This is a genomic window from Kordiimonas lipolytica, from assembly GCF_042651265.1.
Taxonomy (GTDB): Bacteria; Pseudomonadota; Alphaproteobacteria; order Sphingomonadales; family Kordiimonadaceae; genus Kordiimonas; species Kordiimonas lipolytica.
This window is the reverse complement of the sequence record NZ_JBHSCR010000003.1, coordinates 572,007-627,416: the sequence shown is the minus strand read 5'-3', so window position 1 is coordinate 627,416 and position 55,410 is coordinate 572,007. Positions and strand designations below refer to the sequence as shown.

The following is a 55,410-nucleotide window of genomic DNA, read 5'->3' as shown; positions in this document are numbered from 1 at the left end:
CACTAGAAAAATCCTCATTCGCGCAAACGCAAAAATGAGGGATCACTATGCAGCCGCGCTTGACACATAACACCGCTGCTTTTGTTTTATAGCGGTGCCCACACTGCCGGCAGGCGCGCCTATTCCCTGGCGGCACAGGATAGAGCAAGCTCATGGCCCACAAGAAGGGCAGCAGCCAGATTGTGGTATAGCGCGCAACATCTTCTGACCCGCATTTGGGGCAGGCATCAATACTGTCTTCTGTGGCCTTTGCAGGTGCATTTTCCGCCCGCACATCCGCCAGCAACTGCTGCGCTTCCGCGAATTCTTCATCAGGCACCATGACCCGAAGGCCAAGCCCTGCCATCAGGTGCGGCATGGCTGTCAACGTATTGAAGTTGTCGATAAAGGCTGGAAAGCCTGCCTGCTCCAAGAGCGCCTTGATCACCAGCGCCTCGGAATAATCGGCTGTCTCATAAAGAATTTTCATACGCGTTCCCCATCGGGAGAAGCTTATTACAGGCGCGCGGCGGCGGCAAAAAGAAAAGGCCGCAGCTCGGGAAATCGCTGCGGCCCTGGTAATTCGCCGTCGTGACCGGTTCTAGGCAAACCGGAGCTTATGGCTTGCCTAGCAAGTCTTCATATTCGAGCCAACGCCGGTGGCATCGCACTGTTTGCGAACCGCTCTATATTGGCGCTGAGCCGAAATAACGATTGGTTCATGGTCGGTTTTGGCAGTGTAAGGGCAAACCTTGGGGTTGCGCTCAAACGCATCGGTCGCCTGTTCGGCATTGGATGCACTGCGACGCGTGACGACAAAATCAACCACAAGGTCATAGGTGCCTGCAGGCGCGGAGCCGGCTTCCACCGTCATGCCGCGTGCGCCATATTTGGCTTCACGTGCATAGGTCTTGTGGCCCTTGGCGCCCAGAACCTTCACGCCATACACATCGCCCTCATCATTTAGTTTATACTGAAGGTGCACACAGCCGGACTTGCCAGCACGCGCTGCCCACTTGCCGATTTCGGCATCAAATTCTGTAATCTTTGGTCCCTGAGATACTGTTGTTTCCCCGAAAGCTGCGCCACAAAACAGGCTTGCAGCCAATACTGTCGTTATAGTTCTTTTCATACATCCCCCGTTTGGATTGAATTGAGTACAAGCCTTGAGACAACCCAGAGCCCCTGCCCCTCAACTTTTTTTCAATAACTTAGGTTAGAAAAAGAGGAGAATGTGATTAGCGACTATTTATCAATAGCTTAGTAAAGAAAAAAAATTAGCCCATAAGGGATAGGCCACCCGTGCGAGGGGCTTCGCGAAAAGCCTTTACCAGATAGGGCATGGCCCCGTGCAGGTATGTCAGGAAAGGCCAGACTACAATATGCAAGTGGCTGCCGCGCGGGATTTCAATGGCGGCAACCAGCAGCAGAAGAAGGAAAGGCGACGCCAACAAAAGCGCACCGCCCCGCGCCCTGCCCTTCAGGCCCAGATAGATAAAGGTCGGCTTACGGGCAAGGAAGGCAATCAGAATAGGGATGACATAGGCTGTCACAACCCAGACCACAAAAACAATCCCGGCATAATAGGCGAGGTCCATCAGGCTTGGCGGGTTCAGGAACCAGTCGTTGGCGGCGCAGATCACCAGCACCCAGCTGGGGGTAGATACACCAGCCAGCCCGACAAGGAACCGGCTGATGGCCCGCAGCCGCTTCCAGCCTTCCGCCTCAATCATGCGTTCATGGTGGCACACCCACATAAGCGCAAAGCACAGGATCTGCATGCTGAATGTCAGTTCCCACCACCAGCGCGACTGCAGCAGCGAGAAGGCATCACCATCGGAAAAGAAATAGAAGGCCATCATGATGGAAAGGTTGGTGCCGACGAGCATCAGTGCCACGGCTCCTGCCATGGCTCGTTGATCATACACTTCACGCCCGAAAAGCTTCATTTTTCCCCTTGGCTTCCCCTTTTCGGCACCGCTCCTTTGCGCGCCGATGCCCACATGATTGGGGAAAAGGCTTACCATTTCCCTAAGTTTTGTGCGGAAGCCGCTAAACTTCTTCTGCGGGAACCCGGGGGGTGCGGAAAGATGCAGCAAGATAGGGCACCGCCCCCTGCAGGTAAAACAGGAACGGGGCGTAAATATAGTGCTGATAGCCGCCGCGCATCGCCTCAACCACTGAGATTAGGATCGCCAGCATAAGCGGGCTGATGCCAAGAAGAGCAACATGCCAGCGCCCCAGCATCAGGAACCAGGGCAGAACAAGCCGTCGCCTGCCAAAGCTTTCAACGCCCCACAACATGAGCCACGCCAACGCCCAAAGGGAAAGACACACAAAAATCGTGACATTCATTGTCTCAAGCGTCGGGCCGGTTTTGAACCAACCGAACAAAATACCGGCAAGCGCGATCCAGACCGGCAGCAATATCGCCAGAAGCCCAAACAGAAGCTGCAACAGGCTGACAGCACAGCGCCAACCGCTGGATGCTTTGACTTTATCGATATGGGTAAACCAGATGAACGCAGCGCACAGGATCTGGGAATTGAGGACAATTTCCCACCACCAGCGTGACGTCGTGAGCCCTCCTGCCTCGCCAAGACCTTCGATATAGTCGCTGGCAAGCATCGACAGCACAATACCGACGATAACCATCGCCGCCGCCCCGAGTAGCGCTCTGTTGCCTACAAACCTCATTTTCAGTACCTGGCTGAACTTCGTTTCAACCCAAAGATAGCGCTAAAAGTTAAGAAAATTCTTTATCACCGATATTTATATGTCGCTGTCGCGGGGCGAAGCGTGACGCGCCTTGCGGAAATATGGCAGCGCCCCCTGCAGATAAAGAAGGACTGGCACCAATGTGCTGAGGCTGCTTTCCTGGCGCCACCAGACAAGAGCAGCCACCATGAGAGCGGCAAGGGTGGGCCAGAAGGCCTGAACCCAGACGACCGGCCTGAACTTCATGGCTGGGGCATTGCCTTGCTTCTGATTTGAGCGCACCATCAACCAAACCAAAATCGGCACAATGAAATTGCCCACGGCCCAAAGCGCAATACCCCCCAGCACCAGGAGATACACCTGCGACGGCGTCGGGCCTTCGCGGAACCAGTCATTATAGGCGGCGATCAGCATGATACCCACAGGATAGGAAACGGAGATCACGCCGGTCACGAAATGCGTGATGGCCCGAAGCCGCCACCAGCCCTGGGCATACAGAATGCGGTTATGGTGGCTGAACCACATGAAGGCCAAGCACAAAATCTGGAGGTTAAGGACAATTTCCCACCACCAGCGGGATACAAGCGCCCCTTCACCAAAGATGTCAGGCAACAGATAGAAGGCCATCATGATGGACAGAATGGCGCCGATGATCATCATCGCCAATCCGCCCATCAGGGCCCTGCTATCGTGGATCGTCCCGAACATGGTCAAGCCGCGGCTTGTCAGCAGGTATTACTGCTGCTTTACCGTGCGGCCGTCCTTCATCACAAAGTCAACGTCCAGAAGTTCCTTGATGTCCTCAAGCGGGCTGCCGTCGGTGGCAATGATGTCTGCAATCTTGCCTGCCTCGATGGTGCCGAGGCTGTCTGACATATCAATGAGGTCCGCCGCATTGACGGTGGCAGACTTCAGGATGTCCATTGCGGTCATGCCCGCTTCGAACATCAGCACCGCTTCCTGGGCGTTGGTGCCATGCTTGGACACACCACTGTCGGTACCGAAGGCGATTTTCACGCCGCCCTTATAGGACCGCTGGAAATTTTCGATCATGTCGCCGCCCACCCGGATGGCTTTCGCCTTGATGTCCGTTGACATGAAGTTGCTGGTTTTGGCCATATTCACAACCGTGTCGCCCGCCAGAAGCGTTGGCACCAGATAGGCGCCGCTTTTCTTGAACAGGCGGATTGATTCAGCATCGGCGTAAGAGCCATGCTCAATGCTGTCCACGCCTGCCCGAAGCGCCGCGTTGATGCCTTCCGCTGCGTGCGCGTGGGCCGCCACCTTGCGGCCAAGGCCGTGGGCGGTGTCCATGATGATCTTGAGTTCATCGTCTGTCATCTGCTGGCCGGTACCGGTGTTGGTGTCTGAAAGCACACCGCCCGTGGCTGTGATCTTGATAACATCCGCGCCGAATTTCACAGCGTAGCGCACAGCGCGCAGACAGTCGTCAGCACCGTCACAGATGGTCTTGGACGTGAATTTCTCCAGCAGTTCATGACGCAGGCCGTCCACATCACCGTGGCCGCCGGTTGCTGCAACACTGCTGCCTGCCGCAACAATACGTGGGCCATCAACCCAGCCGTTCGCCGTGGCTTTCCGAAGCGCGAAAACAGACTGTGGGTCCGACCCCAGGTCACGGACTGTGGTGAAGCCCGCCTGAAGCGTGCGCTCGGCATACATCACGCTGCGCATGGCTGTGTCTTCTGCAGACATCTGCAGGCCTTCCCGGAACTGGTCAGGGCCCAATTCGCCCTGGATATGCACATGCATATCCATCAGGCCCGGCATAACGAAGCTGTCCTTGAGGTCCACAAGTGTGGCGTCTTCGCCAAAATCAGCGGCCGCTACGAAGCCGTCGCGCACTTCCTTGATGCGGCCGTCCTCAATCACCACGGTCTGGTTCTTGGTTGGTGCCTTGCCCGGCACAGCCAGAAGCTCGCCCGCATGAATTACCTTGATATCTGCGGCCCATGTGGCTGCAGTTGAAATGAAGGCTGCTCCCAGCCCCAGTGCCAGCATACCGGCTTTCCTTGACGACACGCGCATGGCTGTCCCTCCCAGTTTTTATTGATTGATGCCATTAATTGGCGGGCAGTCTTGCACACCAACCGCAAATGTCAATTCACTGGATTAAGATAAGATTAAAGCGGGAGAAATTAGCGCGACGCCATAACCGGCACATCCTGAAGGTCTGTGATTTCCAGCTCCTTCAGATACATGAGCACGCGGCCCATGTCTGTCTGCATTTCGGCCCGTACGGGCACAAGATAGCCGCCTTCGCCTTGTGGCATCACCCAGAACTTCGGTGGCACGTCCTCATCCTCGCCGTTCTTTTCGGCTTTCCGGCGGCGCTTCTCGCGTTCCTTTTCCAGCTTCTTCTTTTCTTTCTCCGTCAGGATGCGCTTGCCCGCCACCAGTTCGCCGCCCACGGTGCATTCATGCGCCGCACCGGCATAATCCGTGTGGCGGCTGTCGTCGATTTCCACGGGTTCTGGTCCGCAACTAACCTGCCATTCAAACACGCTGGAGCCATCAAACACCTGAATGGCGAAAGGTTCAGCCGTCTGGGCCTCGGTGATACGGGCGCGCAGAAGCGCAATCGCAAGCGACGCCGGATCAGGCCCGCGCCTGAGGTCCGCAGGCACTTCCTCGCGCGGGTATTTCTCCAGCCACTTTTCCGGCCAGTCCTGCTCGATTTCCTTCAGCATGCCGTCGGGGGCGAACCTGAGCGTACGAGTATAATCTTCGCCATCCCAGCGCCCGGCGGACACATATTCGCGCGGCAGGATATCGCCGTCCACCAGCATGCCGGTTGAGCGAAGCTCGCTGCGGCCGTTGGCGAACAGTTTGGCGAGCCCCCGCATACGGAAATCAATCGCCAGGTCATAAGTCTCTGGCGCAAGGTCTGCGCGGGCTTCCACGGTTGAAACCAGAAGGCCCTTCCAGATGAAGTCATAGGTGGCTTCGATCCGTTCGGCGGCCAAAGCTGCCCCGCTGCCAGACAAGGCCAGCACCACACCCAGAAATGCACCTGTTCGTTTGATCATGCCACTCACTTCCCAAATTCCCACCAGCAAGAGTGCTGCAAAATTGATAAGACTGCAACAGGTGGATAGTTTAGCAGGAATGCGGCGATATCACGGCCCCCATGCGGCGATCTTCAGCGCGTGCCGATATCGGCCCCATCCGCACTGTCCATCGTAAGTTTGCTCAGGTAAAGCCCCACCACGCCTTTCTCTGAAGGCACCTGGGCGCGCACAGGCATCAGGCGGTCGCCGTCCCCCATGGCCATCAGCCATACCTTTGGCGTGACGTCATCAAGGTCCACTGTCTGGCGCCGACCGCGCGGACCGCGTTTCACCAGCTTTTTCTTCTTCTCTTCCTTCAGAAGCTTGCCGGCCACGGTCGTGGTCTCCAGCGCGCATTCATACGCCTGGCCCGCAATCGGCGAATGCTTGGACCGCTTCAGCGCCACAGGCTTGGCCGCGCAGCCAAGCTGCCAGTCAACCACTGCTTCGCCGTCAAAGCTGCGGAGGAGGATCGGCTGGTCCATCGCTTCAGCGCGGAAATTGATCGGATTCTGCATCAGCGATACAAAAAGGGACGCCGGGTCCGGCCCGGTCTTCAACTCCACCGGCACAGCCTCGCGGGCGTTTTTCTCCAGCCAGTCTTCGGGGCGCTTGGTCTCATAAGCGGCCAGATGGCCATCCGCACCGTAGCGCAGTTTTTGTGAAAAAGCGTCGCCATCCCAATAGCCGTCAGCATCCAAGGATTCGGTCTGTACTCCGCCATCCGGCAACAATTGCCCGGAAATCTCGAACGTACCGTGCCCGCCGGTCGCCATTTTCAAGAGACCGTGGGTCTTGATATTGATGCCCAGGAAATATCGGCTGCCATCAAGTTCCGTCACAGTTTCCGCCGTGGAGACGTGAAAACCCTTCCAGATCAAGTCGTAAGTGGCCTCGATCCGCTCGGGCGCGGCAAGAGTGGGGGTGGCAAAGCCACTGAGAAGGCTGAAGGCGGTAAGGGACAGCAAAAAGCGCATGGTACGATCCTCGTAACAAGTGTGCTCCCTTACCGACTTCTATATTCAAGAATAAGGCCAAAAATTTGGTTAAGGCCTGACGAAAATCTGTCCTTACCCCCAAACGAGCGGCAGAAGGATGGCTGTCGCAAGGCCGTTCACCGTCATGGCGAAGGCCGCCGCCGCACCCATGGTGTCTGACCGCCGCACCGCTTCGGCGGTGCCGATGGCGTGCCCGGCGGTGCCAAGCGCAAGGCCGGTGGCCACATCATCGTCCACCCCAAGCGCACGCAAAAGCCACGGCCCCACAAGGGCGGCAAAAAGCCCGGTAACCACCACCACGGCCGCCGCGATTGAGGCCACGCCGCCAATGCTGCCCACCACCGTAACCGCAAGCGGTGTCGTGATGGATTTGGTGCTCAGGCTGGCGACAAGCTCTGGTGGGGCCTGCAGGATAATCGCAGGCGCAAGCGCGCTCAAAACCCCGGCCACAGACCCACCCGCGACAGCTGCAAGCACCGCGTGCTTGTTGGCTTTCACCGCGCCCCAGCTGCGGTATAGCGGCACGGCAAGGCCCACAACCGCCGCCGCCAGCAACAGGCCAAACCCGTTCGTGGCGGCCTGATAGGCCGGAAGGTCAGCACCCAACAGGCTGAACCAGCCGATCAGCACCACGGACGGCAAGAGGATAGGATGGGCGTAGGCCCGGTGCCCCAGCCGCTCATAAAGCCGGTCTGCAATCAGGAACAAGGCGATGGTCAAGGCCGGCCAGATAATCACTGCGCCCCCTCCCGGCGCGCCAATGCGCGGTACAGGAACGCCGATACCACTAGCCCGATGAGCGTGCTCACGCTGACGGCAAGCAACAGCATCAGCGGCGCAGACAGCACCAAGTCCTTGTGGGCAAGAAGCGCAACGATGGGCGGAACGAACAAAAGCGGGAAGATGCGGATCAGCGCCCGTGAGCCCGCTTCAATGATTGGCGGCACCCCGCGCCTGAGCACAAGGAAGGCCGTAAGCGCCAACAGCCCCAGAATGGGCGCAGGCAGCGGCAGCGACAGCGCGCGCACCACCAACGTCGCACCATATAGGAGCGCCACCAATATCGCCACACCAACAAGGGACCGGACCACAATTCCTCCCGCACACTTTCCGCAGAAATGAAGAACGGGATAAACCCTAGGGCTTATCCCGCTCCGGTCAATCCTGTTATTGGCTTCAGCCTGCTGGCCTTAGCCCGCGCGAACGCGTGCGAGGAAGCTGTCTGTATGGTCGCTCAGCGTGCCCGCAAGCGCCTCAAGCTGCTCGATCGCCGCCAGCACGCTTTCCGCCGCCTCTTCCGATGACCGCGCGCTGCCTTCCACCGACTGGGCGTCCTCTGCCGCCGTGCGCGTCCCTTCAGACGCCTGACGGACAGAATTGGCGATATCGTGGGTGGCTGCGTCCTGCTCTTCCACGGCGGCGGCAATCGCGCTGGAGCCGTGGTTGATGGACTTGATCACATCCGCAATCGCCTGCATGGCGGCAACGGCGCCTTCGGTGGCTTCCTGCACGGCGCCGATGCGCTCGTGAATGCCCTCTGCCGCCTGCGCCGACTGGCCGGCCAGGTTCTTCACTTCGGTCGCCACAACGGCAAAGCCCTTGCCTACCTCGCCCGCACGCGCGGCCTCGATGGTGGCATTGAGCGCGAGGAGGTTGGTCTGCTCTGCGATCTCGGTAATCAGCTGCACGACGCCGCCGATTTCCTGGGCGCGTTCAGACAACAGCGCGATCTGGCTGGACACAGCTTCGGATTTCTCCACCGCTTCGCCGGTCAGTCGGGTGGATTGGTCCACCTGCTGGGCGATTTCACTGGTGGAGGACGAAAGCTCCGTCGCGGCACCGGAAACCGATTCCACATTGTTGGACGCATCCATAGTGGCGTTCGCAATACGGGCCGCGCGGTCCATGCCGGACCGGGCCTGCGCCTGCATATGCGCCGCAGTGCCCTTGATGGAAACAGACATTTCAGCCACTTCGCGCACGATCTCCTGCACGCTGCCTTCAAATTCCTGCGCCAACTCCTGCAGCATCACACGTTTTTCTTCAGCCTGCCTTGCTTCTTGCTCAGCCTGGTCGGCGCGGAGCCGGTCTGCCTCTTCCTTGGCGGCCAGCGCCTCGGCTGCGGCGGCCTTGGCTTCCTCGGCTGCGGCGTTTGCGCGGTCTCCCGCCTCACGGGCCTTTTCGGTTTCCGCCACCGCCAGCGCGTGCTGGTCATGCACCTGCACAAACAGGTTCTGCACCTGGGTGGTGACCCAGAAAAGCCCGGCTGACAGCACAAGGAAGGCCACAACCTCGAACCCTGCTTCAAAGATCGTGCTGTCTGGCCCCATAACCATTTCTGGGGCCACAAGCGTCCCGATGATGAAATAGAGCGAGGTGGTCAGCGATGCCGTTGCCAGCGTGCGCCAACAGAAGGTGGACGACAGGAGCGCGATCACGGTGGCGAAATAGATGGTGACATCTTTCTGCCAAGGGTGGCCTTCATAAAGCGCGACCAGCGCGCCGGATGTCAGCACCATGGAAACCGCCAGCACCATCCGCCCTACCCTGGGCGGCGACGCAAGCTTGACGGCCGCCGTCGAAAGTGCGGCAAGGCCCGCGATAACGCCGGTGATCAGCCACATGTCTTCGCTGCCGGACCACCAGCCATGCACGATTGCCGCAGGCACGTGCGCCCACAAAAAAAGCACAAGAATCTGCACGACCCTGGCACGCATGCCGTCAAGGCCTTCGAAAGTGTCGTTCATCACTATACCCCCAAATACATATGGTTGGTTCAAACCTGACGGCACCATAGTCAAGCGCCTGTAAATGAAGCGTAAACCGGCGTCGCATTTTCAGCGACAGATTGACGCACCCGATGATCCCTATCTGGACATCCATTCTTGCCTGATCGGCCTTGACGCATCGCGCCGCGGCACCATTTCAGATGCATTAAGGGAGGCTATATATGTTCAAGATTTTTTACGAAGACATTGACGTTGGTCAAAAAGAGGCGTTCGGCGCCTATGAAGTGACCCGCGAGGAAGTCATCGACTTTGCCTCCAAATATGACCCCCAGCCCTTCCATCTGGATGAAGAGTTCGCCAAACAGTCTGTCTTCGGGGCGCTGTGCGCCAGTGGCTGGCACACCTGTGCGATGATGATGCGCATGATGGTGGACCATATGATGGATAAGGGCTTCGCCGGCCTCGGCAGCCCCGGCATCGACGGCATCGAATGGAAGAAGCCGGTGTTCCCAGGCGATGTGCTTTCAATGGAAGGCGAAGTAACGGCCAAGCGCGAAAGCGCCTCCCGCCCCAATTTGGGGCTGGTGAAATCCACTTATCTGATCAAGAACCAGAAAGGTGAGGTAGTGATGACGCTCAAAAGCAATGTGATGGTCGCCAAAAGGGGTTAGAGGCGGCCTTCACCAGCGCCCTAACCCAACATCTCAGCTCTATTTGCGCTTTAGCTTCGCATTTGCACCAGCTTCATTGGCCTTTTTAGCCTCGTCCCGGGCTCGTCGCTGTGCCGCGGTCCATTTTGGCTTTTTCTTGGCCCCTTTAGCCTTCTTGGCCTTCGGCTTGCTATCCGCTTTTTTCACCGCACTTGGTTTTTTAACACCGTCCGGTGCAGCCGTGGCGTTTTTCGCCTCCTTGATAGGAGGCTTGTCCTCGCTGTAAGTCGGCTTTGAACGGGGCTTGCCGTCCCCCTCGGGCATGATGCGCCGCTCCTTCCGGTCACCACGCCTGCCTTCAGGCGCCCCTGCCGCGCCGTGCTTGTCGAAGGCTCTTTTTTCCCGAACCGGTTTTCTGCTGCGGCTGCTTTCGGCTTCAGGCACAGGGCCGCGGAGCTTGTCGACAGTGATAGTCTTCTCCAGTTTGCGGCTGGGGCCAAGGGCCTCAAAAAACTTATCGGCAACATCGGGGGCGAGCTCGACATGCGTTTCATTTTCATGAATGCGGATCGAGCCAATTTCCTTTTTGGTGATGTGGCCATGCCGGCAAAGGGTTGGCAGGATCCAGCGCGGTTCGGCGTTATGTTTGCGCCCAACCGACAAAGACACCCAAACCCCATCACTGAAGTCCTGACGGTTCTTTTGTGGGCGCTCTGCCCTGTCTCTGCCTTTCGACCTGTCCCGGCCATAGTCACCTATAGGACCGGCATCCGACAGCTCTTCCGGCGCAGGTTGACCCGCCTGCTGCAAACGAACCAAGGCAGCGGCGATCTGTTCCACGCTATGATGGTCAAGAAGCTCCTGGACATGAGGGCGTTCCTCATCGGTCACAGCTTCAGTAAGTACCGGATCATTCAGGAAACGCTCGCGGTCGCGGACGGCGATTTCCTCAATCGTTGGCGGCTTGGCCCACGCCGCATCAATCTGGGCGTTGCTGAGCAGTCGCTCTGTGCGTCTGCGTGCCGGATAGGGAACCATCAGGACACAGACACCTTTTCGCCCTGCCCGGCCCGTCCGCCCGCTTCGGTGCAGCAATATTTCCTTGTTCTTCGGGATATCCGCATGGATCACCAGCTCAAGCCCCGGCAGGTCAATCCCGCGGGCAGCAACATCGGTGGCAACACAGACGCGCGCGCGCCCATCCCGCATCGCCTGCAGGGCGTGGCTGCGTTCGTTCTGACTCAGTTCACCCGACAAGGCCACAACCGAAAAGCCACGGTTATTGAGGCGGCTCGTCATATGGTTCACTTCAGCACGCGTGCTGCAAAAGATGATGGTGTTCGGCGCTTCGAAATAACGGATCACATTGATGATGCCGTTTTCTTTGTCATTGGGTGCCAGCATCAGGGCGCGATATTCGATGTCCTGGTGCTGCTTCGTATCGCTTTTGGTTTCAATGCGGATGGCATCGCGCTGATAGCGTTTGGCAAGCCCCATGATGGATTTCGGCACGGTCGCAGAGAACAGGNGTGAAACATGTCGGAAAATATAGATGATGATCAACCAGACCACCGTCCACATCTCCCTTCCAATCTACAATGTCAAAGAGCAAATCCTGATCTCGTTTCCCTGCCAGCTTGGCTGGGCGTTGAGGTCAAGTGTTCCGCCGGTGCGTCTCGCTGAGCGCTGCGCCCCGTCGGTGTGGGGCGGGTTATAGGGGTGCTTTCCGACCCTGTAAACACCTTTTTTCAGTTTTTTCGAAAAAAGTGGTGATTACCCCGCGAAACCCCATTTTCTTTCCGAATATGTTACAGAACCCTTAATGAGGCGCAATAATATTGCACAGGTTTGGCGACATGGCGGAAGGCCGCCAGGCAAAGGTGCAATGCGGTTGATTCAGGGCCGGGTTTTGACCGGGTTAAACGCTGGATTTTCACGTTGAATCGCAAAAGCAGAAGGCCTGTATGCACCCAGGCAGCCTCCATATATCTGGGAGGCAGCGCTGGAAATGGCAGAAAACCAAGGGTGAATCATCCTGATAGCCAGCAGAGAATCAACATCCGACGCGGATCAGACACAGGCACTGTCCTGATAAGCGGAGCCTAATCGTCCTGTGCCTGCTTCTTCTTGTAGGCCTCAAGCATGTTAAGCATGGTGCCCGTTTCCTGGAATTCCTCCGCTGTCTGCGCCAGCGCGGCACCGAACTGTCCTTCGAATTGAACCGCTGCGCCACCCGCTGTTGCAACACGCCGGTCAAACCCACCGCCCGATGTGGCCGGGTCCCACTCATAGCCATCAGTGCCCGGCACAAACATCCGGAAAATACCCTGGATCATCTGCATCGGCTTTGAGATTGTCTTGGGCTTAAACGGCACCGGCGGCCCAACACTGACAACGCTTCGGTTCACCATATTCTCATCCATACCGACCATCGCGCGCGCCACCTGCCCCAGAAACAGGCGATTCTGATAGTCGCTCATGTCGGCACCGGTCTGCCCCTTGGTGAGGCTACCCTTGATCCAATCCCCCATGGTCATCATCGATCCATCTTCGAGGATGATATAGCTACCGTTCAGAGCATCGCCTGCCGGAAGCTTTGGTTCGCTGTCGTCACTCGGATCTTTCTTTTCTCTCAGACGGGGGAAAACCGGCACTACAAGAGGGCCGGCAGGGAAAGTCTCTTTGGTCTTTTGGGACTCGGGCGCTTCCTGGGTTTCAGCTTGCGGTTTTGCTTCGTCCTGCGCATGTGCGCCGTTCATGAGCGAGGCCAACAATATCGCCACCGAAAACAAGAGGGCGATGATCATGACCATCAGCCTGCGACGACGCCCCCCATTACCAGCCGGTGTCCCGGACATGCCTCTTTCCTCTTCTGCCGTGTCCTGATATTCTTATCAGGAAATATATTTTCGTAAAACAATAATTTCGTGTCTAAAATGAGGCAAGCCCCATGAACAACAAGCTTCTGAGCCTGACCCTCCTGAAATGGATCATCTGGCTGTCCATCGTGTTGATCGCCACCTTCACCGTCTGGATCTGGGCTGATCCAGCCATGCTGACCCATATCGGCGCAGAACAGAAGGTGCTTGAAGAATACGGCGGAATTGAGGGGTTTGTCCTTTGGCAGCGGATCGCCGGCTTCATCGCGGATGCCCTGCCTGCGGGCCTCCTCATCGCCGCACTTGCCTTTCTACTGCGACTCATCTGGCAGCTTGAGGCAGGCAACTGGTTTGATGAAGCGTCAGAACGGTCGCTCGAGCATGTCGGCCATTTCATGCTGTGGTACTTGCTCGCCAGCTTCTTCAACGACACCTTTCTTGTGCTTATCGCCACAGCAACCAATCCGCCAGGCGAACGGGCACTCGCGATCAGCCTTTCGTCAGACACAATTCTTGGCCTTGTGCCGGCGCTCATGGCGCTTGTAATCGCCCGCATGATTCGCCTGGCCCGCGAGCAGCGGGACGAACTGAACCAGATCATATAGGGAGGCGGACCATGCCGATCACCGTTCGCCTTGATGTCATGCTGGCAGAGCGCAAAGTGAAGTCAAAAGAGCTCGCGGCCCATGTGGGAATCACAGAGGCTAACCTCAGCCTCTTGAAATCCGGCAAGGTGAAGGGTGTGCGCTTTTCCACCCTTGAGGCCATCTGCGACTATCTGGACTGCCAGCCGGGTGACATTCTGCGCTATAAGAAAGACTGAAATCTGCCTTTAGAAGCGGGTCGAAAGAGTGAAAGCGCTATAGCGGTGATTGCCGCTGCCCGCGAACTCTGATGTGCGGAAGGCGTTCGTCAGCGCCATACGGACCGGCCCGACAAAAGCCACCACGCCAACCTGCACTTCGGCCAGAAGCTCTTTCTTGTTCACATGATGCTCGTGATCTGCCCATGTGCCGTCCAGGAAGATATTGCGCGCGATGGCACGTACTTCGCTGCCCGCGAACAGATAGATATCGAATCCGTCACCGGAGAAATGGTCGCTACCCGGCAGGCTGGGCTGGATTCGGGGCGGCGCGCCCATATCGCGGTCAAGGTTGGTGCCAAGCCTGAGCGTCAGCCCCCCTGCTCCATAAGTATAGACGTTCCCCAAGGCCACGCCCCAGTGCGGCGTGAAATCAAACGCAAGGTCGCCAGACAGCGAAACCGGGCTAAACCGGTGCCCGCGCGTGTAATAGAGATTGAGCCCCGGCTCATTGGGCAACTGGTGCGACCATCCGTTTGGGCGCGGACTACCGATCACGCTATGCCACCAGCGCTGGGTCTTGCCGGCAAGCGACGCAGGGCCAACCATGCCAAGGTCCAGCTTGATGACCTCGTATCCCGTTCTGTCCTCTGCCGTCACACCGAACTCCAGATAGGTCCAGCCCGCATAGGGACGGTCGTCTTCGATAAGGTCGAATGCCTCAATATCCTTGGGCGTATACATATTCTGACCAAGCGCCACGCTGTAATAGAGGTCTGACTTCAGCGCAGACACGGCCATAGGTGAAAAACGCCTGAGGAAATTGCTGATATTGTCGCCGATCGGTGTGTTGCCGGGCCGGTGGATGTAGCTCAGGCGAATGCCATTGGTATAGTTCTCGTCCGTACCAAACAGGATGTCGTTTTCCACCTGCACGGTGAAAACCTCGTTGCGGTCGCTTCGGGCGTAATCTGCTGAATCGGCGTGCACACCGTTCACGCCCGCAGCCCACACCAGTGCCGCGGCCAACCTTCCTGATCTGTAACCCCTGTGCCTCACAACTGCTTCATCCTGACTGATTGCTACCCCTACTTATATATAGCGCAGAAGAAATTGCATGAATCAGACATCTTTATGACCGAATGCGCCTTTGGCCGTCACGCGAACTGTACAAGTCCCTGCGCATGAGGCAAGCTTGGTCCAGAATTTCGGGCAAAGATTGATCAGTATAATTATGCGCATCCTCCACGTTCTGGACCACAGCCTTCCCAAACACAGTGGCTATGTCTTCCGCACCATGTCCATCATGGCACAGCAGAAAGCAATGGGGTGGGACCCAGTGCTGGTAACCACACCCCGGCACGGCACGGGCAGCGATCTATTCGAGGACGTTGACGGCTGGCGCATATACCGCACGCCCAACAGCGGCATTCCCAAATGGTTACCGCCTGGGCTGCGCGAGATGCGGGAGATGCGAATCACGAAATACCGGCTGCGCGCGCTTATTGGCGAACTGAACCCCGACATCCTGCATGCCCATTCGCCTGTTCTAAATTTCTTCCCCGCATTCGAAGCAGCTGGCGGGCGACCGGTGGTCTATGAAATTCGCGCCTTCTGGGAGGACGCGGCTGTGGACCATGGCACGACCCGCGAGGGAAGCCTGAGGTACAGAATCAGCCGGGCGATGGAAACCCGGGCCATCCGGCAGGCAACAGAAGTAACCACCATCTGTGAAGGGCTTCGAGCCGACATCCTTGCGCGCGGCATCCGGCCCGACAAAGTGACCGTGATCCCCAATGCCGTGAACGCGGAGGCCTTCCCGCCAATCACTGAAAAAGACGCTACGCTCACAAAGGAGTTGGGCCTTGAAGGCCGGACAGTGCTTGGTTTCGCCGGGTCGTTCTATGCCTATGAAGGGCTTGAGTTCCTGATCCGGGCGCTACCAGCCCTCAAGGCGGAAGTGCCGGATGTGGCGCTTCTTCTGGTCGGCGGCGGCCCAACAGAAGACCGGCTGCGCGCCACTGTGGCAGAGCTGGGGCTTGAAGACACCGTCATCTTTACAGGCCGCGTACCGCACGACATGGTCCGCCGCTACTATAGCCTGGCGGATATCATGGTTTACCCGCGCCACGGCATTCGCCTGACAGAAACAGTAACGCCATTAAAGCCGCTCGAGGCAATGGCCATGACCCGCCTGGTGCTGGCAAGCGACGTGGGCGGCCACCGGGAACTTATTGAGGACGGCCGCACCGGGCGCCTGTTCAGGGCCGATGACGCGGCAGATCTGGTGCGCGTTTGCGCTGAACTGATAAAAGACCGGGAAAACTGGGGCGCCATGCTCAAGGCCGGGCGCGACTATGCCGAAAACGTCCGCACCTGGCAGAACAGCGTCGCGGGGTATGAAGCGGTGTACCGCCGCTGCATGAAGCAAAGCAGGAGGGGCTGAGCAATGCGCGCCATGATTTTCACAGGTGCGATCGCCGCCTTTCTGGCCGGTGCGCCAACAACCGCCGAAGATGCGGTTCATTTTGACAAGGCGCGCTACCAGACGCCGTCAGACAAAACCCTGACAGCCGTTATGGCCGCGCGGGAGGCCGACTGGCGCAATGGCGCCATTGTCTATCAGGTGATTGTGGACCGGTTTGCCCCATCCAAAAGCCTGGATGCCAAACGGCATCTTTATGCACCGCCACGCACGCTGCAGGCATGGTATGACCTGCCGAAACCCGGCCACCCGGTTGAGGGCGCAGACAACTGGAGCCACGAGCTGGCCTTCTGGGGCGGCGATCTTGAAAGCCTGATGGGTGAACTGGACTATATCCAAGGGATCGGGGTCGATGTACTTTACCTGAACCCGATTCATCTGGCACGCACCAACCATAAGTATGACGCGCTGGATTACCACCGCATATCCCCGGAATATGGCACGCGGGAAGACGTGAAGGCGCTTGCGGGTGCCCTGCACGACCGCGGTATGAAACTGGTACTCGACGGCGTATTTAACCATATGGGCAACAAAGCACCCATTTTCCGGGAAGCGCTAAAGGATGCGAACAGCCCTTACCGCGACTGGTTCTTCATCAGCGACGCCTACAAGGACGGATATCGCAGCTGGATTGACGCCCCTGCCCTGCCGGAACTCAAGCTCGAGAACCCTGAGGTGCAGGATTATATATATAGAAGCGATACCTCCGTCGTGCGGTCCTACCTGCGGGACGGCATCGACGGCTGGCGGCTTGACGTCGCCTTTGACGTAGGGCCCGAAGCCCTCGCCGAGCTGCGCACCAGCGCCCGCGAGGAAAAAAAACAGGCGTTGATCGTTGGGGAAATCTGGAGCTACCCCGACGGCTGGACCCAGTCGCTCGACGGTATCCTGAACTTCCCGGCAAGGCGAATCATCGAAAGCCTTGTGGATGGCCGAGTAAACGGACCCGCTGCAGGCCGCATGCTGGCGCAGATGGCAGAAGACACAGGCATGGACGGCTTGCTCAAGTCCTGGCTCCTTCTTGATAATCACGACACCAAACGTCTGATGGACATGATGCCAGAGCCCTGGCAGCGGGACATGGCTCAAGTGCTGCAATTCACCCTGCCCGGCTCACCCAACCTTTATTACGGCACTGAGCTCGGCATGCGCGGCGGTGAAGACCCGGAAAATCGTGCCCCCATGCGCTGGGATTTGGCAACAGGGGACAATGAGGTCCTGAAGCGCACGCAGGAATTGATTACACTTCATAAAGAAGAGCGTGCCCTCAGGATCGGGAATTTCCGTGTGATCGATTCGGAAAAGCTGCTTGCGTTCGAACGCTATACGGACAGGGCACTGGAAACCGTATTCGTTATCGCCAACCCGGGCGACACGGCCGTCACCGAAACCCTGATGATCAGAAACTGGAAAATGATGAACGGCACGCCGGTCGTCAATGCGCTGATAGGCAAGCGCGTGGCAGAGATTCGCTCCAGCCTGATGGACATTTCCATAGATGCTCACAGCGTGCTGGTGCTGAAGCCAAAGGACTTCGACAATGATTGGTCACCCTATGAAAGGGTACAATAGGGACTGAAAGCCCCTACCCTGACACGGCTACCCTTGGGCGATATAATCCTTCAGCGCCTCGTTTTCTGCGGCCGCCTGCTCCATGCGGTGCTTGACCACATCACCGATGGACATCATGCCGACAAGCTTTCCGTCGTCCACCACCGGTACGTGGCGGATACGGCGCTCGGTCATCATCTTCATCAGCTCATAGATCGTGTCATCCTTCGAGCAGGTAACAACCGCTTTGGTCATCAGCGTGGATACATCATCCGCCAGCACACCACCGCCCCGAATGGCGATACCGCGCACAACGTCACGTTCTGACATGATGCCGCAAATCTTGTCGCCATCCGTGATTGGAATGGCACCGATGCGCCGCTCTCCCAGAAGTTTGGCAACTTCCATCACGGTACAACCGCGCTCAAGCGCGATGATATCATTGCCTTTTTGGGAAAGAATTTGGCCAACATTCATATAGCGTCTCCCTCGTCTTAGGCCCGTCATTGGCTGTTCGGGCTACGGTAATTCAAGATACTCGGGTAAACAGGCCTTTATTATGCCCCTTTTATGGGTTTGAAGCAAAAGAGATTACGCCGTCGCTATTGTTAAAAGTTGGCTTAAAAGTCAGGCTATCCTTTTCTGCACGCTGCGGTTACGTTACAACTGCATTGGGGAAATTGATTTTGAGGGCAGCGGAGCGAAGCAGCGTATGCGGTAGAAATAACCGCAACGGGGGAGTGTGATGTCGCGTATTTTTTTCAAAAAGGAAGGACAGAAACCATCTGTCTTTGCCACGCTTGGGCTGATCACTGGCTGTCTGGCCCTTCTTGCCCTGATTGCTGCAGGACCGCTTTACCGTATCGGCCTGTTTGGTGATCCGGTAGCAGACCCCAGCCTTTATGAGCTGCAGTTCAAGATCATCACCGTGGCCTTCCGCCTGATGCTGGTAGCCGCCGGTTTCACCTTTTTGGGCCTTCTTCATGGCCGGTTCTCAAGCCGGGCGCGCACCAGCTGGCGCGGCATCACCGCCGCCATCCTTGTGGCCGTCATTGCCTGGCCGCTGGGGAATCTGTTCTACCGGGCGGAAAGCGCACCGGTCCTGCATGATATTTCCACTACCCTGGCTGAGCCACTGGCCTTTCGAACCCTGCCCGGCCGAACTTATGAAGTTTCAAGCCCCAGCGACATTCTGGGCAGCCGGCTTGAGCCCGGCTACACAGAGAAGCTCCACAGAGCTTATCCTGGCCTTGGCAGCACACCGCTTGGCGGAAGTGTGCCCGAGGCCACAGAACTGGCTGCGGACGTAGCCAATAAAATGGGCTGGGCCATTGTCTCCCAGGACCTTCAGGCCGGTCATATCGAAGCCATATACAGCAGCCCCTGGTTCGGCCTTCGAAGCTTCATCGTTATTGCCGTGCGCGAAAAAGACGCAGTGGCTTTTCTTGACATTCGCGCAGTTTCTGAGATGGGTCATACCGACTTTGGCATCAACGCAGATCTGATTGATGCCTATACATCGGCACTGCGCACGCGGGTAGGTTAGGCCCGCAGGGACACTGCGCGCGGCCCTATCGGAAAGCAGTCTAAATGAAAAGATTTCTGTTGATCATTGGCTCCGTCATAGCCCTCAGCGCTGTCGCCTATTGGTCGCTTTATGTCATGGGGCATATCGAAGGCGTTGAATTGTCTGGCCATGGCGTCGCGGCGATGGTGGTCGGGCTTGGTTTCACCATTTTGATCGGCTTCGGCCTGATGGCGCTTATTTTCTTCTCAAACAAGCATGGGCATGACGAAGCCGTCCATAACCTGTATATGTCTACCCACTCGTCAAACGACGATAATGAGAATTCATAAACAGGCAAATGGGACATAGCGGTGACCGATAAGGATTTTAACGCAAGCTGGGAAGATTTCTGGGCCCTGGTGCAGGATGTCTGGACCAACGGGCTATATGGCGTGGACGTGGGCCAGATTGTCATCGCGACTGGCATTTTTCTTATTTTCCTGCTGTTCCGGAACCTTTTCACCCGGCTGGTTTTGAACAGGGTCTCCAAGTGGGCCGCTAAAACGAGGAACACCCTGGATGACAGTGTAATCGAGGCGGTCGAAGCCCCTGTCCGCTTCGTGCCCGTTGTGCTGGGCCTTTTCTTCGCCACAGCCTATCTGGAACTTGATCCTGATTCCTCCAATGTGGCCTCGAACCTGAACAAATCGCTGATCGCCTTCGTGATCTTCTGGTCGCTCTACCGGGCGGCAGGGCCTGTGGGCGAGTTGTTGCAGCGGGCCGACAAATATCTGACCGTGTCGATGATCCAGTGGCTTTCGAAGGCCATTCGGGCCGCTTTCGCCATCATTGGCGGCGCCACAATTCTTGAAATCTGGGGTATCCAGGTTGGGCCGCTGATCGCCGGCCTCGGCCTCTTCGGTGTGGCAGTGGCGCTTGGCGCACAGGATCTTTTCAAGAACCTGATCGCCGGGCTTTTTGTCATTGGCGAACGCCGCTTTCACCCCGGCGACTGGGTTCTGGTGAAGGGCATCGTCGAAGGCACGGTCGAGCATATCGGCTTCCGCACGACCACGATCCGCCGGTTCGACAAGGCGCCAGTTTATGTGCCCAACACGAAACTGTCCGACCACGCGGTCACAAACTTTTCCCGCATGACCTTCCGCCGAATCAAATGGGTGATCGGTCTTGAGTATGGCAGCACGTCTGCCCAGCTCAGCCAGGTGCGCGACAGCATCGAACGATACATTCTCGAGAGCCCGGACTTCGTGCAGCCTGACGAGACCGCAACATTCGTACGTATCGACCAATTCTCCGGCAGTTCCATCGATATCCTGCTGTATGCCTTTACCCGCACGACCGACTGGCTTCAGTGGCTGGCCATCAAGGAAAAGCTGTTGCTGGAAATCAAGAAAATCGTTGAAGACGCGGGTACGGGCTTTGCATTCCCCAGCCGCTCACTATATATCGAGGCCATGCCGGGCGAGTTCGAAGCCGCCCCAACCGACCAGTTGCAAGTCGCAGCCCAGTCACAAGGAACCAAAGCATGACCTTGACCGTGAAAACGCTGGACGAAGAGCGCCGCCGCGCGGCCATCCGCACCATCCCGCAGCCATCGGACCTGAATGTGAATGGCAACATCTTTGGTGGCTGGGTGCTTTCCCAGATGGACCTCGCGGGTGCAGATGCCGCCAGCCGGATCGCGGGTGGACCGGTTGCGACTGTGGCGATCGACGGCATGAAGTTTCACCAGCCGATTGAGCTTGGCGATGTGATCAGCATCTATGCCGATATTGAAAAGACCGGGCGTACATCCGTGACCGTAAAGCTGGACGTTTATGCCGAACGCGGCGTGGAACGCACGCTCCACCAGGTGACGGAAGGACGTTATATATTTGTCGCTATCGACAAAGATGGACGCCCTACCCCGCTTCGGAACGCAGAATAATAGCCTGCTGCTTATTGCGCTGCCGCATCGCCGCTGCCGACTTTCACGCCTGATTTATCAAGCTCGGCCGTACAATATTGGGCAACTGTGTCCAGAAAAGTGCGGTTTTCCGGGCTGAGTTCATTGCGCGAAAGTTGTGCCGAAAGCTCCAGATAGCGCGAAAAATCCAGCCGTTTCTTGAATTCCGTCACTGTGCATTCACACAAGGGCTTGCAGGTTTCTTCGCCAAAACCCGGCACGCATTCAGACAAGCAGCGCTGACGATCAAGATCCAGAAGCTCCTGCGGAATTTCGGTCGATTGCGCATGCACTGCACCGCCCGCCATGAAAACAAGGGCTGCTGACACCAGTCTGAGGTTGCGTTTCAAAGCCGTCTCCTACACATTCTTTTTACCGGAAAGCCTCTCGACAGTGGCTTGCGGCGATCCCATATTGCGCTTGTAACATCTCGCGCTCACATATGCGCATTAGAACTGATTAAAAGAGACAAGAAAATGGCAAAAGCGACTTTTGGTGGTGGGTGTTTCTGGGGTGTGGAAGAAATCTTCCGCACAATGGACGGCGTAACCGGCACACGTGTGGGCTATATGGGCGGCGCAAAAGACAATCCATCCTATGAGGATGTCTGCACCGACAGAACAGGCCACGCTGAAGTGGTCCAGGTCGAATTCGACCCGGCCAAGATCGACTATGGCACGCTGGTGGATGTGTTTTTCGACAATCACAACCCAACAGAGCTGAACCGTCAGGGCCCGGATGTGGGCACCCAGTACCGCTCTGCCATCTTCTATCATGACGATGACCAGAAAAAGGTCGGCGAGGAAAAGAAAGCCGCGCTGATTGCTTCAGGCCGCTTCAAGCGCCCGGTCGTGACCACGCTTGAAAAGGCAGACACCTTCTGGGAAGCGGAAGAATATCACCAGCAGTATCTGGCCAAACGCGGGCTTTCGAGCTGCCACATCTAACACTCCGCAGCACATGCTGAAATAACGGAAACGAGGGGCCATCATGGCCCCTCCTGGTATCGAGTATTCTTTCATGGAAGCCTTCTTCATTTCCACCCTGTCAGTCGCGATTGCTGAAATCGGTGACAAGACCCAGCTGCTGTCCCTTGTTCTGGCCGCGCGCTACCGGAAGGCAACGCCCATCATCATGGGCATCCTGATCGCCACGCTGGTCAATCACGGTCTTTCCGTGCTTCTAGGGGCCTGGCTCGCGGACCTAGTGCCCGCAGATACTCTCCGCTGGATCATCGGTGTTTCCTTCATCGTGCTGGGGCTATGGCTGCTGATTCCCGACAAGGCCGATGACGACGAGGCCCAGTTCAAGGGCATGGGGGCCTTCACAGCCACGCTGCTCTTGTTCTTCCTGGCCGAAATAGGCGACAAAACCCAGGTTGCGACTGTTGTATTGGCGGGAAAATACGCTTCGGGCCTGTTGGTCACCATGGGCACCACAATCGGCATGCTTGCCGCCAACGTGCCTGTGGTTCTTATGGGCAAGAAGGCAATGGCTGCCATGCCGCTCAAGACCATTCATCTGGTTGCTTGCGGCCTGTTTGTGCTTATCGGTATCGGAACGATCGCCTTCTCTGGCTAACTGCTTAGCGCGCCAGCACTTTGGGCTCGAGAAAGCGTGTGGCCCATTCGCCAATATCAAGGTCAGGGGGCGCAAGCTCCGTGGCTTTTTTATAGGCCTGCTCGACCTCATCTTCCCGGTCACCCTGGCGACTAAGGAATTCGGCCATCATGGCCCAGGGTTCGAAATTGCCAGGCTCAAGCTCAATCGCACGGTCGAACGCCTCTTCTGCAAGCGTCGTGTCACCCGCACTATAGAAAAGGAAGCAGCCATAGGCCCGCCAGGCTTGGCTGTCTTCGCTATCAAGCTCCAGCGCCCGTTCATAATGGGCAATGGCTGCGTCTTCGCGCCCGATGGCATAGCGCACCAGCCCGATATCACAGTCGGTCGTTGTGCACTCGCTTTCCTTGGTGGATGCCTGCAGAAGCGCCTCTTCAGCGGCCTCAAGGTCACCCAGGTCATACAGAAGCACTTCGCCCAAAGTGTGCCAGGCATAGTGGTCGTCCGGCGCGAGCTCCACAGCCTTTTGCAGCTCCACAAGCGCGGCTGACGGGTCATCGGACATATAGCGGAGCACCTGGCCATAAAGCACACGGCAATAGGCACTGTCCGGGTCGCGCTCCACCAGGCGTTTCGCATGCACAGCCACCAGATCCGGTCGGTACAGGCGGAAAATCCCCATCCACACGATATCCGTCAGCACATCGATGCTGCCAGGTGAAAGCTCCAGCGCGCGCGAAAGGGCCTGCCAGGTCTCACCCACATCCGATTCGGTCATCAGAAGCAGGCGGCCAAGCCGCGCCCAGGCGAAACCGTAATCGGGGCTGATGCGAATAGCCTGCCGGAAATGATATTCCGCCGCTTCCGCGTCTTCCTTATGCTCGAAATTCAGGGCGCCCAGCATGGCGTGGGCCCAGTCATAATCCGGGTCCAGCTCGATGGCCTTCTTGAACCAGGCCTCGGCCTCATCCATTTTTCCGGCGCCGTGGTAAAGCGCCTGGCCCATATGGGTTGCCACCCACGGGCTGTCGTGGGCGATCTCTGCCGCTTTGGCAAGAAAACCAATGCCTTCCTCGACCTTGTCGAGAACTTCCCAATGCAGCCACCCAAGGCGGGCCAGCACATCGAAGTCCTGCGGGTCGATCTCAAGCGCTTTCTGATACACCTCAACCGCCCGCTTGGGGTCCCCAAGTGCCGCCTGATACAGCATCCCCAGCTGGCGGTAGACGACGGGGTCATCCGGCACCAGATCCACCAGCTTCTGGTAGGCGCGCAGGGCTTTGCGTGGCCGGTTCATCTGTTCCTCGTAAAGCGTGGCCAGCGCATAAAGCGTAGGCACGTCCTGCGGCTCAAGCGCTTCGGCCCGCAACAAGGCTTCCTCTGCTTTCTTAGGACGGTCTCCCATTTCCATGCGCACAAAGCCAAGGTGGAAATGAGCCCACTGATAGTCAGGCCACAGCTTCACTGCGGCAGCAAGCTCCGCTTCCGCACCTTTGAGGTCTTCGCTCTGCCGGTACAGCGACCAGCCAAGCCAACCGCGATAATAGCATTCGCCCGGATCAAGCGCGATCGCGCGCCGGAGCATGCTCTGCCCCTCTTTCACCCGGCCCATGAAATCCGCCAGCATGATACCAAGCTTGCCCCAGGCCCAATCATCTGTCGGGTCTTCTTCAATTGCACGGCGGAAGGCTGTTTCGGCTTCCGCATACTGGTGCAGGTTCACGCTCAGGAGATGCCCATACTGGGACCAGGCCCAGGTATCCGACGGGTCGATCTGAAGCATGGTTTCCCAGGCTTCCTTGGCAGTCGCCCAGTCTTCCCGGGCCTCTGCGGCGCGGGCTTCACTGATCAGCCGCTCCTTGCCGTCTGCGGGCGCCATGTGCGGCAGGGACAGGTTGCGTTCGCGACGGGTTTTGTTGGGCGCCACAGTCGCGCGTTCGCCCAGGCTGGTCTGCGCATCCGCAGCCTGTTGATCCTCAGGGTCAAACGCCTGCGCCTTATCGTAAGCTTCCGAGGCCTCCCCGCGCCTTCCGGGCAGTACCGACAGAACATCGCCCAGCATATGCCAGCCCGCAGCCGACTTGGGCGTGATTTTCAAGACCGCGCGCGCCGTTGTTTCCGCCTGCGCGAATTCCCCCGTCGCCAGCTGGTGAGCAGCAAGCGCCAGAAATTCTTTTGCGGTCGTGTTGATGTCGAGAAGTTCTGCCATAAGACAATGGGCTTTACCGGCAGACCGCTAAAAACTCTAGCGAAATCTGCCGCCGGGATAGATGCCTGGATAGATTAGGAAAACTGAAAAGGCTTCAGGCCGCGCGGGCGTCCTTCTGGCAATCGGCGCAAACGCCGTGCAGTTCAAGGGTTTGCCTGCTGATTTTGAAGCCTGCGTCCTTGGCAGCACCTGTCACGGCCTGACCAAGCGCGTCGGACGTGACCTCACGCACATTTTCGCACTTGTCGCAAATCAGGAACTGGCTGACATGGTCATCTCCCGGATGCGGGCATCCGATATAGGCGTTCAGCGATTCGATCTTGTGCACCAGGCCCTCTTCCATCAGGAAATCAAGCGCGCGGTACACGGTCGGTGGCTTCGCAGAGCCCCCTTCAGTCGCCAGTTGGTCCAGAAGATCATAGGCTTTCACGGCCTTATGGCCCTGCCAGATCATCTTCAGGATGCGGCGGCGCAGATCGGTGAAACGCGAGCCATGCTCTGCGCAGACGCGCTCAGCCTCTGCGAGGGCATCGTCGATGCAAATGCTATGATCGTGGTGTGTATGGGCCACTGTTTTCCCCTGTTTTTTGTCTTCCTGACATCTTAACCATATCCGGGCCGGGTTTCCAGCCCGGACATGACGTTAAGGTTTGTCAATTAGCTACTCTTTTTTACCCAGAAGCGAAAGCGCCGCTGTGGTCATGGCCTCCACACCGCCCTTGATGGTGGGCTCGGCGTCTGGAGCAAAAAAGGCCGAATGCAGGCTTGGCAGCTTTTTCTCACCTTTTTCTGCTGCTTTAAAATCTGCCTCCGGCACGCCGCCCAGCCAGAAAATCAGACTCGGTATCTTTTCTTCCGTGCGGCTATAGAGCGCGAAATCCTCTGCCCCCATCACCGGCGTCAGCACATGCACCCGGTCTTCGCCCAGCGCATCCGAGAGCGTATCGAAAACCGCACCCGTCATATCCGGGTCGTTATAAGTCGCTGGCGTGCTCTCGCTGACGGTCATGGTTGGCCACATGTCTTCCGGCAGCCCCACAGACAGCGCCTGCGCGTTGGCGATCCGCTGGATACCGTCCAGAAGTCGTTTCCTGACATCATCCTTATAAGACCGCACGGTCATCTGCAGATGCGCACTGTTGGAGATAATATTATGTTTGGTGCCAGCATGGATCGACCCCACGGTCACCACAGCCGCATCAAGGGGCGAGGTTTCGCGTGACACCAGTGTCTGCAGCGCCACCACAATCTGCGCCGCCAACACCACCGGGTCCTTCGTGGTGTGCGGATAGGCGCCGTGGCCACCAACACCCTTTATGGCCAGGTCAACCGTGTCCACGTTTGCGAGCGCATAGCCCTTCGCCATGCCAACATCGCCCGCCTTCATCCCAGCGCTGACATGAAGCGCGATATTATGGTCCGGCTTCGGAAACTTGCTGAACAGGCCTTCTTCAATCATGGCTTCTGCCCCAAGCACACGCTCTTCCGCGGGCTGGCCGATCATCACAAGCGTCCCTGACCATTGGTCTTTCATGGCCGCCAAGCGTCGCGCGGTGCCGATGAGGCTGGTCATGTGTATATCATGGCCGCACGCATGCATCACAGGCACGGTCTTGCCCTTGTCGTCCACCGTTGTGACGGTACTGGCGTATGGCAGGCCGGTTTGTTCGGCAACCGGCAGGGCATCCATGTCCGCACGGATCATCAGCGTCGGTCCTTCACCGTTCCTCATAACCCCCACTACGCCAAAACCGCCGACATTTTCTGTCACATCGAAACCGGCGGCGCGAAGTTCGCCTGCAATGCGCGCCGCGGTCTTTTCTTCCTGCAACGAAATTTCAGGGTTCAGGTGAAGGTGGGTATAAAGCGCCTTCAGATAGTCATAGTCCGCGCCGATGGCATCGGTCAGGTCGCTTGCGAAAACAGGGGCGTTCAGACAGGCCGCAAGCGCGGTGCCCATGATGATTTTTTTCATTTTGTATCCTCCCAGATAGCTAGGAAGATACAATGATTTCAGGGGCTGGCAAGCCAGAAACGGGTCAGGCGAGACCACTGCCTTTCGGCGCAAGCGTCACATGGCGGTGAATGGCAACCGAAAGGATCAGCCCGTAGGCGATCATCCACGTCAGCATGGCTGACCCGCCATAGGAAATCATTGGCAGCGGCACGCCCACAACCGGCATCAGGCCCATCACCATGGCCACATTGATCATCACGTAAAGAAAGAGCGTGATCGACAGCCCGCCCGCCATAAGGCGCCCGAACTGGCTGCGACACCCAAGCCCCATCAACAGCCCGTATCCCAGAACGATGCCATACAGCACCAGGGTGATCGACGCGCCAATAAGGCCGAATTCCTCTGCCAGCACCGTAAAGATGAAATCGGTTTTCATTTCAGGCAGAAAGTTGAGCTGGCTTTGCGTGCCTTCAAGAAAGCCCTTGCCGGTCATACCGCCTGAGCCCAGCGCGATCTTCGACTGGGTAATCTGGTAGCCCGCGCCCAGTGGGTCTGCTTCCGGATTCAGGAAGGTCAGCACCCGGTCTTTCTGATAGTCCCGCATGAACTGCCACACGATCGGTATGGCCGCTGAAACCGCCACGCCTGCCGCAATGAACAGCCAGGCTGGCAGGCCCGCCAAAAACAGGATGGCCATGCCGCCCATCACAATCATCAGGGCTGTACCAAGGTCTGGCTGGCGGTACACCAGCGCCACCGGGATCAGCATCAGCATCGCAGGCACAAACAAGGACCTGAGGCTGCGGCTTTGGTCATAGTTCCGGCCGTGGAAATAGCGGGCGAGCGCCATGACGACTGCGATTTTCATCAGTTCCGACGGCTGCAGTCGCATAAAACCAATGTCCAGCCAGCGCTGGCCGCCCATTCCGGTTGAGCCTATCACTTCTACCGCCAGGAGAAGTCCGAGCCCGATGGCCCAGGCCGGATAGGCAAAGGCCATCCAGTACCGGATATCAATAACCGCGATGATCAGCATCAGCACAAGGGCGCCAGCAAAGCGGGCCGCCTGGCGCGAGGCCCATGGGTCCCAGTCGCCACCCGCGACAGAATACAGCATGGCAAAACCGATGCAGGCGATCATGCAATTGATCAACACCATGCCCCAGTTCAGGCTGAGAAGCCTCTGCAGCGGGTTCTTGTCCACCCGGCGAGGACCAAACATGCGTGCAGTACCCATCAGGCCTCTCCCTCTTCCGGTAGATTCGGCTCTTCCGGCGACTTCTGTTTCATGAGCGCAAGCGCCTTGTCCATGACGGCGCGCGCTATGGGCGCCGCCACAGAAGATCCACCACCACCGTGCTGCACCAGCATGCCAATGGCGACTTGCGGGTCGTCAACCGGCGAATACCCGATAAAGAGCGCATGGTCACGCATGGCCCATGGCAGCTCATCATTATCGCGCACGCCTTCCTGGTGTTCGCTTTCACTGATGCGGCGCACCTGTGCCGTGCCGGTTTTGCCTGCCTGTGTCGGGGCGGATTTCGAGCGTCTGTAATCGTGCGCGGTGCCGCCGACTTCCATCACCATCTCCATGCCGCGGCGGGCGATGCGCATATGAAGCGGGTTGGCGTCCATGGCCGCAAACGACGTATCCGGCGCGTCTGTCTCCAGATCCTTGCTCACGAGCGACGGCTCCAACTTGTAGCCCGATGCGAGCCGCGCCGTCATCACCGCCAGCTGCAGCGGCGTTGCCAGCAGGGCACCCTGGCCGATAGACACATTCAGCGTCTCACCGCCGTGCCAAGGCTCGTTCCTCACCGCGCGTTTCCAGGCGGGGTCCGGCACCAGGCCTTCCTTTTCACCGTCTATACCCAGGTCGAACCGTTGCCCCAGGCCAAAGCGACGCAACATATCGGCTATGGCTTCGATATTCAGTTCTTCCGCAATCTTGTAGAAATAGACGTCGCAGCTGTTGGAAATAGCGCCCTTGAGGTCCAGCTTGCCGTGGCCTCCCCGCTTCCAGCAGCGGAAGGTGCGGTTGCCGAAACGGTGTCTGCCGTTGCAGTAATGTTCTGTATCTTCCTTGACCACGCCTTGCTCAAGCGCTGCCAGCGCAATGATCGGCTTAACCGTTGAGCCCGGCGGGTAAAGGCCGGAAACAGCCTTGTTGATGAGCGGCTTCCTTGGGTCTTTCAACAGAGCCTGCCAGTTCTCGGTGCTGATGCCGCGCGTAAACTCGTTGGGGTCAAACGACGGCGTGGACGCGAGCGACAGGATCTCCCCTGTTTTGGCGTTCATCACAACAGCGCCAGCTGCTTCCTCACCCAACTGTTCCATAACGAATTTCTGCAGGTCAATATCAAGTGTCAGTTGCAGGTCATTGCCCGCTTGCGCTTCCTGCCGTGGGGGCAGTTCCCGAATTTCACGGCCCACGGCATTCACTTCAACGCGGCGAGTTCCTGCAGACCCCCGCAGGCGGCTTTCATAGCGGCGCTCAAGCCCCTGCCTGCCTACCTTGAAGCCAGGTAGCTGATAGAGAGGGTTCGCCGTGACTTCCTCTTCACCGGGGCTGGCCAGATAGCCAATCAAATGCGCGATCTCATTGCCGCTGGGGTAGAAACGCGACAGGCCCGCATCCGTCACCACGCCGGGCAGGTCAGGTACCGCCACATTGACGCGGGCGAAGGTGCGCCAGTCCAGACCCTGGGCCACGGTGATGGGCACGAATTTGCGCTGACGTTTTATCTGGCGTTCAAGGCGCGCGATACGGCGTTCGTCCAGCTTTACGACACGGCCGATTTTCTCAAGCGTGCTGGCGATCTCATCGGCCTGCTCAGGGATCATGAAAACGCGGAAGTCCGGGCGGTTGGTGGCCAGCTTGCGGCGGTTGCGATCAAAAATTTCGCCACGTTCCGGTGCGATCAAGCGAAGCGCCACCCTGTTCTTCTCGGCGCGCAGCTTGTATTTCTCGCCCTGCACAACGGACAGATAGTAAAGCCTGCCGCCAAGGGCGGTCAGCACCAGCCCCTGCGCCCCTGCAAGCAGAAGCGCGCGCCTGCTGAATACCTGGTATCTAAGGCCCTCTCTAGCCATCCTTACATCGCTGCCCGTCTAAGACGCCCAAGTACAAACCCAACGGGCGCATAGGAAAAGGCAGTGATCACCCACTGCAGCGCCAGCGGCTCGGGTGGCAGCATTGTGCCATAAACCAGCGAGATCAGCAGCCAGGACAAAAGATAGAGGCCAAACGACAGAACAGCAAAGATGACCCAATGCACAAGACGGCTGCGGCCCTTATAGTGCTTGAGCTGGTTGAGAACGAAAAGACGTGTCAGCAGCAGAAGGACCATGTTCAGCCCCATGGGCACGTCCAGCCACAGATCCAGGAAGAAGCCAAGCACTGCGCAGGCGCCATATGGCATCAGGATTGGGCGCGAAGACAACCAGTAAAAAACGCCAATCAGCACAAGGTTCGGCATAGCGATGTTGGCCGCCCCCGTCCCCAGTGGCAGCATCATCAGGATAACCATGACAAAACAGGCGATCAGCGGCACAAAGCCGGCGAAACCGAAGGATGCCATGGCGGGACGGCGTGCTGCGTTCATCAGTTACCCTCCCCTGGTGCTTCTGGTTGGGTCGCCTCTTCGGGCACTGGCTCATAGGCCATCACCCGCACATAATCGAGCTTGCCAAGAAGGCCAAGCGGCTCAAGCAATACGAAATCGTCCACCACGTCCACCACCCGCGCCACAGGCAGGTCAGGTGGGAATGCGCCGCCATGGCCGGATGTCAGCAAACGGTCACCCTCCTTCACCTGCACGCCCTGCGGCAGGAAGCGAAGCCTTAGGAGGCTTTCGTTCTGGCCCTCTGCAATCGCCAGATCACCCGTGCGCTCAAGCCGCACCGGCACCCGGCTGTTGATATCTGTCAGAAGCAGCACCCGGCTGGTCCAGCGGCCCACCTGGATCACGCGGCCCACGACGCCGGTCTCGTCCACCACCGGGCTGCCGCGCTTGACGTCGTCCGCGGACCCTGCACCGATCAAAACGCTGCGCTCGAACGCGCCACCGCCAACGCCGATCACCCTTGTGGTAGCAGCAGGTGGCACTTCGCGGCCTGGCACCTTCAGCATGCCGCGAAGGCGTTCGTTCTCGCGGCTCAACTGCATCGCGGCTTCCCGCCACTGCCTAAGCCGGTCGTTTTCATCCCGCAGGGTTTCATTTTCAAGATAGATGTCAGACACGCCGGCGATACGTTCAAGGCCCGCCTGGACGGCGCGAATGGGCTGCTCCAGCACCCGAAGCACTGGGGCCACAACATCATTGGCATAGGCACGGATCTGGTGTGGTACGCCAGAGCCCACCCATTCAAATGTCAGAAGCGCTATGGCGACCAGCATATACGGCCAAAACCCACCCTTCGCCTTGCCACCACGGCGAAAGCGAGGGGATGAAGACAGGTTAGCGGAGTGCAGTGTCGGACTCAGCGTTCAACCTCCCGGGGGTTTGGCACGGTGCCATGGCCCGCTCAGGGCCGGTTAATAGCTTTCGGTCAGGACAAGGCGCAGGGTTGGGTCCTCAAGCGCGCGGCCGGTACCCAGAGCAACACATGTCAGCGGCTCTTCCGCAATGGTCACCGGCAAGCCGGTTGCCTTGCGGATCACTGTATCCAGGTCCTTCAGCATGCCGCCACCGCCGGTCAGGACAACGCCGCGGTCAACGATATCGGCTGCAAGCTCCGGCGCCGTTTGTTCAAGCGCAACCTTTACGCCTTCCACAATCTGGCTCACTGGCTCAGACAGGGCTTCGGCAACCTGAAGCTGGTTCACCTCAAGCTCTTTCGGTACGCCGTTCATCAGGTCACGCCCCTTGATGGTCATGGTCATGCCCACACCGTCTTCCGGCACCAGCGCCGTACCGATTTCCTTCTTGATGCGCTCAGCCGTGGCCTCACCAATCAGAAGGTTATGGTTACGGCGAATATAAGCGATCAGGGCTTCGTCCATCTTGTCGCCGCCCACGCGGACGCTGGTGGCAAACACGATGCCGGACAAGGAAAGAACGGCCACCTCGGTGGTACCGCCGCCGATGTCCACAACCATGGAACCTTGTGGTTCGGTTACCGGCAGGCCTGCGCCGATTGCGGCAGCCATTGGCTCGTCGATCAGGTAAACCTTGCGAGCACCTGCTTGCTCAGCCGATTCCTGAATGGCCTTGCGCTCAACCGCTGTGGAGCCGGACGGCACGCACACAACAACCTGCGGGCTAGCGAAAGAGCGGTTATGCACTTTCTGGATAAAGTGTTTGATCATCTGTTCAGCTACGTGGAAGTCGGCGATCACACCGTCACGCAGTGGGCGAATGGCCTGAATGCCAGAAGGCGTCCGGCCCAGCATCAGCTTGGCTTCATCGCCAACAGCCAGCACACGGTCGCGCCCGTGTTCACTTTTGATCGCAACAACCGAAGGTTCGTTCAGCACGATACCCCGGCCCTTCACGTAAACAAGTGTGTTTGCGGTACCAAGATCAATCGCCATATCTGACGAAAACATGCCGAGCAGCTTTGATAGCATTTAACCCTCTTATCCTGAAAGCTTGACTGAATTTTTGACCCTACGTGAAGACACCCGTCATCACGCAGGCATAAAAGCGGTTATGGGCCAGATATGGGTAAATCACAAGAGGCTAGACGCAAGATAGTCCCATATTTTGCTTTTTTTTGGCACCAAACAGCCCAGATCCGCAAAATGTGGCCTAAGTCAGTAAAATTGTAGGCTTTTTTGCATACCTCAAGAGGGGAACCTCACACCCGGTTATGCCCAACCGGCAACCACAAAAATGCTGAAAATGACATTATTGAGCATATGCAGACCTATCGCGGCATAAATGCTGGCGGTACGTTCATAAACATATCCGAGTCCGGCACCGATTATGAAATAGAGTGGCAGCAAGATGAGGCTGCCGTGAATAGCCGCGAAAACAAGCGCAGCCACTGTGATTGCGCTCCAAGCCGGTATCCTGCGCCTCAGTGCTGACTGGAGATAGCCCCGAAAGACAACCTCTTCAATGATGGGCGCCACAAACGAAGCCAGCAAAAACATCAATATGGTCGCGGCCGCTGCGCCGGTTGCAGCCGCCTGATCGAATATCTGTTCGGCACCGCCCCTGGGCATGGACCCCGGCATGCCCCCTTCAAGCGCAGTGGCATATAGCCCGGCAAGAACCCGGGTCATGAGAAACACCCCCAGGATCAGAACCACCGTTTGCCCCCGGTCCAGCCTGCTGGGCCTGAGCCCGATCTGGGACGCGAATGTCGGCCCGAAACGGCCCATGTCCGCCCGAACCCAAAGGTAGGTCACCAAGCTGCTGAGGCCAAGGCTCATCGCCATGACCAGCGGCATGTTCTGGCTTGCCAGACTGGGAATATCGTAAGCCACGCCGACAAACTCGAACAAAACACTGACCAGGATACCGATAAAAAACTGGCTGCCAAAAAGCACAGCAAAGGCGCCGAACCCGCGCCGCACGGTCAGCTGATAGGGCATTTCACCGCTGGCACCACGGCGCTTCGGTTCTGCCCTTACGTATTCAGACATGTCTGCAGGCGTTGCATCTGCAACCGTTTCCACCTGCATTACTCGCCCCCCCTTTTTGGCCCCTTTTTCGGCTCTGCGAAAAATGATGCGAAACATTAATAACTCTAAGCCAAAGTGACAACACGAATATGCGCAACCGACGAGCGCAGAAAAAAAGGGCGCCACCTGGACGCCCTTTGCGACATTACAGATGCCTGCCCACAGGCTATTTCGCTGCGACCACCTTTGCGGCTTCGTCCGGCGCTTTCTTTTCGCGCTTGACCAGAAGCTTGTTCACCGCAGACACATAAGCCCGCGCGGCGGCTGTAACCGTATCTTCATGCGCGCCCTGCCCGTTCACCGTGCGCCCACCTTCTTCAAGGCGCACCGTACATTCCGCCTGCGCGTCCGTCCCCTGGGTGACTGCATGCACTTGGAAAAGCTGCAGGTGCGGCTCCATGCCGATCAGGTCCTTGATGGCGTTGAAGGCCGCGTCCACGGGGCCGGAGCCATAGGTGACTGTCTTGGCCTTTTCGCCGTCGATCGCCATGGTGAGGTTGGCGACAGCTTCGCCGTTCGACGAGCTATAGGTATTCAGGCTGATCACCTGCATGCGGTTGGCCCAGGTGGCAACCTCATCATCCACAAGGGCAATGATATCCTCGTCATAGATGTTCTTTTTGCGGTCCCCGAGTTCCTTGAAGCGGCGGAAACATTCCTGGAAGGCGTTGTCGCCAAGCTCGTAGCCCAGGTCCTTCAGCTTGTCGGCGAAGGCGTGGCGGCCGGAGTGCTTGCCCATCGTCAGCACAGACTTGGTCACGCCCACCGATTCCGGCGTCATGATCTCATAGGTCTCTGCAGCTTTCAGGACACCGTCCTGGTGGATACCGCTTTCGTGCGCGAACGCGTTGGCGCCCACAATGGCCTTGTTGTTCTGAACCGTAAAGCCGGTCACGGTGGAGACGAGCTTACTGGCCCGCATGATCTCTTCCGTTTTGATGCGCGTGTGGTAAGGCAGCGCATCACCGCGCACCTTCAGCGCCATCACGATCTCTTCCATCGCGGCATTCCCGGCACGTTCGCCGATGCCATTGATGGTGCACTCCACCTGGCGCGCGCCGCCCGCCACACCGGCGAGCGAGTTGGCGACCGCAAGCCCAAGGTCATTATGGCAGTGGGTGGAAAAGATCGCCTTGTCCGAATTCGGCACGCGTTCAATCACGGCCTTGAACATGTCCATATATTCCTGCGGCGTGGCGTAACCCACAGTATCCGGCAGGTTGATGGTGGTGGCCCCCGCCTTGATCGCGGTCTCGACCGCTCGGCAAAGGAAATCGATTTCAGTGCGCGTCGCATCCTCGGCCGACCATTCCACGTCGTTGGTGAAGGTGCAGGCGCGGGAAACAGAGGCATGGATCGCCTCAATCACCGCCTCTGGTTCCATCTGCAGCTTCACTTTCATATGAAGCGGGCTGGTGGCGATGAAGGTGTGGATACGGCCGGAATTGGCGGGCTTGATGGCCTCGCCGGCGCGGTCGATATCGCCAAGGGCGGCGCGGGCAAGCGAACAGACAGTGCTGTCCTTGATCTCTTTCGCAATGCGGTTCACGCATTCGAAATCGCCGTTTGATGCTATGGCGAAACCGGCCTCGATCACATCGACGCGCATATTTTCCAGCACGCGGGCGATCTGCAGTTTCTCTTCCAGGGTCATGGATGCGCCGGGCGATTGCTCGCCGTCGCGCAAAGTGGTGTCAAATATTCGCACACGGTTTGCTTCACTGTGTGACATGGCATTATTCCCGATATTTCTAGTAACGATCTGAATGAATGACTTCAGCTGGCATTACCCTTAAGCATCCGAGCACGAAAATGTGCCACAGCTTGCGATGCTCAAGGGCCGATAAGTCGACCCGCACCAAGGAGCGATAGACCAGCGAGTAGGAGGGTAATCAGGAGGCCGGAAGAAAGAATGACGCGCGTGAAATCAGCCGGCGCCGCTTTGGAAATGGCGATGGCTTTTGCCTGTCTCTTTTGTGGTGTCCGACCGTTCATCCGTCTTAGACCCCTTGCAAATCCTGTATATCCGGGCGTTTTTGCCCGAGAAATTTAGGAGTATCATATTATTTTATAATCGCAAGAGGCAAATTTGGGAAATTTTATTTCAATTGGTAACAGGCGAAACTATTCTTTGTTGCTGAGCCAACTGCCTGCCACGTCCAGTTCATAGTCTTGCTCGTCGCACCATTCACCCTTGACGAACGTGCGCTTCAGGTGCACCGGGCCGACCGGTTTGAAGCCCAAGCGCTCCAGCACCCGGCCCGAAGCCGGGTTGCGCACATCAATATCGGCAGAGAATTTGACGACCTGCAGGGGCTTCACAAGCGCGGGCAGCAAAGCCCTCAGTGCTTCGGTCATATAGCCCTTGCCCTGCCCATTGGTGCTGAGCGAATAGCCGATACGGACATGGCCTGTTCCTTCTGGCGTCACACCATTGCCCACGCCGATGTCACCGATGGCAAGGCCTGTTGCCTTCTCCTCGATCATCAGCTGGTGGTACCGGCCTTCCGGGAACGGCTCAAGCGCCGCCTGCTCGCGGCAGAATTTCTCGGCGCGGTCAATGGCAAAGGGATAGTCCCACAGCGTATAGCGCGCCACCTCCGCGTCATTGCGCCAGCCGTGGAACGCCACCGCATCATCCTCGCGAAACGAGCGGAGGATCAGACGATCGGTTGATATCGGGAGAATGTCTGTCATCCACCTAGTTAAATCTTACTCGTAATGTTTTGGGACGCAACCGCGCGTCCAGCTTTCTGCAGGCGGTTTTCTCACCTTCACATACCAAAGTGAAATCTGTCTGCAGAGGGTCCTCATGACTCTCAGCCTTCGTTATCGACGTGCAGGCTACTGCGGGATGGGCAGGGTGACCGGGAAGCGTTATATACCAACTATTTGGGCTTAACTGCTGGATGCCAGTGTCGCTTTCTTCGAAGTAAAGGAGAAATTCGTCGCTCGGCATCCGACCGCCACCGTCCAAAGCGTGTGCATATGCCATTGCCTCGCCAACAGTTGCATAGCCCTTACCGCACAGCACACTACCTTCGGCGGTATCAGCTGTAGCGGAAAACATAAGTATGAAAATCAGAATATTCAAAAGCCCCCTCCTCGTGATTTTCGAAAGCAAATCGCGGACGGGCTAAGATTGCAACAAAAAAGGCGACCGACATGCGATCGCCTTCCTCTAACCGTCGCTCACTAGCTTAGAAATTTACGAGCAGCCCTGCCTTGATGCGGTAGGTGGCCTCGCCCGCGGGCTTGGCATAGTCTGCGCCGATGCGGAACGACAAGAGGTCACTGAACTGGTGCTCAACACCCGCGCCGAAGCGCACGTCATCGGCACTGGTGGAACCCACCACCCCGATGGTCTCATAGCTCACGTTCATATAGCCGATGGAGCCATAGACCATATTCTGGTCGTCGTCGCCGAAAACGATCCCGGCAATGCCTGTGATGTCCCATTCGCCGCCGAAGTCGCCAACAGCGCCTTCAATGTCGCGCGTGCCTTCCACATGGCTGCCATAGCTGCCCTCAACGCCCACAACAACATAAGGCACCGGTTCCATACGGTAGCCGATCACGCCGCCCACCAGCACCGACTGGTCACTGACGTCGACCGAGCTTTCAATGCCGCCGTATAGACCACTAAAGTCACCGGCGAAAGCCGACGGTGCAAATGCCAGCGCTGCCGACAGGGATAGACCTGCCATCGTGAATTTATTCATGGGATGCTCCTGTTGTCCTCGAAACCGGGGGAGCCCTAGCAGCTCTGCCTGACCCAGTAAATCGATCTTTCCCTGATACGCCTGTTTCAAGGCAAAAAAAGGGCGACCCCAGGAGTGGGCCGCCCATGAACTCTACTGGAGAGCAGTCTAAGGGGATTAGTTCATCCTAGTTGAAGTAAAGTCCTTCGCTTCGCTCAGTGTACTTTCCTTCAGGGAAACTATGGCGTTAAACAGGCTTGAAGCGCTTCCGCGCCTGTTTAACCAATATGTCTGGGCAGGATTTCGTCCCTCAGATTCCGAAATCCTGCAAATCCGTCTGCAGAGCCGCCTCAAAGACGGATTTGGCAATTTGGAACCGGATCAAAGTACACCGAGCCGCAAGGCGAGGGACTTTGGTCCGACGTCTTAGTTTTTCGCCTTGTCGACCAACTGGCCCTCTTTCATCCACGGCATCATGCCACGGAGCTTGGTGCCAACTTCCTCGATCGGGTGACGCTGGGCGAGGCCACGATGGGCCTTCAGCTCAGGGTTACCGGCGGCGTTATCCAGCATAAAGTCCTTCACGAAGCGGCCTTGCTGGATGTCTTCCAGAACGCGCTTCATTTCGGCCTTCGTCTCAGCGGTGATGATGCGTGGGCCGGTTTTATAGTCGCCGTATTCGGCAGTGTTCGAGATGGAGTAACGCATGTTGGCGATACCACCCTCATAGATCAGGTCCACGATCAGTTTCACTTCATGCAGGCACTCGAAATATGCCATCTCAGGCGCATAGCCTGCTTCAGTGAGCGTCTCAAAGCCCGCCTTGATCAGCTCAGACACGCCGCCACACAGAACGGCCTGCTCGCCGAACAGATCGGTTTCGCACTCTTCGCGGAAATTGGTTTCAATGATGCCCGAGCGGCCACCACCGATGGCGGACGCGTATGAAAGGCAGAGGTCATGGGCTTTGCCCGATGCGTCCTGATGCACAGCAATCAGGCACGGCACGCCCTTGCCTGCAGCATACTGGCTACGAACCGTATGGCCTGGGCCTTTTGGCGCAACCATGATCACGTCCAGGTCTTCCCGTGGCTCGATAAGGGCAAAGTGGATATTGAGGCCGTGGGCGAACATCAGCGCCGCGCCCTGTTTCATGTTGGCATGCAGCTCGTCACGGTAGATAGCGGCCTGATGCTCGTCCGGTGCCAGAACCATCACCATATCGGCCTCTTTGGCGGCCTCTGTTGCCGTCATGCATTCAAAGCCGGCGGCTTCTGCCTTCTTGCGCGTGGACGAGCCTTCCCTGAGCGCCACGATCACACGGGATACACCGCTGTCGCGCAGGTTGCCTGCATGGGCATGGCCCTGGCTGCCGTAACCAACGATCGCAACCGTCTTGTCCTTCACCAGATTAACATCAGCATCACTATCAAAATAAACTCGCATCTCACTATCCTTTTGGTGGGCGTGCGCCCGTCAAAACATATCTCATTCTAAAAGTCGTCATTCGCCGACTTGATCGGCGAATCTATTGATTCACCTATATTTTCTGCCGCTATGGACTCGCCGGTCAAGCCGGCGAGTGACGAACATGCGGCTGCTCACAGGCCCTGCTGACCGCGCGCAAGCGCCACGGCACCCGTGCGGGCAACCTCCACAAGTCCAAGCTCACTCATCAGGTCAACGAACGCATCCAGCTTGTTCGCGGCCCCCGTAAGCTCAAAAACAAAACTGTCGCGGCTGGCATCCACCACCTGCGCACGGAAGGCTTCCGCCAGACGAAGAGCCTCAACCCGCTTTTCGCCAACGCCTGCCACTTTCACAAGCGCCAGGTCCCGGCTAACGAAATCACCCTCGATCGTCAGGTCCGCCACCTTGTGCACCGGCACCAGGCGGTCCAGCTGGGCCTTGATCTGTTCGATCACCATGCGCGTGCCGGATGTCACGATCGTGATCCGGGATGTCTCATGGCTGGTGTCCACCGTTGACACCGTCAGGCTTTCAATATTGTAGCCGCGGCCTGAAAACAGGCCGATTACGCGCGCCAGCACGCCCGCCTCGTTATCCACGATAACGCTGATGGTATGTACTGCGATTGGGCCAGTTTCTTTCATATGTGCGCCGTCCATCTTGCTGATTACTCTTCCACTTTCAGATTAGACACCAAATCACACGACCGCCAGTGCTTCGTCGTCTTTTGGTTTCGCAATCACGTCACCCGCCAGCAGCATCTCATTGTGCGCAGCGCCCGCAGGCACCATTGGGAAACAGTTTTCAATCTTGGCCACGCGGCAATCCAGCAATACTGGACCATCGTGTTCGATCATTTCCTTGATCGCATCATCCAGCTTCGCTGGGTCTTCCACGCTCATGCCCTTGATGCCGTATGCTTCCGCAAGCTTCTGGAAATCAGGCAGGCTATCGGAATAGCTGTGCGAACGGCGGCCGTCATAGGAAAGATCCTGCCACTGGCGCACCATGCCCATATATTCATTGTTCATGATGAAAATCTTCACCGGCAGCTCATACTGGGAAATTGTCCCCAGTTCCTGCAGGTTCATCTGGAAGCTTGCGTCGCCAGACACGTCGATGCACAGCCGGTCGGGATAAGCGATCTGCGCCCCGATGGTGGCTGGCAGGCCATACCCCATGGTGCCCAGGCCGCCCGACGTCAGCCAATGGTTCGGCTTGTCGAACTTCAGGAACTGGGCGGCCCACATCTGGTGTTGGCCAACCTCAGTCGCGATGATGGCTTCCTTGCCTTCGATATGATGCTGCAGGCGTTCGAGCGCCTTCTGCGGCATGATCATCTCGTCACTGTCAGCGTAAGCCAGGCAGTTTTTCATGCGCCAACGCTCGATCTGATCCCACCAGGCAACGAGCGGCGGTTGCTTTTCGCCCAGCTTTTCCTCTTTCCAGATTGCGATCAGGCGGCGGAGTGCGCTCGCCGCGTCCGCGATCACCGGAATATCCACAGCAACATTCTTGTTGATGGAACTGAGGTCAATATCCACCTGGATTTTGGTAGAGCCCGGCGAGAAACCGTCAATCTGGCCGGTTACCCGGTCATCAAAGCGCGCGCCGATGGCCAGCATCACGTCGCAGTCATGCATCGCATGGTTGGCTTCCCACGTGCCGTGCATCCCCAGCATGCCAAGGAACTGATGGTCGGAGGCCGGGAAAGCACCCAGCCCCATCAGGGTGCTGGTTACCGGCATGCCGGTCATTTTCGCGAATTCGGTCAGCAGCTCCGATGCCTCTGGCCCCGCATTAATGATGCCGCCGCCGGAATAGATGATCGGCCGCGCGCCACTGGCCAGCGCGTGCGCCGCCTTACGGAGCGCCGCCTCGTCGCCGTCAACCTGCGGGCGGTAGGTGCGGTGTTCACGGTGGCCGCTGCGCTCATAAGGTGCTTTTTCGATCTGCACGTCCTTCGGCATGTCGATCACAACAGGGCCGGGGCGACCGTTTGTCGCCACATAGAAGGCTTCATAGATCACATCTGGCACAAGACTTGTTTCCTTCACCAGATAGTTATGCTTGGTGCAGGGCCGCGTGATACCAACCGTGTCCGCTTCCTGGAAGGCATCATTGCCAATCAGGTGGCGGGCTACCTGCCCGGTGATACAGATGATCGGGATACTGTCCAGCATCGCGTCCGTCAGGCCGGTCACGGCGTTTGTGGCACCGGGCCCGGATGTCACCAGAACAACACCCGGCTTGCCTGTCGTGCGCGCATAGCCTTCCGCCGCGTGAACCGCCGCCTGCTCGTGCCGCACCAGGATGTGCTTGATCTTGTCCTGCTTGAAAATCTCGTCATAGATGGGCAGCACAGCACCACCCGGATATCCAAAGATGGTGTCGACGCCTAGCTCCACCAGCGCCCTAAGGATCATCTGTGCGCCACTCATTTCTGCGGCGGCTGCCTCATCGCTCGGTGTCCCGGCTGCTGCCGGTGCTTGTTTTGTCTTTGTCGGTGCCATCGTTCTGTTTCCGTCTACAATTTATCCAACCTCGCCTGCCCTCACAGGCTGCCCTGTCCATAGTTCCGTAACGGAAATCCACCTTGCAAACGCGGGCCAACAAGTTGCCCTTCTGATAAATTGGGGGCGCTCTAGGAGCGCCCCCGGGGTGGGTCTCGTCACAGTAGGAGCCATCTTGGGCAAAAGGCTCCCGGATATCGGCACCTGGGCTGGCGTGGTGCCGATAAGGTCGTTTTATTGTACGAAAATTACTCAGTCAACCGCTTTTGTGATCTTTTTGTTCAAAAAATCCCGGTAATCACTTTCCGAAAATTGCGCAGGAAAGCGATCCCAATGGCCAAACTGGTTCCTGAACCATGTCAGCTGGCGTTTGGCAAAGCGTCTGGTTTGCATCTTGGCGTCCTCTACTGCTTCCTCCAGCGACAGCTCACCACGGCGGTAAGCAATGAGGCTGGGAACCCCCAAAGCCCGCATCAGCGGCAGGCTTGGGTCGAGCCCCCTCGCCATCAGGGCATCCAGCTCTTCCCACGCGCCGCTTTCCAGCATCAGATCAAAGCGCCGGTTGCAGCGGTCATACAGAACGTCGCGGGGTGGATCGAGCACGATTTTGGTGAGCAAGCCCGCATCATCCACGGCCTGCATCGGCCCGGGTTTGGTATCCGCCTGCCATGCGCTGATAGGCTTGCCTGTGGCGTGATAGACCTCAAGCGCACGGCAGATGCGCTGGCTGTCGCCCGGGAACAGGCGCTCTGCTGTCACGGGATCAACTTCCGCCAGTTCCTTATGCAGCGCCTCACTGCCCTCCTTGTCACACCGGGAGCGCACCTCGGCACGGATATCATCAGGGATGTCAGGTATTTCAGCCATGCCGGTCAGCAGCGCCTTGAAATAAAGGCCCGTACCGCCAATCACGATGGGCGTCTGTTCCTGAGACCACGCCGCTTCGATCTCACGCATCGCATCATCTGCCCAGCTTGCGGCGGAGGACACTTCAGTAGCGTCCAGATAGCCATACAAGCGGTGTGGCGCCCTCGCCTCTTCTTCCTCGCTCGGGCGCGCGGTGATCACGCGCAGATCGCGGTAAACCTGCATGCTGTCAGAATTAATGATGACACCGTTAAGATCTTCTGCGAGACGGAGCGATAAAGCCGACTTGCCGCTTGCGGTTGGACCTGCAATAAAAAGGGCTCGTTTCAAGGCAACCTCGAAGCCAGTAAAAATAAGGACGTTCCTTCATGGATATCGCTTTAACCCTTGTCGTCAACCCTGACTGTTCCCTGAGCCTCGAAAAGATTGAGGACGGCGTTGAGGCCATCAAGGCAACGGGCACGCCCGAGCGCCGCACCCTGAGCGACGGCAAGGCCGTGGACCTTATCTTTGAAGGCAGCCTGAAAATCCGGGATCAGATCGAAGGCGCGCTCAATGATATTGACGGGCTGGACTGGTGCCTGCAGCCGGCCGAGGGCCGCAAGAAGAAAATGATTCTCGCGGATATGGATTCGACCATGATCACAGTTGAATGCATCGACGAGCTGGCGGACTTCATCGGCGTCAAGGGCAAGGTAGCGGCGATTACCGAAGCAGCCATGCGTGGCGAACTGGATTTCGAAGCTGCGCTGAAGGAACGGGTAGCGCTTCTGGCGGGCCTGTCCACCGATGCGCTCAAGCAGTGCTATGACGAACGGATCGAGCTGATGGCAGGCGCGCGCACGCTGGTGCAGACCATGAAGGCAAACGGCGCCTATGCTGTGCTGGTTTCGGGCGGCTTTACCTATTTCACTGAAAAGGTGGCGGCAGCCATCGGGTTTGACATGAACCGCGCCAATGTCCTGGGCATTGAAGGCAACGCGCTTACAGGCCTTGTGGAGGAGCCCATCTGCGGCGCGGCCACCAAGCTGGAAACCCTGAATGAACAGGCAGCGAAGCACGGCCTGAAGCCGGATGAGATTCTGGCGGTGGGAGACGGTGCCAACGACATCCCCATGATCGAGGCCGCAGGCCTTGGGATAGCCTATCACGCCAAACCCCGGACGCGCGAAGCAGCCGCAGCCGCAGTAACTTACGGCGACCTGACGGCGCTTCTTTATTTCCAGGGCTACACCGACGCCGATTTCGTTTCGGGTTAAGACTTCTAATCAGTCGTCACTCGCCGACTTGATCGGCGAGTCCATTTACGCTGTAGATATTTTGTGGATTCGCCGGTCAAGCCGGCGAATGACAATCGAAAAAAAGGGCCGGCAGAACCGGCCCTTTCGCGTTTCAGCGATATGTCGCTGACTATTCTTCGTCGTCGCCCTGGTCGCGCATCAGTTTCAGCGATACGTGGGCCGTGGTGCCGCGGTAGTTCACCAGGAACAATACCCGCTCACGCCCGTCTTCACGCGCTTCTTCGATGATGTCGACAATCTCGGCCGGGTTGGTGACCGACTGCTGGTTTACCCGCAGGATCACAGTGCCCGGACGAATGCCCTGGCGTGCAGCCGGTGCCCGGCGTGCCACGCGCAGCACAGCCACGCCTTCCACATCGTCAGCGATCTCATAGCGGCGACGCAGGGTCTCATTCAGCGGTGCCAGTTCCATGCCTTCAACAAGCTCACGCTCGCTGCGCTCTGGACGGTCGCTGTCCTGATCGCCTTCATTGCCACCCGGGATCATGGAGGCAGGCAGTTCACCCGTGGTTACCTCAAGGGTTTCCTTTTCGCCCTGACGGATCACTTCAACCTTCACAGGTTTGCCGATTTCCGTGCGCTTCACCAGAATGCTCAGGCGGTTGCTGTCTTCAACCGTCTTGCCGTCCCATTTGATGATGATGTCGCCTTCGCGAACACCAGCTGCATCTGCGGGGCTGTTTGGCTCGACGCGGGTCACGATAGCGCCCTCTTCCTGCTTGATGCCCAGCGATTCCGCGAATTCTTCGGTCATTGGCTGAATGCCAACACCCAGCCAGCCGCGGCGCACCTTGCCGTGCTCTTGCAGCTCAGCGGTCACGCGGGACGCGTCATTGGACGGGATCGCGAAACCGATACCAACGTTGCCGCCGGTCGGTGAGAAGATCGCCGTATTCACGCCGATTACCTCACCGTTCATGTTGAAGAGCGGGCCACCGGAGTTGCCGCGGTTAATCGATGCATCCGTCTGCAGGAACTCAACATCGTTCGAGTTGTTGATCGAACGGTTACGCGCGGAAATAATACCGGCGGTTACCGTACCGGCCTGACCGAACGGGTTACCGATCGCGATCACCCAGTCACCGATGCGTTCGTCATCGCTGTCACCCCACTTTACAAACGGGAACTTGTCACCGTTTTCGTGTTCGATCTTGAGAACAGCAATATCGGAAAGGGCATCACGACCCAGGACTTTTGCAGGGAAATCATCGCCGTCAGCTGTGGTGACGGTGATTTCATCGGCGTCCTCAACCACGTGGTTGTTGGTGATCACGATACCTTTGGCATCAATGATAAAGCCAGACCCCAGGGACCGCGCTTCGCGTGGTTCCTGGTCCTCTTCCATGCGGTCCCGGAATTGGTCCCACAGGTCACCGAACGGCACGCCTTCCGGCAGGTCCGGCACGTTGCGGCCGCCACGGCGGCGGATGGTCTGTACAGTGGAAATATTAACAACGGCGGGCGAGAGCTTCTCAACCAGGTCAGCGAAACTGTCTGGCGCACCGCGTGCAGCAACTGGCCCCATGGAGGTCATGGCTGCTGCCAAAATCAAGATGGATGCCAGCAAAACTTTCAGCGCTTTGCCTGGCATATCGGCTGTCGTCCGCGTGTTAATTGCTTTTACTAAGGTGGTGCTCAAGGCACTTACTCCTTCAATTATTATTCGTCACTCGCGTTGGCCTTACCCTCAGACTTCCAAAAAAGTCTGAACCAGCCAGACTATCGCAACACCGATTGCCGCGAGGGTCAAGCCCGTGACCCGAAGCTTTGCGGTGGGCTGTTTTGATGCTGCGACAAGCAGCTTTTTGAAGCCCTCCGGCATCAAGGCATAGGCCGCGCCTTCAATGAAGAAAGCGAGGCCCAGCCCAACGAGTAGCAGTTTCCAGTCCATGGCGTGTGCCAGGGGCCGGACTATTTATTGTCCATGAACAGCTTGAAGAACTCGCTGTCCGGGGACAGGACAAGGCGGGTATCGTCCTTGCCCAGGGATTTTCTGTAAGCCTGCATGGTACGGTAGAATTCGAAGAAATCTTCGTCCCTGCCGTATGCGTCCGCAAAAATCTTCACGGCCTGGCCATCAGCCTCACCGCGGATCGTCTGCGACTGACGCTCTGCTTCCGCAAGGATTTCGGCAACCTGCCGGTCTGCCGCCGCGCGAATTTTCACCGCGTCACGCTGGCCAGAGGCCCGCTTTTCGGCAGCTTCACGCTGGCGTTCGGTTTCCATGCGGCGGAAAATCGCTTCGCTGTTCTCCCGTGGCAGGTCCACGCGCTTCAGCCGCACATCAACCACTTCAAGGCCAAATGTCAGCGCCCGCTGGTTGGTCAGGTCGCTGATCTTTTTCATCAGTTCTGCGCGCTGGCCAGATACGATTTCGTTCATCGGCTCCTTCGCCAGAACCTGACGAACGGTTGATTCCATCGCATCTTCAAGAAGGCGCGCTGCACCCACTTCGGTCCGCGCCGCCTGATAGCGCTTGAGCGGATCGGCGATGCGGTAGCGAGCAAAGCTGTCCACCAGGATACGGCGCTGGTCGGATGCCAGCACTTCCTGTGGCGGCACATCCAGGCTGAGGATACGCTTCTCAAGGAAGATCACCTGTTCCATGACCGGGATCTTAAAATGGAGGCCCGGTGTGGTAACGGTGCGCTTTGGCTCACCGAATTTTACTACGATCGCCTGCTCGCGCTCGTCTACCACATAAACGCTGCTTACACCGGCAACCAGAATAATGAGGGAAACAACGATAGCTACAATTGATTTAACACTCATGGCTTATTCTCCCCCGCTTTTCTTGTTCAACTGCTCAAGCGGCAGATAAGGCACGACGCCAGAGCCAGCCTTGCCATCAACGACAATCTTGTCCATGCCAGCCAGAATCTGCTCCATGGTTTCAAGATAGATGCGTTTCTTGGTCACGTCTTTGGCCAGAATGTATTCGTTATAGACCGACATAAAGCGGGCAGCCTCACCCTGCGCGCGGGCAACAACCTGCGCCCGGTATGCTTCGGCCTGCTGCGTCATCTGCTCGGCCTGGCCCTGCGCCTGCGGGATCACCTCGTTGCGATATTTGGTCGCTTCGTTTTGGAAACGCTGCTGGTCTGCTTCCGCGCGCTGTACGTCAAGGAAGGCGTCTTTGACTTCTTCTGGCGCTTCAGACTCGATGATCTGCACCCGAAGCACGTCCACACCAGCCTGATACTCATCAAGCGTGGTCTGGATCAATTCCTTGACGCTTTGTTCGATCTGGCCACGGGCTGTGGTGATAATCGGCGTAATCCTGTTCTGGCCAATCATTTCACGCATGGCGCTTTCCGCCACGGATTTGATCGTGCCGTCTGGGTCCTGCAGCTTGAAAAGATAGTTGCCCAGGTCATTGATCCGCCACACCACATTGAAGCGCACGTCCACAATGTTTTCGTCCTGGGTCAGCATCAGGCTTTCATCCGGACGGGCGAAGCTCTGGCGGCCTGACCGGCGGCTTTCCGTTACACGGCTGCCGATAGACACCTGGTTTTCATCCGTGACACCACGAATTTCGACTTGCTCGAAAGGCGGAAAGTGAAAGTGTGGTCCGGGCGAAGATGAAGCAACCCATTCACCAAAGCGCAGGACAACGGCCTGTTCGTTTGTCTTCACCTGGTAAAAACCCCAGTAAAGATAAAGCAGAATCAGGGCCGCCACGATCAGCAGCGGGCCGCCTTTGCCGCCAGGCATGGCTTTCCTGAGCTGGTCCTGACCTTTACGAATATATTCATCAAAATTTGGTGGCTCGCCGCCACCGCCGCCGCGGCGTGGACCGTTGCCCCAAGGATTTGGGCGGTCACCATCACCGTTATTTTGCCAAGGCATATTTTTCTCCCCTTCGGTGCGAATGCACCAACCGAAACTGCGGCCCTTTCAACAGTAGAAAGACCGTGTCTTGTCTGCCTATATATGGTACGTGCCAAGCGGCTGCAATGATACTCGGCCAAAATGTGATGCTTTTTACCGGAAACACAGGTTTTTTATGTCAGATACGCTGAAAAAATCCGTTGAGACGGCTCTCCAGGAAATCAAAGCCCCGGGGGCGGACAAGTCCGTTATGGAAGCGGGACTGGTGAGCGCCATCGTCGTGGACGGCGGCAAGGTTGGTATTATCCTCGAGCTCTCAGGCCGCGACCAGGCGGGCGCGGAATCGCTCAGAAGCGCGATTGAAGACGCCGCGCGGGCAGTTGACGGCGTTGAAGAGGCCAACGTGATCATGACAGCAGCACGGCCGGCACAGACCGCACCGAAAGGCCAGCCCGTTGGCGGCAAGGCGCCCCCTACCCCAACGGAAATCCCTGGCGTGAAACACATTGTTGCCGTTGCCAGCGGCAAGGGCGGCGTGGGAAAATCCACCACATCGATCAACCTTGCCATCGCGCTTCGCGACCAGGGCTTGAAGGTGGGCGTTCTGGACGCGGATATTTTCGGCCCCAGCCTGCCAATGCTTCTTGGCGTTGATGACAAGCCGGAGATCAAAAACAAGATTATCCAGCCTATTGTGGCACACGGCCTGAAGGTTATGTCTGTCGGCTTCCTGATCGACGTGGACCAGCCGGTGGTATGGCGTGGCCCGCGTGTGATGGGCGCAACACAGCAGCTTCTCAAGGATGTGGCCTGGGGCCCCCTTGATGTTTTGGTCGTGGACATGCCGCCGGGCACCGGCGACGTGCAGCTGACCATGGTTCAGCAGGCACCGCTGACGGGTGCCGTGATCGTGTCCACGCCGCAGGACCTGGCGCTGATTGACGCGCGCAAGGGGCTTGCCATGTTCCGCAAGGTGGATGTGCCCATCATGGGCGTCATTGAAAACATGAGCACCTTCCACTGCCCACACTGCGGCGAGGAATCGCACATTTTCGGCCACGGCGGCGCGGCAGATACGGCGAAAGAACTGGGCTGTGACTTCCTGGGTGGCATACCGCTTCATATGAGCGTGCGCGAGCATGCCGATGGCGGCGATCCGATCGTCGCGGCAGAGCCGGACAGCCCGGTCAGCAAAGCATACCGGGCTATCGCAGCGCAGGTTTCTGAAAAACTTGGTGTCAGCGCCTAGGCGCGTTCATACACCACGAAGGCGTAGGCTGGCTTGCCGTCCTCAGCCGGGTGTTCTTCCCGGCTGACTTCCCGCCAGTCATCCTTGTTGAAGGCCGGGAACCAGGCATCGGCATCAGGGACGGTGATGTCAATTTCAGTGATATAAAGCCGGTCCGCCACATCCAGGCACTGGCCATAGATTTGCGCACCACCGATGATCATGGCCTCGCCCGCGTCTGCCACCGCTTCCTTGGCAGCCTGCAGGGACGGCACAACCTCTACCCCGTCGGCAGACCAAGCAGCATTGCGGGTGACCACAATATTGCGGCGGCCAGGCAACGGCCGACCGATGCTTTCATAAGTTTTGCGCCCCATGACAATGGGTTTACCCATGGTGGTCGCCTTGAAATACTTCAGGTCTGCGGGCAAATGCCACGGCATGTCGTTATCGCGGCCGATCGCCCGGTCCTCCGCCATGGCCACAATCACAGAAAGCGTCATTCTCTACTCCTAACCCGCATCTATCGTTGGCATCAGATCATGCCATCGTCATCAGTTTCCGGGTCTGCCTCCATCAGCGGCAGGTGAACCCGGATTGTGGTACCCACATTCTGGATACTGCGCACGCTAATGGTGCCTTCCATATGGTCCACCAGCTCGCGACAGATGGCAAGGCCAAGGCCAACGCCGCCGTGCCTGCGCGACAGAGCCGCATCTACCTGGGTAAAGCGGTCAAACAGCGTTGCCTGCTTGTCTTCCGGAATGCCGATGCCCGTGTCTTCAACTTCCAGAACCCAACCGGCCTGGCCGGTGGCAAAAGCGCGCGGATGCAAGCGGAACACCACTGTACCCTGGTTTGTGAACTTGATGGCATTTGACCCCAAATTGATCAGGATTTGCCGCAACCTGAGCTCGTCCCCCAGAATATGATCGGGCATATTGCCGGCAAATTCGGCCTTCAGCTCGATTCCCTTGTTGGACGCCTGCTGCGCCAGAAGCGCAATCACCCGGTCTACCAGTAGGTGAGTTGACAGCCGTTTCTGTTCAATCTGGATCTTGCCAGCCTCCAGCTTCGCCAGGTCAAGGATGTCATTGATGATCGCAAGCAAGTGGCTGCCGCTGGCGTTGATATCGCGGGCATAGTCTGCATAGCGCTTGTCACCCAAGGGCCCGAGCGCCTGCTCCTGCAGAATCTGTGAAAAGCCCAGAATGGCGTTCAGCGGCGTGCGAAGCTCATGGCTCATGGTGGCCAGAAATTCAGACTTCGCCCGGTTGGCTGTCTCCGCCGATTTTCTGGCTTCCTCCACATCCTTGTTGAGGTTCTGCAGCATGCGGTAGTGGTCCTCAAGCTCGTCATGCGCTTCCTTGAGCGCCCGCGTCCGGCGATTGACGATCTCGACAACCCGTTTGGCCCGCTGGGTCTGGGACCAGACGATAAAGACCACAAGGCCCGTCAGCACAAGACAGACGCTGGCCGTGATCACCGTTGCTCCATAGTCGACGGCATAGGCCTCATAGGGGGCCCATGGCTCAATGGTCCAGCTCTGGCTGCCGATTTCCACCGTGTAGGATGCGATCCATGGCCTTGCGGCCGGCGGCGGAAACGCCTCATAGCTGAAGGTGCCGTCGATGATCATCATTTCCTGCACCATTGCGCCACCCTGCCAGCTACTGGTGAACCGTGCGTTCAGACTGGAAAAGCGCTGGCTTGAGGCAACGGTGTTCAAGAGGTTCGGCATCTCCAAAATCTGCAGAATAACGCCCTCCGCGCCTGCCTGGCTGACAAACGGCGTAGCCAGGAGCACGCACGACCTGTCTGCGGTCTCAAGTGGCGGCATGGGAATGGCTGCGGGCTCGCCTTTTGCCAGTGTCTCTTCCAGGAAGGCGTTCAGCGGCATATAGGCACCGATGTCCGCACCGCGCCAGCGCTGGCTGCGCTCTTCCGAAGGCGCCCAGACGTAGAGCAGGTAAAATGCGCGCTGGTCCCGACTACCGGGCACACCGCTTTCGCTTGCCCCAACTAGGTCTTGTGCAGCCCGCAAGGAGAAGTCGCCCGGATAGCGCCCCTGTGCGTAAGCCTCGAGTTCCCCCATGGTGTCTCGCGTGGCGGCGATGGCAACCCCAACCATTTTACGGTGTTCATTGAGACTGCTGTAGGAGCTTATCAGGCGCTGGAAAGTAGCGTGGTCGATATCTTCCTTAGCGGCGTAATAGCTATAGAGATCGCTTGCGGCGTCCAGCCCATGGGTCAGTGCGCCCTTCACGCGGTCGACATAAAGATCCGCAGCAGCATTGAAGCTGGACTGCGCCTCAGCCCGCGCGGAACGGATGCTTTCGCTGGTCGCGGACCATGTCAGCCCGGCACCCAGAAGCACCACAAACAGCAGCAGAACCCACTGCCGGATATCTATGTCATTTTCGCGAGCCACACCCCCTCCTTGACCTGCCCAGGCCTATACCGCCACAGGGGCTTTGATATGGGAATGGGCTTCGTAGCCATCAATCCGGATATCATCGAAGGTGAAAGCGAACAGGTCTTTCACGTCCGGATTCAGCGACAGTGTTGGCAGCGGCAACGGCTCCCGGCTGAGCTGCAGGTCGGCCTGCTCGATATGATTGCTGTAAAGATGCGCATCACCAAAGGTGTGAACAAAATCACCAACTTCCAGATCACACACTTGGGCCATCATGTGGGTCAGGAGTGCATAGGATGCAATATTGAACGGCACGCCCAGAAACACGTCCGCGCTGCGCTGATACAGCTGGCAGGAAAGCTTGCCATCCGCCACATAGAACTGGAACAGGCAGTGACATGGCGGCAGTGCCATATGGTCCACATCTGCCACGTTCCAGGCGGACACGATCAGCCGTCGGCTGTTCGGGTTATTCTTGATCTGGTCAACCAGGTTTGTGATCTGGTCGATCGTGGTGCCGTCCGGCGCGGGCCAGCTGCGCCACTGGTGACCATAAACCGGCCCCAGGTCGCCATGTTCGTCCGCCCATTCGTCCCAGATGGAAACACCGTTATCTTTCAGATACTTGATATTTGTATCCCCAGCGATGAACCACAGCAGTTCGTGGATGATAGACCTGAGGTGCAGCTTCTTGGTTGTCACCATCGGGAAGCCGTCAGCCAGGTTGAACCGCATCTGGTGCCCGAAAACACTATAGGTTCCTGTTCCTGTTCGGTCGCCCTTGAAGGTTCCTTCACGCCGGATGCGCGCCAGAAGATCGAGATATTGCTGCATACGTCCTACCACCCAATTGATCTTGATAGAAAGCTATAGGGCGTGACGTGCCGGTAGGCAATAGGCGCACCGGATTTCAAGATGATTATCTGCGGAAAAGGGCGCCTGAACGGCGCCCTCTCGATCCTTGCTGTTGGTGGCTTAAGGCTAATGGATAGCGGGGCCGTGCAGATGCACATCCCTGCCCGCATGCCGCCTGAGGATCTCAAGCGCGCGGTCTTCCTGTGCCCGGCTGCCTGTACGCACCCACAAAAGGAGCCCACCCCGGGCCTGCTCCTCCCGGACCCGCTCACTGGCACGGCGCGCATAACGCATGGCGTAATAACCGCCACCCAGCATGCCGATAAGCCCAAGGCCCACAGTAAGCACGACGGCTTCCCATGTCGCAAGCCCGTGGCCGGCTGCAATGCCGGCGCCTGCAAGCAACAGGACATAAACAGGCACCACAATCATCACCATCATGCCGCTTGAGCGGCTGTCCTTGTCGATATAGGCCTCACGCGGGACACTGGCGTCATCTTCCAGTTCCTGTATGGAATTTACCGGATGGTGAACCGCTGCCTCGATATCCTTGATCGGCTTCGGTCTTGAAACCGCAGCGTTCGAGAACCCGTGGCATTCAAGGTCATCCACTGCGGCTTGCAAATCATCTTCTGTACTGAACAGGGCAACCGCTTCGCGCAGATTGCCGCGGGGGCCGGTTTCGGCCGTCCATTCCCAATGCTGTTGGTCAGGCATGGATCATTCTCCTCTGATGGGTTGACCCGTAAGACCCCTATTATGCCACAGCTTCGAGAAAATCCCGAATCTGTACTATTTAATAAAAACAACCGTTTATTGGACTTTAAATCCATGTCGCAATTGCTTATATCAAGGGTGTCGCTTCGGCGACTATGGCGATAAACGGTGCATTGAGTAGCTATTGCGGACCCGGGGGCAGTACCCGGCGCCTCCACCAGGAACGGCCTGCTTGCCTGGAAAGCAAGGCCATTTGGTCACCAGACCGTTGCTGATGGGGGCGAACCAGGATCGACGTGTATCGAAAGATGTTGCTCTTCGCCCGGGATGGCACCGCCGTGATGGGCCACCTAAAATAAATGCTAACGACAACAACGTCGAGTATGCTGTTGCTGCGTAAGCGGTCATAGCTACTACATTTATATAAATTCCTGATGGTTGACTCCATCAGGTGGGGGTTGGGCCACCTAGCAACAGAACGGCCCACTTACCCCTAACAGCATCAATCTGCCGGTATCAGCTGAATATATCCCTTCAGCCTTGTGCGTCGGCACTGCCTTTTGACCTGCCGATCTGTTGCGCCTTCCCCGGAAAAGTATAACCGCCGGGCGCGTCACCACACACGCACCGGCGGTTGAATGCCCCCATCCAGCGGTCCTGATTGCTGGATGAGGTCAAGAGAGCTCGTTTGGGCCGGCCTAGTGGGCCGATCCCTCTGTCTCGTAATTTGCGCCCTTCATCATCGCCAGGGTTTCTGCGTAGGTCAGCGCGAAAAGAATATCGGCATAGGTCTGCGCGGCAATCAGATAGAGAAGCTGCACAACGCCGCGCTGGGCAACATCGCCTCTGCCCATGGCCTTGGCCTCGGGCGCATCTTCCTTGGGGCGTTCCACAGGCACAGGCAACGCACGATGGACACGATTGACGATGCTTTCCACCTGCCACTCTTCCAGTTGGCCGAACATAAACAGAAGACGCCCGATGCTGTCGTCCAGAGGGGAGCTGCGATCACGAAACGGAGGATTGTCGTAAAGCGTCATACTGCCATCTCCAGCTCACGTTCATGGACGGGTGCTTGGTTGATAACACTGCCCTCAATACCGCGTGTTTCGCACACTTTTTCATAATCTGCTGCGTTCAGATCAATCTTGAACGCCAGAATTACCTCACCATCCGAAACAGACGGCAACCCAAGCGGCGTGACATTCCAGCCAGCCTTCAGGATTGTGGGGAACAGCACCATGCTGGCAACGCAGGTCACACTGTCTATCCCTGCCTTGATGCCATATTCAAACAGGCCGCATACCAGCTCGCTAACCGTGCGGTCGCGTTCCAGCATCATGTGACGACCTGTCAGGCTGTAGAAGCGCGATACTTCCCAGGTGGTTTTTGATCGGGGCACCCCATCAGCGCACAACTGTGGGAAGGCCTCGCTCATCAGATGTGGCTTCACCGTAGGCAACAGGCGCATGGCCCCCTTGAGGTTGCCTTTCGCATCTATGCACAGAAGATAAACGGTATCAGGACGGTCGAACTGGTCACGCTCCATACCTTTTGAGCAATCCAGGCTCCATCCCATCTTCTCTACAAAGACATCATAACGCTGCTGCCAAAGCTGATGTAGATAGCCGCTATAGTCGGCCCTGTTTACAGAACTCACAACATGGATCATCACTCACCTCCTTCATGCATAGTGGGTAGTGAGGCGATGATCGCTTATTATTTGCACCTGAAAAATCAGCCGAATGGACTAGGTTTTCGCAAAAGATTGTTAAATGCAATCCCTAGTGGTGTATCAGGTTGGTCAGAAAGGCCTTAACAACGGCCTGCACCCTGGTGTTCACGCCCAGCTTCGTCTTGGCGCTTTCGACATGGGTATGCACCGTTCGTTCGGCGATGGACAGGATAGAAGAGATCTCCCAGTCGGTTTTGCCGGCCGCCACCCACTGCAGACATTCCTTTTCGCGCGGAGTCAATTTTGCCACAGGCTTCAAGGGTGTCTTGCCCTCTTTTGATATCCTTAACGCCGCATCATGCAGGTACACACTCATCAGATGCACGGCATGTTCGGCTGCCGGGTCGACATCCCGGTGTTCGCCCACCACATTCACAGCACCCGGAAAGGCCCCCACAATGTGGATCGGCACTGTCACACCGTAAAGAAGGCCCGCATCTTCCGCTTCACACATCATCTCGGACTGCTCGGGCGTCATACCCTTGTGGATAATATTATTGTCCCAGTTGAAGGGCATATGTTCCTTCAGCGAAACCTGCAGAATACGGTCCGTCCGGTCATACTCGTTTTCCAGATAATATTTGGTCCAGTCTTCCGGATAGTCCGCCAGGAACACAGCGCCGTCCGGCAGGGCCCCGAATTCAACACAAGAAACACAGGCGTAATGGTCAAACCCAAGGGATTTTGTCGTGTTATGGAAGGCAACACCGAGTTCATCCAAAGTCTGAAACTTTTTGGAAGACTCGATAAAATCAAGCGCCATCTGGAAATACTGTAAGTTCATTTCGTCCTGGCTGGGCCTTGTTTGGCGCACCCCAATCATATTCGCGATTGTGTGCCCAAGGCCCCCTGTTCGTGCTTCAAATTCTACTGGTAAGCGCCAAACAATAAGACATATTGGTGACGCTGTCGTCAATTTGTCGCCCTTGTAGTTAAAATAGCTTTAACCGTCAGGTTGTTTTCTGCTCCCCTCAAACAGGCAGAACGCGAGGCGAAAAGGCGCTGAGGCGAAGAGCGAACAAGGCCTGGTGCCATCACGCTCGCCGGAGGGGCCGCACAACCAAATAATCTGCTTAGG

At 57.6% G+C, this 55,410-nt stretch carries 56 protein-coding genes, 1 other RNA gene and 1 pseudogene; 14 read left to right on the top strand and 44 right to left on the bottom strand.

The window, feature by feature from the left end; genetic code table 11:
• Positions 1-331: 331 nt before the first annotated feature.
• From ACFO5Q_RS18855 to ACFO5Q_RS07080, 11 genes and pseudogenes are all read right to left on the bottom strand, one after another.
• Positions 332-469: pseudogene (locus tag ACFO5Q_RS18855) on the bottom strand (putative signal transducing protein); the annotation flags it as partial.
• 138 nt (positions 470-607) lie between these two features.
• Entirely contained in the window at positions 608-1,111 is a 504-nt protein-coding gene (locus ACFO5Q_RS07125; protein WP_156431895.1) for an energy transducer TonB family protein, read from the bottom strand.
• A 145-nt stretch (positions 1,112-1,256) separates the two neighbouring features.
• Positions 1,257-1,928 (bottom strand): hypothetical protein, encoded by a 672-nt coding sequence (locus ACFO5Q_RS07120; protein WP_156431896.1) that lies wholly within the window; start codon positions 1,926-1,928, stop codon positions 1,257-1,259.
• Positions 1,929-2,031: 103 nt separating this feature from the next.
• Entirely contained in the window at positions 2,032-2,634 is a 603-nt protein-coding gene (locus ACFO5Q_RS07115; protein ID WP_068145192.1) for a hypothetical protein, read from the bottom strand.
• Between the two features lie 117 nt (positions 2,635-2,751).
• Positions 2,752-3,405 carry a hypothetical protein gene (locus ACFO5Q_RS07110; RefSeq protein WP_156431897.1) on the bottom strand — a complete coding sequence of 218 codons (654 nt, stop codon included), beginning with the start codon at positions 3,403-3,405 and terminating at the stop codon, positions 2,752-2,754.
• A 27-nt stretch (positions 3,406-3,432) separates the two neighbouring features.
• Complete coding sequence (locus ACFO5Q_RS07105) at positions 3,433-4,746, bottom strand: metal-dependent hydrolase family protein (RefSeq protein ID WP_068145197.1); 1,314 nt, start codon at positions 4,744-4,746, stop codon at positions 3,433-3,435.
• 110 nt (positions 4,747-4,856) lie between these two features.
• Positions 4,857-5,747, bottom strand: a complete 891-nt coding sequence (locus ACFO5Q_RS07100) for a DUF3108 domain-containing protein (protein ID WP_068145200.1) — start codon at positions 5,745-5,747, stop codon at positions 4,857-4,859.
• A gap of 113 nt (positions 5,748-5,860) precedes the next feature.
• Complete coding sequence (locus ACFO5Q_RS07095) at positions 5,861-6,745, bottom strand: DUF3108 domain-containing protein (RefSeq protein WP_068145201.1); 885 nt, start codon at positions 6,743-6,745, stop codon at positions 5,861-5,863.
• Between the two features lie 93 nt (positions 6,746-6,838).
• A complete protein-coding gene (locus ACFO5Q_RS07090) occupies positions 6,839-7,504 on the bottom strand; it encodes an LrgB family protein (protein ID WP_068145204.1) in 666 nt (221 codons plus the stop codon).
• A complete protein-coding gene (locus ACFO5Q_RS07085) occupies positions 7,501-7,857 on the bottom strand; it encodes a CidA/LrgA family protein (RefSeq protein ID WP_068145208.1) in 357 nt (118 codons plus the stop codon). Before ACFO5Q_RS07085 ends, ACFO5Q_RS07090 begins: the two co-directional genes overlap by 4 nt.
• A 99-nt stretch (positions 7,858-7,956) precedes the next feature.
• Entirely contained in the window at positions 7,957-9,513 is a 1,557-nt protein-coding gene (locus ACFO5Q_RS07080; protein WP_068145212.1) for a methyl-accepting chemotaxis protein, read from the bottom strand.
• 203 nt (positions 9,514-9,716) lie between these two features.
• On the opposite strand from ACFO5Q_RS07080, the gene ACFO5Q_RS07075 reads away from it, so the two are divergent.
• Positions 9,717-10,166 (top strand): MaoC family dehydratase, encoded by a 450-nt coding sequence (locus ACFO5Q_RS07075; protein ID WP_068145214.1) that lies wholly within the window; start codon positions 9,717-9,719, stop codon positions 10,164-10,166.
• 39 nt (positions 10,167-10,205) lie between these two features.
• Here ACFO5Q_RS07075 and ACFO5Q_RS07070 read toward each other — a convergent pair whose 3' ends face one another.
• Together ACFO5Q_RS07070 and ACFO5Q_RS07065 are read right to left on the bottom strand one after the other, a co-directional pair.
• A complete protein-coding gene (locus tag ACFO5Q_RS07070) occupies positions 10,206-11,549 on the bottom strand; it encodes a helicase-related protein (protein WP_452176553.1) in 1,344 nt (447 codons plus the stop codon).
• Positions 11,550-12,247: 698 nt separating this feature from the next.
• Positions 12,248-13,003 carry a hypothetical protein gene (locus ACFO5Q_RS07065; protein ID WP_156432088.1) on the bottom strand — a complete coding sequence of 252 codons (756 nt, stop codon included), beginning with the start codon at positions 13,001-13,003 and terminating at the stop codon, positions 12,248-12,250.
• Positions 13,004-13,095: 92 nt separating this feature from the next.
• Here ACFO5Q_RS07065 and ACFO5Q_RS07060 point away from each other — a divergent pair, with 92 nt between their 5' ends.
• Together ACFO5Q_RS07060 and ACFO5Q_RS07055 are read left to right on the top strand one after the other, a co-directional pair.
• Positions 13,096-13,629: a DUF2975 domain-containing protein gene (locus tag ACFO5Q_RS07060; RefSeq protein WP_068153457.1), complete on the top strand. Its 534-nt coding sequence runs from the start codon at positions 13,096-13,098 to the stop codon at positions 13,627-13,629.
• 11 nt (positions 13,630-13,640) lie between these two features.
• Positions 13,641-13,847: a helix-turn-helix domain-containing protein gene (locus ACFO5Q_RS07055; RefSeq protein ID WP_068153453.1), complete on the top strand. Its 207-nt coding sequence runs from the start codon at positions 13,641-13,643 to the stop codon at positions 13,845-13,847.
• Between the two features lie 9 nt (positions 13,848-13,856).
• Here ACFO5Q_RS07055 and ACFO5Q_RS07050 read toward each other — a convergent pair whose 3' ends face one another.
• Complete coding sequence (locus tag ACFO5Q_RS07050) at positions 13,857-14,855, bottom strand: lipid A deacylase LpxR family protein (RefSeq protein ID WP_068153449.1); 999 nt, start codon at positions 14,853-14,855, stop codon at positions 13,857-13,859.
• A 205-nt stretch (positions 14,856-15,060) separates the two neighbouring features.
• On the opposite strand from ACFO5Q_RS07050, the gene ACFO5Q_RS07045 reads away from it, so the two are divergent.
• Positions 15,061-16,272, top strand: a complete 1,212-nt coding sequence (locus tag ACFO5Q_RS07045) for a TIGR04063 family PEP-CTERM/XrtA system glycosyltransferase (protein WP_068153445.1) — start codon at positions 15,061-15,063, stop codon at positions 16,270-16,272.
• Between the two features lie 3 nt (positions 16,273-16,275).
• Positions 16,276-17,883 (top strand): glycoside hydrolase family 13 protein, encoded by a 1,608-nt coding sequence (locus ACFO5Q_RS07040; RefSeq protein ID WP_197421364.1) that lies wholly within the window; start codon positions 16,276-16,278, stop codon positions 17,881-17,883.
• A 27-nt stretch (positions 17,884-17,910) separates the two neighbouring features.
• On the opposite strand, the gene ACFO5Q_RS07035 is transcribed toward ACFO5Q_RS07040, so the two are convergent.
• A complete protein-coding gene (locus ACFO5Q_RS07035; RefSeq protein WP_068153442.1) occupies positions 17,911-18,339 on the bottom strand; it encodes a CBS domain-containing protein in 429 nt (142 codons plus the stop codon).
• A gap of 268 nt (positions 18,340-18,607) precedes the next feature.
• Between ACFO5Q_RS07035 and ACFO5Q_RS07030 the strand changes: the two genes are divergently transcribed.
• From ACFO5Q_RS07030 to ACFO5Q_RS07015, 4 genes are read left to right on the top strand one after another with little or no spacing between them, the layout of a single operon-like run.
• Entirely contained in the window at positions 18,608-19,408 is an 801-nt protein-coding gene (locus ACFO5Q_RS07030) for a DUF1499 domain-containing protein (RefSeq protein ID WP_068153440.1), read from the top strand.
• Positions 19,409-19,452: 44 nt separating this feature from the next.
• The gene (locus ACFO5Q_RS07025; RefSeq protein WP_068153437.1) at positions 19,453-19,719 is read left to right on the top strand and encodes a hypothetical protein; all 267 of its coding nucleotides are present in this window, start codon (positions 19,453-19,455) and stop codon (positions 19,717-19,719) included.
• Positions 19,720-19,740: 21 nt separating this feature from the next.
• Positions 19,741-20,919 (top strand): mechanosensitive ion channel family protein, encoded by a 1,179-nt coding sequence (locus ACFO5Q_RS07020; protein WP_068153435.1) that lies wholly within the window; start codon positions 19,741-19,743, stop codon positions 20,917-20,919.
• On the top strand, positions 20,916-21,317 hold the full coding sequence (locus tag ACFO5Q_RS07015; RefSeq protein WP_068153432.1) for an acyl-CoA thioesterase: 402 nt from the start codon (positions 20,916-20,918) through the stop codon (positions 21,315-21,317). Before ACFO5Q_RS07020 ends, ACFO5Q_RS07015 begins: the two co-directional genes overlap by 4 nt.
• A gap of 11 nt (positions 21,318-21,328) precedes the next feature.
• On the opposite strand, the gene ACFO5Q_RS07010 is transcribed toward ACFO5Q_RS07015, so the two are convergent.
• On the bottom strand, positions 21,329-21,685 hold the full coding sequence (locus ACFO5Q_RS07010; protein WP_068153429.1) for a hypothetical protein: 357 nt from the start codon (positions 21,683-21,685) through the stop codon (positions 21,329-21,331).
• Between the two features lie 126 nt (positions 21,686-21,811).
• On the opposite strand from ACFO5Q_RS07010, the gene msrA reads away from it, so the two are divergent.
• On the top strand, positions 21,812-22,282 hold the full coding sequence (msrA, locus tag ACFO5Q_RS07005; RefSeq protein ID WP_068153425.1) for a peptide-methionine (S)-S-oxide reductase MsrA: 471 nt from the start codon (positions 21,812-21,814) through the stop codon (positions 22,280-22,282).
• A 43-nt stretch (positions 22,283-22,325) separates the two neighbouring features.
• Complete coding sequence (locus tag ACFO5Q_RS07000) at positions 22,326-22,916, top strand: TMEM165/GDT1 family protein (RefSeq protein ID WP_231727365.1); 591 nt, start codon at positions 22,326-22,328, stop codon at positions 22,914-22,916.
• A gap of 4 nt (positions 22,917-22,920) precedes the next feature.
• Here the strand turns inward: ACFO5Q_RS07000 and ACFO5Q_RS06995 are convergent, their stop codons facing one another.
• From ACFO5Q_RS06995 to miaA, 17 genes are all read right to left on the bottom strand, one after another.
• Positions 22,921-25,104: a tetratricopeptide repeat protein gene (locus tag ACFO5Q_RS06995; RefSeq protein ID WP_068153423.1), complete on the bottom strand. Its 2,184-nt coding sequence runs from the start codon at positions 25,102-25,104 to the stop codon at positions 22,921-22,923.
• A 94-nt stretch (positions 25,105-25,198) separates the two neighbouring features.
• Positions 25,199-25,675, bottom strand: a complete 477-nt coding sequence (locus ACFO5Q_RS06990; protein ID WP_068153420.1) for a transcriptional repressor — start codon at positions 25,673-25,675, stop codon at positions 25,199-25,201.
• A 90-nt stretch (positions 25,676-25,765) separates the two neighbouring features.
• The gene (locus tag ACFO5Q_RS06985; protein WP_068153419.1) at positions 25,766-27,079 is read right to left on the bottom strand and encodes an amidohydrolase; all 1,314 of its coding nucleotides are present in this window, start codon (positions 27,077-27,079) and stop codon (positions 25,766-25,768) included.
• Between the two features lie 64 nt (positions 27,080-27,143).
• Positions 27,144-28,298, bottom strand: coding sequence for a rod shape-determining protein RodA (rodA, locus tag ACFO5Q_RS06980; RefSeq protein ID WP_082720124.1), 1,155 nt, complete (start codon positions 28,296-28,298; stop codon positions 27,144-27,146).
• The gene (gene mrdA / locus ACFO5Q_RS06975) at positions 28,298-30,154 is read right to left on the bottom strand and encodes a penicillin-binding protein 2 (RefSeq protein ID WP_068153417.1); all 1,857 of its coding nucleotides are present in this window, start codon (positions 30,152-30,154) and stop codon (positions 28,298-28,300) included. Before mrdA ends, rodA begins: the two co-directional genes overlap by 1 nt.
• A 2-nt stretch (positions 30,155-30,156) precedes the next feature.
• On the bottom strand, positions 30,157-30,666 hold the full coding sequence (locus ACFO5Q_RS06970) for a hypothetical protein (RefSeq protein WP_068153413.1): 510 nt from the start codon (positions 30,664-30,666) through the stop codon (positions 30,157-30,159).
• Positions 30,666-31,460: a rod shape-determining protein MreC gene (gene mreC / locus ACFO5Q_RS06965; RefSeq protein ID WP_068153408.1), complete on the bottom strand. Its 795-nt coding sequence runs from the start codon at positions 31,458-31,460 to the stop codon at positions 30,666-30,668. Before mreC ends, ACFO5Q_RS06970 begins: the two co-directional genes overlap by 1 nt.
• A gap of 138 nt (positions 31,461-31,598) precedes the next feature.
• Positions 31,599-32,633, bottom strand: coding sequence for a rod shape-determining protein (locus ACFO5Q_RS06960; protein ID WP_068153403.1), 1,035 nt, complete (start codon positions 32,631-32,633; stop codon positions 31,599-31,601).
• A gap of 240 nt (positions 32,634-32,873) precedes the next feature.
• Complete coding sequence (locus ACFO5Q_RS06955) at positions 32,874-33,695, bottom strand: CPBP family intramembrane glutamic endopeptidase (RefSeq protein WP_068153401.1); 822 nt, start codon at positions 33,693-33,695, stop codon at positions 32,874-32,876.
• 166 nt (positions 33,696-33,861) lie between these two features.
• Positions 33,862-35,427 (bottom strand): 2-isopropylmalate synthase, encoded by a 1,566-nt coding sequence (locus ACFO5Q_RS06950; protein WP_068153399.1) that lies wholly within the window; start codon positions 35,425-35,427, stop codon positions 33,862-33,864.
• A gap of 392 nt (positions 35,428-35,819) precedes the next feature.
• Positions 35,820-36,392 carry a GNAT family N-acetyltransferase gene (locus ACFO5Q_RS06945; RefSeq protein ID WP_068153397.1) on the bottom strand — a complete coding sequence of 191 codons (573 nt, stop codon included), beginning with the start codon at positions 36,390-36,392 and terminating at the stop codon, positions 35,820-35,822.
• Between the two features lie 4 nt (positions 36,393-36,396).
• On the bottom strand, positions 36,397-36,789 hold the full coding sequence (locus ACFO5Q_RS06940; RefSeq protein WP_068153394.1) for a hypothetical protein: 393 nt from the start codon (positions 36,787-36,789) through the stop codon (positions 36,397-36,399).
• A 106-nt stretch (positions 36,790-36,895) separates the two neighbouring features.
• Positions 36,896-37,417: an outer membrane beta-barrel protein gene (locus ACFO5Q_RS06935; RefSeq protein WP_068153391.1), complete on the bottom strand. Its 522-nt coding sequence runs from the start codon at positions 37,415-37,417 to the stop codon at positions 36,896-36,898.
• A 405-nt stretch (positions 37,418-37,822) separates the two neighbouring features.
• Positions 37,823-38,842, bottom strand: coding sequence for a ketol-acid reductoisomerase (gene ilvC / locus ACFO5Q_RS06930; RefSeq protein ID WP_068153386.1), 1,020 nt, complete (start codon positions 38,840-38,842; stop codon positions 37,823-37,825).
• 155 nt (positions 38,843-38,997) lie between these two features.
• On the bottom strand, positions 38,998-39,510 hold the full coding sequence (gene ilvN / locus ACFO5Q_RS06925) for an acetolactate synthase small subunit (protein WP_082720132.1): 513 nt from the start codon (positions 39,508-39,510) through the stop codon (positions 38,998-39,000).
• 54 nt (positions 39,511-39,564) lie between these two features.
• Positions 39,565-41,379 (bottom strand): acetolactate synthase 3 large subunit, encoded by a 1,815-nt coding sequence (locus ACFO5Q_RS06920; protein ID WP_082720122.1) that lies wholly within the window; start codon positions 41,377-41,379, stop codon positions 39,565-39,567.
• Positions 41,380-41,631: 252 nt separating this feature from the next.
• Positions 41,632-42,576, bottom strand: coding sequence for a tRNA (adenosine(37)-N6)-dimethylallyltransferase MiaA (gene miaA / locus ACFO5Q_RS06915; RefSeq protein ID WP_068153380.1), 945 nt, complete (start codon positions 42,574-42,576; stop codon positions 41,632-41,634).
• A 38-nt stretch (positions 42,577-42,614) separates the two neighbouring features.
• On the opposite strand from miaA, the gene serB reads away from it, so the two are divergent.
• Positions 42,615-43,505 (top strand): phosphoserine phosphatase SerB, encoded by an 891-nt coding sequence (gene serB / locus ACFO5Q_RS06910; RefSeq protein WP_068153377.1) that lies wholly within the window; start codon positions 42,615-42,617, stop codon positions 43,503-43,505.
• Between the two features lie 151 nt (positions 43,506-43,656).
• Here serB and ACFO5Q_RS06905 read toward each other — a convergent pair whose 3' ends face one another.
• Genes ACFO5Q_RS06905 through hflK form a run of 4 tightly spaced genes read right to left on the bottom strand, consistent with a single transcriptional unit; the run spans position 43,657 to position 47,399 of the window.
• The gene (locus tag ACFO5Q_RS06905; protein ID WP_197421362.1) at positions 43,657-45,186 is read right to left on the bottom strand and encodes a Do family serine endopeptidase; all 1,530 of its coding nucleotides are present in this window, start codon (positions 45,184-45,186) and stop codon (positions 43,657-43,659) included.
• A 48-nt stretch (positions 45,187-45,234) separates the two neighbouring features.
• On the bottom strand, positions 45,235-45,438 hold the full coding sequence (locus ACFO5Q_RS06900) for a DUF2065 domain-containing protein (RefSeq protein WP_068153374.1): 204 nt from the start codon (positions 45,436-45,438) through the stop codon (positions 45,235-45,237).
• A gap of 20 nt (positions 45,439-45,458) precedes the next feature.
• Complete coding sequence (gene hflC / locus ACFO5Q_RS06895) at positions 45,459-46,319, bottom strand: protease modulator HflC (protein WP_068153372.1); 861 nt, start codon at positions 46,317-46,319, stop codon at positions 45,459-45,461.
• A 3-nt stretch (positions 46,320-46,322) separates the two neighbouring features.
• Positions 46,323-47,399 (bottom strand): FtsH protease activity modulator HflK, encoded by a 1,077-nt coding sequence (hflK, locus tag ACFO5Q_RS06890; protein ID WP_068153370.1) that lies wholly within the window; start codon positions 47,397-47,399, stop codon positions 46,323-46,325.
• 157 nt (positions 47,400-47,556) lie between these two features.
• Between hflK and ACFO5Q_RS06885 the strand changes: the two genes are divergently transcribed.
• Positions 47,557-48,630, top strand: a complete 1,074-nt coding sequence (locus tag ACFO5Q_RS06885) for an Mrp/NBP35 family ATP-binding protein (protein ID WP_068153368.1) — start codon at positions 47,557-47,559, stop codon at positions 48,628-48,630.
• On the opposite strand, the gene folA is transcribed toward ACFO5Q_RS06885, so the two are convergent.
• The 4 genes from folA to ACFO5Q_RS06865 all read right to left on the bottom strand — a co-directional run bounded on the left by folA (position 48,627) and on the right by ACFO5Q_RS06865 (position 52,597).
• Positions 48,627-49,112 carry a type 3 dihydrofolate reductase gene (folA, locus tag ACFO5Q_RS06880; RefSeq protein WP_068153366.1) on the bottom strand — a complete coding sequence of 162 codons (486 nt, stop codon included), beginning with the start codon at positions 49,110-49,112 and terminating at the stop codon, positions 48,627-48,629. The genes ACFO5Q_RS06885 and folA overlap by 4 nt on opposite strands.
• Positions 49,113-49,144: 32 nt before the next feature.
• Entirely contained in the window at positions 49,145-51,040 is a 1,896-nt protein-coding gene (locus ACFO5Q_RS06875; RefSeq protein ID WP_068153363.1) for an ATP-binding protein, read from the bottom strand.
• Positions 51,041-51,064: 24 nt separating this feature from the next.
• The gene (locus tag ACFO5Q_RS06870) at positions 51,065-51,859 is read right to left on the bottom strand and encodes a thymidylate synthase (protein WP_068153362.1); all 795 of its coding nucleotides are present in this window, start codon (positions 51,857-51,859) and stop codon (positions 51,065-51,067) included.
• Positions 51,860-52,006: 147 nt separating this feature from the next.
• A complete protein-coding gene (locus tag ACFO5Q_RS06865) occupies positions 52,007-52,597 on the bottom strand; it encodes a hypothetical protein (RefSeq protein WP_068153359.1) in 591 nt (196 codons plus the stop codon).
• 101 nt (positions 52,598-52,698) lie between these two features.
• Between ACFO5Q_RS06865 and ssrA the strand changes: the two genes are divergently transcribed.
• Positions 52,699-53,085: a transfer-messenger RNA gene (ssrA, locus tag ACFO5Q_RS06860) on the top strand.
• A gap of 210 nt (positions 53,086-53,295) precedes the next feature.
• Here ssrA and ACFO5Q_RS06855 read toward each other — a convergent pair.
• From ACFO5Q_RS06855 to ACFO5Q_RS06845, 3 genes are all read right to left on the bottom strand, one after another.
• On the bottom strand, positions 53,296-53,637 hold the full coding sequence (locus ACFO5Q_RS06855; RefSeq protein ID WP_068153357.1) for a hypothetical protein: 342 nt from the start codon (positions 53,635-53,637) through the stop codon (positions 53,296-53,298).
• On the bottom strand, positions 53,634-54,269 hold the full coding sequence (locus ACFO5Q_RS06850; protein ID WP_068153355.1) for an acyl-homoserine-lactone synthase: 636 nt from the start codon (positions 54,267-54,269) through the stop codon (positions 53,634-53,636). Before ACFO5Q_RS06850 ends, ACFO5Q_RS06855 begins: the two co-directional genes overlap by 4 nt.
• Positions 54,270-54,381: 112 nt before the next feature.
• Positions 54,382-55,116: a helix-turn-helix transcriptional regulator gene (locus tag ACFO5Q_RS06845; RefSeq protein WP_197421359.1), complete on the bottom strand. Its 735-nt coding sequence runs from the start codon at positions 55,114-55,116 to the stop codon at positions 54,382-54,384.
• Positions 55,117-55,410 lie beyond the last annotated feature (294 nt).

What these genes read in the sequence shown, in the direction of transcription:
- ACFO5Q_RS07125 (WP_156431895.1), bottom strand. Translation starts at nt 1,111, where the DNA reads ATGAAAAGAACTATAACGACAGTATTGGCTGCAAGCCTGTTTTGTGGC.
- ACFO5Q_RS07120 (WP_156431896.1), bottom strand. Translation starts at nt 1,928, where the DNA reads ATGAAGCTTTTCGGGCGTGAAGTGTATGATCAACGAGCCATGGCAGGA.
- ACFO5Q_RS07115 (WP_068145192.1), bottom strand. Translation starts at nt 2,634, where the DNA reads ATGGTTATCGTCGGTATTGTGCTGTCGATGCTTGCCAGCGACTATATC.
- ACFO5Q_RS07110 (WP_156431897.1), bottom strand. Translation starts at nt 3,405, where the DNA reads ATGTTCGGGACGATCCACGATAGCAGGGCCCTGATGGGCGGATTGGCG.
- ACFO5Q_RS07105 (WP_068145197.1), bottom strand. Translation starts at nt 4,746, where the DNA reads ATGCGCGTGTCGTCAAGGAAAGCCGGTATGCTGGCACTGGGGCTGGGA.
- ACFO5Q_RS07100 (WP_068145200.1), bottom strand. Translation starts at nt 5,747, where the DNA reads ATGATCAAACGAACAGGTGCATTTCTGGGTGTGGTGCTGGCCTTGTCT.
- ACFO5Q_RS07095 (WP_068145201.1), bottom strand. Translation starts at nt 6,745, where the DNA reads ATGCGCTTTTTGCTGTCCCTTACCGCCTTCAGCCTTCTCAGTGGCTTT.
- ACFO5Q_RS07080 (WP_068145212.1), bottom strand. Translation starts at nt 9,513, where the DNA reads ATGAACGACACTTTCGAAGGCCTTGACGGCATGCGTGCCAGGGTCGTG.
- ACFO5Q_RS07075 (WP_068145214.1), top strand. Translation starts at nt 9,717, where the DNA reads ATGTTCAAGATTTTTTACGAAGACATTGACGTTGGTCAAAAAGAGGCG.
- ACFO5Q_RS07070 (WP_452176553.1), bottom strand. Translation starts at nt 11,549, where the DNA reads ATGCTGGCACCCAATGACAAAGAAAACGGCATCATCAATGTGATCCGT.
- ACFO5Q_RS07065 (WP_156432088.1), bottom strand. Translation starts at nt 13,003, where the DNA reads ATGTCCGGGACACCGGCTGGTAATGGGGGGCGTCGTCGCAGGCTGATG.
- ACFO5Q_RS07060 (WP_068153457.1), top strand. Translation starts at nt 13,096, where the DNA reads ATGAACAACAAGCTTCTGAGCCTGACCCTCCTGAAATGGATCATCTGG.
- ACFO5Q_RS07055 (WP_068153453.1), top strand. Translation starts at nt 13,641, where the DNA reads ATGCCGATCACCGTTCGCCTTGATGTCATGCTGGCAGAGCGCAAAGTG.
- ACFO5Q_RS07045 (WP_068153445.1), top strand. Translation starts at nt 15,061, where the DNA reads ATGCGCATCCTCCACGTTCTGGACCACAGCCTTCCCAAACACAGTGGC.
- ACFO5Q_RS07040 (WP_197421364.1), top strand. Translation starts at nt 16,276, where the DNA reads ATGCGCGCCATGATTTTCACAGGTGCGATCGCCGCCTTTCTGGCCGGT.
- ACFO5Q_RS07035 (WP_068153442.1), bottom strand. Translation starts at nt 18,339, where the DNA reads ATGAATGTTGGCCAAATTCTTTCCCAAAAAGGCAATGATATCATCGCG.
- ACFO5Q_RS07030 (WP_068153440.1), top strand. Translation starts at nt 18,608, where the DNA reads ATGTCGCGTATTTTTTTCAAAAAGGAAGGACAGAAACCATCTGTCTTT.
- ACFO5Q_RS07025 (WP_068153437.1), top strand. Translation starts at nt 19,453, where the DNA reads ATGAAAAGATTTCTGTTGATCATTGGCTCCGTCATAGCCCTCAGCGCT.
- ACFO5Q_RS07015 (WP_068153432.1), top strand. Translation starts at nt 20,916, where the DNA reads ATGACCTTGACCGTGAAAACGCTGGACGAAGAGCGCCGCCGCGCGGCC.
- msrA (WP_068153425.1), top strand. Translation starts at nt 21,812, where the DNA reads ATGGCAAAAGCGACTTTTGGTGGTGGGTGTTTCTGGGGTGTGGAAGAA.
- ACFO5Q_RS07000 (WP_231727365.1), top strand. Translation starts at nt 22,326, where the DNA reads ATGGCCCCTCCTGGTATCGAGTATTCTTTCATGGAAGCCTTCTTCATT.
- ACFO5Q_RS06995 (WP_068153423.1), bottom strand. Translation starts at nt 25,104, where the DNA reads ATGGCAGAACTTCTCGACATCAACACGACCGCAAAAGAATTTCTGGCG.
- ACFO5Q_RS06985 (WP_068153419.1), bottom strand. Translation starts at nt 27,079, where the DNA reads ATGAAAAAAATCATCATGGGCACCGCGCTTGCGGCCTGTCTGAACGCC.
- rodA (WP_082720124.1), bottom strand. Translation starts at nt 28,298, where the DNA reads ATGGGTACTGCACGCATGTTTGGTCCTCGCCGGGTGGACAAGAACCCG.
- mrdA (WP_068153417.1), bottom strand. Translation starts at nt 30,154, where the DNA reads ATGGCTAGAGAGGGCCTTAGATACCAGGTATTCAGCAGGCGCGCGCTT.
- ACFO5Q_RS06970 (WP_068153413.1), bottom strand. Translation starts at nt 30,666, where the DNA reads ATGAACGCAGCACGCCGTCCCGCCATGGCATCCTTCGGTTTCGCCGGC.
- mreC (WP_068153408.1), bottom strand. Translation starts at nt 31,460, where the DNA reads ATGCTGGTCGCCATAGCGCTTCTGACATTTGAATGGGTGGGCTCTGGC.
- ACFO5Q_RS06960 (WP_068153403.1), bottom strand. Translation starts at nt 32,633, where the DNA reads ATGCTATCAAAGCTGCTCGGCATGTTTTCGTCAGATATGGCGATTGAT.
- ACFO5Q_RS06955 (WP_068153401.1), bottom strand. Translation starts at nt 33,695, where the DNA reads ATGCAGGTGGAAACGGTTGCAGATGCAACGCCTGCAGACATGTCTGAA.
- ACFO5Q_RS06950 (WP_068153399.1), bottom strand. Translation starts at nt 35,427, where the DNA reads ATGTCACACAGTGAAGCAAACCGTGTGCGAATATTTGACACCACTTTG.
- ACFO5Q_RS06945 (WP_068153397.1), bottom strand. Translation starts at nt 36,392, where the DNA reads ATGACAGACATTCTCCCGATATCAACCGATCGTCTGATCCTCCGCTCG.
- ACFO5Q_RS06935 (WP_068153391.1), bottom strand. Translation starts at nt 37,417, where the DNA reads ATGAATAAATTCACGATGGCAGGTCTATCCCTGTCGGCAGCGCTGGCA.
- ilvC (WP_068153386.1), bottom strand. Translation starts at nt 38,842, where the DNA reads ATGCGAGTTTATTTTGATAGTGATGCTGATGTTAATCTGGTGAAGGAC.
- ilvN (WP_082720132.1), bottom strand. Translation starts at nt 39,510, where the DNA reads ATGAAAGAAACTGGCCCAATCGCAGTACATACCATCAGCGTTATCGTG.
- ACFO5Q_RS06920 (WP_082720122.1), bottom strand. Translation starts at nt 41,379, where the DNA reads ATGGCACCGACAAAGACAAAACAAGCACCGGCAGCAGCCGGGACACCG.
- serB (WP_068153377.1), top strand. Translation starts at nt 42,615, where the DNA reads ATGGATATCGCTTTAACCCTTGTCGTCAACCCTGACTGTTCCCTGAGC.
- ACFO5Q_RS06900 (WP_068153374.1), bottom strand. Translation starts at nt 45,438, where the DNA reads ATGGACTGGAAACTGCTACTCGTTGGGCTGGGCCTCGCTTTCTTCATT.
- hflC (WP_068153372.1), bottom strand. Translation starts at nt 46,319, where the DNA reads ATGAGTGTTAAATCAATTGTAGCTATCGTTGTTTCCCTCATTATTCTG.
- hflK (WP_068153370.1), bottom strand. Translation starts at nt 47,399, where the DNA reads ATGCCTTGGCAAAATAACGGTGATGGTGACCGCCCAAATCCTTGGGGC.
- ACFO5Q_RS06885 (WP_068153368.1), top strand. Translation starts at nt 47,557, where the DNA reads ATGTCAGATACGCTGAAAAAATCCGTTGAGACGGCTCTCCAGGAAATC.
- folA (WP_068153366.1), bottom strand. Translation starts at nt 49,112, where the DNA reads ATGACGCTTTCTGTGATTGTGGCCATGGCGGAGGACCGGGCGATCGGC.
- ACFO5Q_RS06870 (WP_068153362.1), bottom strand. Translation starts at nt 51,859, where the DNA reads ATGCAGCAATATCTCGATCTTCTGGCGCGCATCCGGCGTGAAGGAACC.
- ACFO5Q_RS06865 (WP_068153359.1), bottom strand. Translation starts at nt 52,597, where the DNA reads ATGCCTGACCAACAGCATTGGGAATGGACGGCCGAAACCGGCCCCCGC.
- ACFO5Q_RS06855 (WP_068153357.1), bottom strand. Translation starts at nt 53,637, where the DNA reads ATGACGCTTTACGACAATCCTCCGTTTCGTGATCGCAGCTCCCCTCTG.
- ACFO5Q_RS06850 (WP_068153355.1), bottom strand. Translation starts at nt 54,269, where the DNA reads ATGATCCATGTTGTGAGTTCTGTAAACAGGGCCGACTATAGCGGCTAT.
- ACFO5Q_RS06845 (WP_197421359.1), bottom strand. Translation starts at nt 55,116, where the DNA reads ATGAACTTACAGTATTTCCAGATGGCGCTTGATTTTATCGAGTCTTCC.